The sequence below is a fragment of the Sphingomonas sp. genome (assembly GCF_036387595.1).
In the GTDB taxonomy this organism is placed as follows: Bacteria; Pseudomonadota; Alphaproteobacteria; order Sphingomonadales; family Sphingomonadaceae; genus Sphingomonas.
Genome location: NZ_DASVTL010000085.1, coordinates 1 through 56,012, shown reverse-complemented (window position 1 = coordinate 56,012; position 56,012 = coordinate 1). Strand labels below are relative to the sequence as shown.

General features: G+C 67.6%; 51 protein-coding genes, 1 tRNA gene and 1 riboswitch (1 of these 53 running past the window's edge). Of the genes, 29 read left to right on the top strand and 23 right to left on the bottom strand.

Features of this window, described 5'->3' with window-relative positions; all coding sequences use genetic code 11:
• On the bottom strand, positions 1-704 hold the 5' portion of the coding sequence (locus VF643_RS09360) for a 3-hydroxybutyrate dehydrogenase (RefSeq protein WP_331043117.1). It extends 82 nt beyond the left edge of the window; the window shows 704 of its 786 coding nt (coding positions 1-704); its start codon is at positions 702-704; its stop codon lies off the left edge, out of view.
• 143 nt (positions 705-847) lie between these two features.
• Here VF643_RS09360 and ypfJ point away from each other — a divergent pair, with 143 nt between their 5' ends.
• On the top strand, positions 848-1,765 hold the full coding sequence (ypfJ, locus tag VF643_RS09355) for a KPN_02809 family neutral zinc metallopeptidase (protein WP_331043116.1): 918 nt from the start codon (positions 848-850) through the stop codon (positions 1,763-1,765).
• 72 nt (positions 1,766-1,837) lie between these two features.
• Here ypfJ and VF643_RS09350 read toward each other — a convergent pair whose 3' ends face one another.
• Entirely contained in the window at positions 1,838-2,827 is a 990-nt protein-coding gene (locus VF643_RS09350; protein ID WP_331043115.1) for an NADP-dependent oxidoreductase, read from the bottom strand.
• A 203-nt stretch (positions 2,828-3,030) separates the two neighbouring features.
• Here VF643_RS09350 and VF643_RS09345 point away from each other — a divergent pair.
• The 3 genes from VF643_RS09345 (at position 3,031) to VF643_RS09335 (ending at position 4,768) form a co-directional block, all read left to right on the top strand.
• A tRNA-Ala gene (locus VF643_RS09345) sits at positions 3,031-3,106 on the top strand.
• Between the two features lie 178 nt (positions 3,107-3,284).
• Positions 3,285-4,037, top strand: a complete 753-nt coding sequence (locus VF643_RS09340; RefSeq protein ID WP_331043114.1) for an NUDIX hydrolase — start codon at positions 3,285-3,287, stop codon at positions 4,035-4,037.
• Positions 4,037-4,768 (top strand): extensin family protein, encoded by a 732-nt coding sequence (locus VF643_RS09335; protein ID WP_331043113.1) that lies wholly within the window; start codon positions 4,037-4,039, stop codon positions 4,766-4,768. Before VF643_RS09340 ends, VF643_RS09335 begins: the two co-directional genes overlap by 1 nt.
• A 5-nt stretch (positions 4,769-4,773) precedes the next feature.
• On the opposite strand, the gene VF643_RS09330 is transcribed toward VF643_RS09335, so the two are convergent.
• The 4 genes from VF643_RS09330 to VF643_RS09315 all read right to left on the bottom strand — a co-directional run bounded on the left by VF643_RS09330 (position 4,774) and on the right by VF643_RS09315 (position 7,423).
• Positions 4,774-5,319 (bottom strand): hypothetical protein, encoded by a 546-nt coding sequence (locus VF643_RS09330; RefSeq protein WP_331043112.1) that lies wholly within the window; start codon positions 5,317-5,319, stop codon positions 4,774-4,776.
• A 203-nt stretch (positions 5,320-5,522) separates the two neighbouring features.
• Positions 5,523-5,798: a hypothetical protein gene (locus tag VF643_RS09325; RefSeq protein WP_331043111.1), complete on the bottom strand. Its 276-nt coding sequence runs from the start codon at positions 5,796-5,798 to the stop codon at positions 5,523-5,525.
• A gap of 30 nt (positions 5,799-5,828) precedes the next feature.
• Complete coding sequence (locus tag VF643_RS09320; protein ID WP_331043110.1) at positions 5,829-6,617, bottom strand: transglutaminase family protein; 789 nt, start codon at positions 6,615-6,617, stop codon at positions 5,829-5,831.
• 74 nt (positions 6,618-6,691) lie between these two features.
• Entirely contained in the window at positions 6,692-7,423 is a 732-nt protein-coding gene (locus VF643_RS09315) for a Bax inhibitor-1/YccA family protein (RefSeq protein WP_331043109.1), read from the bottom strand.
• Between the two features lie 134 nt (positions 7,424-7,557).
• Here VF643_RS09315 and thpR point away from each other — a divergent pair, with 134 nt between their 5' ends.
• Together thpR and VF643_RS09305 are read left to right on the top strand one after the other, a co-directional pair.
• Positions 7,558-8,088, top strand: coding sequence for an RNA 2',3'-cyclic phosphodiesterase (thpR, locus tag VF643_RS09310; protein ID WP_331043108.1), 531 nt, complete (start codon positions 7,558-7,560; stop codon positions 8,086-8,088).
• Between the two features lie 35 nt (positions 8,089-8,123).
• The gene (locus VF643_RS09305; RefSeq protein WP_331043107.1) at positions 8,124-8,657 is read left to right on the top strand and encodes a superoxide dismutase family protein; all 534 of its coding nucleotides are present in this window, start codon (positions 8,124-8,126) and stop codon (positions 8,655-8,657) included.
• 41 nt (positions 8,658-8,698) lie between these two features.
• On the opposite strand, the gene VF643_RS09300 is transcribed toward VF643_RS09305, so the two are convergent.
• From VF643_RS09300 to VF643_RS09290, 3 genes are all read right to left on the bottom strand, one after another.
• Complete coding sequence (locus tag VF643_RS09300; protein WP_331043106.1) at positions 8,699-10,279, bottom strand: MFS transporter; 1,581 nt, start codon at positions 10,277-10,279, stop codon at positions 8,699-8,701.
• A 74-nt stretch (positions 10,280-10,353) separates the two neighbouring features.
• Positions 10,354-11,127, bottom strand: coding sequence for a hypothetical protein (locus tag VF643_RS09295; RefSeq protein WP_331043105.1), 774 nt, complete (start codon positions 11,125-11,127; stop codon positions 10,354-10,356).
• Entirely contained in the window at positions 11,097-12,335 is a 1,239-nt protein-coding gene (locus tag VF643_RS09290) for a TIGR04063 family PEP-CTERM/XrtA system glycosyltransferase (protein ID WP_331043104.1), read from the bottom strand. Before VF643_RS09290 ends, VF643_RS09295 begins: the two co-directional genes overlap by 31 nt.
• A 136-nt stretch (positions 12,336-12,471) precedes the next feature.
• Between VF643_RS09290 and VF643_RS09285 the strand changes: the two genes are divergently transcribed.
• The 4 genes from VF643_RS09285 (at position 12,472) to VF643_RS09270 (ending at position 16,201) form a co-directional block, all read left to right on the top strand.
• A complete protein-coding gene (locus VF643_RS09285) occupies positions 12,472-12,636 on the top strand; it encodes a hypothetical protein (protein WP_331043198.1) in 165 nt (54 codons plus the stop codon).
• Positions 12,629-13,966, top strand: coding sequence for a DUF5935 domain-containing protein (locus VF643_RS09280; RefSeq protein ID WP_331043103.1), 1,338 nt, complete (start codon positions 12,629-12,631; stop codon positions 13,964-13,966). The genes VF643_RS09285 and VF643_RS09280 overlap by 8 nt, the downstream gene beginning before the upstream one ends.
• A 61-nt stretch (positions 13,967-14,027) precedes the next feature.
• On the top strand, positions 14,028-15,014 hold the full coding sequence (locus VF643_RS09275; protein WP_331043102.1) for a DNA topoisomerase IB: 987 nt from the start codon (positions 14,028-14,030) through the stop codon (positions 15,012-15,014).
• An 11-nt stretch (positions 15,015-15,025) separates the two neighbouring features.
• On the top strand, positions 15,026-16,201 hold the full coding sequence (locus VF643_RS09270; protein WP_331043101.1) for a mechanosensitive ion channel family protein: 1,176 nt from the start codon (positions 15,026-15,028) through the stop codon (positions 16,199-16,201).
• Between the two features lie 343 nt (positions 16,202-16,544).
• Here the strand turns inward: VF643_RS09270 and VF643_RS09265 are convergent, their stop codons facing one another.
• Both VF643_RS09265 and putA read right to left on the bottom strand, forming a co-directional pair.
• Entirely contained in the window at positions 16,545-16,910 is a 366-nt protein-coding gene (locus VF643_RS09265; protein WP_331043100.1) for a DUF3597 domain-containing protein, read from the bottom strand.
• Between the two features lie 91 nt (positions 16,911-17,001).
• On the bottom strand, positions 17,002-20,103 hold the full coding sequence (putA, locus tag VF643_RS09260) for a bifunctional proline dehydrogenase/L-glutamate gamma-semialdehyde dehydrogenase PutA (protein WP_331043099.1): 3,102 nt from the start codon (positions 20,101-20,103) through the stop codon (positions 17,002-17,004).
• 109 nt (positions 20,104-20,212) lie between these two features.
• Between putA and VF643_RS09255 the strand changes: the two genes are divergently transcribed.
• Positions 20,213-20,647, top strand: coding sequence for a MaoC family dehydratase (locus VF643_RS09255; RefSeq protein WP_414713838.1), 435 nt, complete (start codon positions 20,213-20,215; stop codon positions 20,645-20,647).
• A gap of 67 nt (positions 20,648-20,714) precedes the next feature.
• Positions 20,715-21,890: an acetyl-CoA C-acyltransferase gene (locus tag VF643_RS09250; protein WP_331043097.1), complete on the top strand. Its 1,176-nt coding sequence runs from the start codon at positions 20,715-20,717 to the stop codon at positions 21,888-21,890.
• 145 nt (positions 21,891-22,035) lie between these two features.
• Here the strand turns inward: VF643_RS09250 and VF643_RS09245 are convergent, their stop codons facing one another.
• Positions 22,036-22,212: a hypothetical protein gene (locus VF643_RS09245; RefSeq protein WP_331043096.1), complete on the bottom strand. Its 177-nt coding sequence runs from the start codon at positions 22,210-22,212 to the stop codon at positions 22,036-22,038.
• Between the two features lie 45 nt (positions 22,213-22,257).
• On the opposite strand from VF643_RS09245, the gene VF643_RS09240 reads away from it, so the two are divergent.
• Positions 22,258-22,734 (top strand): pyridoxamine 5'-phosphate oxidase family protein, encoded by a 477-nt coding sequence (locus VF643_RS09240; RefSeq protein WP_331043095.1) that lies wholly within the window; start codon positions 22,258-22,260, stop codon positions 22,732-22,734.
• A 43-nt stretch (positions 22,735-22,777) separates the two neighbouring features.
• Here VF643_RS09240 and VF643_RS09235 read toward each other — a convergent pair whose 3' ends face one another.
• A complete protein-coding gene (locus tag VF643_RS09235; protein ID WP_331043094.1) occupies positions 22,778-23,995 on the bottom strand; it encodes a polyhydroxyalkanoate depolymerase in 1,218 nt (405 codons plus the stop codon).
• A 139-nt stretch (positions 23,996-24,134) separates the two neighbouring features.
• On the opposite strand from VF643_RS09235, the gene VF643_RS09230 reads away from it, so the two are divergent.
• Both VF643_RS09230 and VF643_RS09225 read left to right on the top strand, forming a co-directional pair.
• Positions 24,135-25,922 (top strand): ABC transporter transmembrane domain-containing protein, encoded by a 1,788-nt coding sequence (locus tag VF643_RS09230; RefSeq protein WP_331043093.1) that lies wholly within the window; start codon positions 24,135-24,137, stop codon positions 25,920-25,922.
• A 289-nt stretch (positions 25,923-26,211) separates the two neighbouring features.
• The gene (locus VF643_RS09225) at positions 26,212-27,372 is read left to right on the top strand and encodes a saccharopine dehydrogenase family protein (protein WP_331043092.1); all 1,161 of its coding nucleotides are present in this window, start codon (positions 26,212-26,214) and stop codon (positions 27,370-27,372) included.
• Between the two features lie 174 nt (positions 27,373-27,546).
• On the opposite strand, the gene VF643_RS09220 is transcribed toward VF643_RS09225, so the two are convergent.
• Positions 27,547-29,919 (bottom strand): ribonuclease R family protein, encoded by a 2,373-nt coding sequence (locus VF643_RS09220; protein ID WP_331043091.1) that lies wholly within the window; start codon positions 29,917-29,919, stop codon positions 27,547-27,549.
• Between the two features lie 64 nt (positions 29,920-29,983).
• Between VF643_RS09220 and glpD the strand changes: the two genes are divergently transcribed.
• Positions 29,984-31,459 carry a glycerol-3-phosphate dehydrogenase gene (glpD, locus tag VF643_RS09215; protein WP_331043196.1) on the top strand — a complete coding sequence of 492 codons (1,476 nt, stop codon included), beginning with the start codon at positions 29,984-29,986 and terminating at the stop codon, positions 31,457-31,459.
• Between the two features lie 322 nt (positions 31,460-31,781).
• On the opposite strand, the gene VF643_RS09210 is transcribed toward glpD, so the two are convergent.
• A complete protein-coding gene (locus VF643_RS09210; protein WP_331043195.1) occupies positions 31,782-33,317 on the bottom strand; it encodes an aminoacyl--tRNA ligase-related protein in 1,536 nt (511 codons plus the stop codon).
• Positions 33,318-33,394: 77 nt separating this feature from the next.
• On the opposite strand from VF643_RS09210, the gene VF643_RS09205 reads away from it, so the two are divergent.
• Positions 33,395-34,288 carry a DMT family transporter gene (locus VF643_RS09205; RefSeq protein ID WP_331043090.1) on the top strand — a complete coding sequence of 298 codons (894 nt, stop codon included), beginning with the start codon at positions 33,395-33,397 and terminating at the stop codon, positions 34,286-34,288.
• 39 nt (positions 34,289-34,327) lie between these two features.
• Positions 34,328-36,151 (top strand): DUF885 domain-containing protein, encoded by a 1,824-nt coding sequence (locus VF643_RS09200; protein ID WP_331043089.1) that lies wholly within the window; start codon positions 34,328-34,330, stop codon positions 36,149-36,151.
• Positions 36,152-36,223: 72 nt separating this feature from the next.
• Here the strand turns inward: VF643_RS09200 and gcvPB are convergent, their stop codons facing one another.
• The 5 genes from gcvPB to VF643_RS09175 all read right to left on the bottom strand — a co-directional run bounded on the left by gcvPB (position 36,224) and on the right by VF643_RS09175 (position 41,839).
• Entirely contained in the window at positions 36,224-37,792 is a 1,569-nt protein-coding gene (gene gcvPB, locus VF643_RS09195) for an aminomethyl-transferring glycine dehydrogenase subunit GcvPB (protein WP_331043088.1), read from the bottom strand.
• Positions 37,789-39,147, bottom strand: a complete 1,359-nt coding sequence (gcvPA, locus tag VF643_RS09190; protein WP_331043087.1) for an aminomethyl-transferring glycine dehydrogenase subunit GcvPA — start codon at positions 39,145-39,147, stop codon at positions 37,789-37,791. Before gcvPA ends, gcvPB begins: the two co-directional genes overlap by 4 nt.
• Before the next feature lie 118 nt (positions 39,148-39,265).
• A complete protein-coding gene (gcvH, locus tag VF643_RS09185; protein ID WP_331043086.1) occupies positions 39,266-39,637 on the bottom strand; it encodes a glycine cleavage system protein GcvH in 372 nt (123 codons plus the stop codon).
• 1 nt (position 39,638) lies between these two features.
• The gene (gcvT, locus tag VF643_RS09180) at positions 39,639-40,775 is read right to left on the bottom strand and encodes a glycine cleavage system aminomethyltransferase GcvT (RefSeq protein ID WP_331043085.1); all 1,137 of its coding nucleotides are present in this window, start codon (positions 40,773-40,775) and stop codon (positions 39,639-39,641) included.
• Positions 40,776-40,989: 214 nt separating this feature from the next.
• A riboswitch (glycine riboswitch) is annotated at positions 40,990-41,095 on the bottom strand.
• 99 nt (positions 41,096-41,194) lie between these two features.
• A complete protein-coding gene (locus VF643_RS09175; protein ID WP_414713836.1) occupies positions 41,195-41,839 on the bottom strand; it encodes a hypothetical protein in 645 nt (214 codons plus the stop codon).
• A gap of 138 nt (positions 41,840-41,977) precedes the next feature.
• Between VF643_RS09175 and ispH the strand changes: the two genes are divergently transcribed.
• From ispH to rnhA, 3 genes are read left to right on the top strand one after another with little or no spacing between them, the layout of a single operon-like run.
• The gene (ispH, locus tag VF643_RS09170; RefSeq protein WP_331043194.1) at positions 41,978-42,913 is read left to right on the top strand and encodes a 4-hydroxy-3-methylbut-2-enyl diphosphate reductase; all 936 of its coding nucleotides are present in this window, start codon (positions 41,978-41,980) and stop codon (positions 42,911-42,913) included.
• 1 nt (position 42,914) lies between these two features.
• Positions 42,915-43,871, top strand: coding sequence for a homoserine kinase (gene thrB, locus VF643_RS09165; protein ID WP_331043083.1), 957 nt, complete (start codon positions 42,915-42,917; stop codon positions 43,869-43,871).
• Positions 43,868-44,317, top strand: coding sequence for a ribonuclease HI (gene rnhA / locus VF643_RS09160; RefSeq protein WP_331043082.1), 450 nt, complete (start codon positions 43,868-43,870; stop codon positions 44,315-44,317). The genes thrB and rnhA overlap by 4 nt, the downstream gene beginning before the upstream one ends.
• Here the strand turns inward: rnhA and VF643_RS09155 are convergent.
• Entirely contained in the window at positions 44,307-45,392 is a 1,086-nt protein-coding gene (locus VF643_RS09155) for an FAD-dependent oxidoreductase (protein WP_331043081.1), read from the bottom strand. The genes rnhA and VF643_RS09155 overlap by 11 nt on opposite strands.
• Positions 45,389-46,294: an alpha/beta hydrolase gene (locus VF643_RS09150; RefSeq protein ID WP_331043080.1), complete on the bottom strand. Its 906-nt coding sequence runs from the start codon at positions 46,292-46,294 to the stop codon at positions 45,389-45,391. Before VF643_RS09150 ends, VF643_RS09155 begins: the two co-directional genes overlap by 4 nt.
• 50 nt (positions 46,295-46,344) lie before the next feature.
• On the opposite strand from VF643_RS09150, the gene VF643_RS09145 reads away from it, so the two are divergent.
• The 8 genes from VF643_RS09145 to VF643_RS09110 are packed head-to-tail and all read left to right on the top strand — an operon-like array spanning position 46,345 to position 53,934.
• Positions 46,345-46,815 carry an A24 family peptidase gene (locus VF643_RS09145; RefSeq protein WP_331043079.1) on the top strand — a complete coding sequence of 157 codons (471 nt, stop codon included), beginning with the start codon at positions 46,345-46,347 and terminating at the stop codon, positions 46,813-46,815.
• Positions 46,816-46,865: 50 nt separating this feature from the next.
• A complete protein-coding gene (cpaB, locus tag VF643_RS09140) occupies positions 46,866-47,891 on the top strand; it encodes a Flp pilus assembly protein CpaB (RefSeq protein WP_331043078.1) in 1,026 nt (341 codons plus the stop codon).
• Positions 47,891-49,543, top strand: coding sequence for a type II and III secretion system protein family protein (locus tag VF643_RS09135; protein WP_331043077.1), 1,653 nt, complete (start codon positions 47,891-47,893; stop codon positions 49,541-49,543). The genes cpaB and VF643_RS09135 overlap by 1 nt, the downstream gene beginning before the upstream one ends.
• Before the next feature lie 16 nt (positions 49,544-49,559).
• Positions 49,560-50,189, top strand: a complete 630-nt coding sequence (locus VF643_RS09130; RefSeq protein WP_331043076.1) for a CpaD family pilus assembly protein — start codon at positions 49,560-49,562, stop codon at positions 50,187-50,189.
• A 1-nt stretch (position 50,190) separates the two neighbouring features.
• On the top strand, positions 50,191-51,477 hold the full coding sequence (locus VF643_RS09125; RefSeq protein WP_331043075.1) for a pilus assembly protein CpaE: 1,287 nt from the start codon (positions 50,191-50,193) through the stop codon (positions 51,475-51,477).
• A 27-nt stretch (positions 51,478-51,504) separates the two neighbouring features.
• Positions 51,505-52,479, top strand: a complete 975-nt coding sequence (locus VF643_RS09120) for a type II secretion system F family protein (protein ID WP_331043074.1) — start codon at positions 51,505-51,507, stop codon at positions 52,477-52,479.
• Positions 52,480-52,489: 10 nt separating this feature from the next.
• Entirely contained in the window at positions 52,490-53,482 is a 993-nt protein-coding gene (locus VF643_RS09115; protein ID WP_331043073.1) for a type II secretion system F family protein, read from the top strand.
• A gap of 53 nt (positions 53,483-53,535) precedes the next feature.
• On the top strand, positions 53,536-53,934 hold the full coding sequence (locus tag VF643_RS09110) for a hypothetical protein (RefSeq protein ID WP_331043072.1): 399 nt from the start codon (positions 53,536-53,538) through the stop codon (positions 53,932-53,934).
• A gap of 145 nt (positions 53,935-54,079) precedes the next feature.
• On the opposite strand, the gene ppdK is transcribed toward VF643_RS09110, so the two are convergent.
• Positions 54,080-56,012: pyruvate, phosphate dikinase (gene ppdK / locus VF643_RS09105; RefSeq protein WP_331043071.1), on the bottom strand; the 1,933-nt coding region annotated here is incomplete at its 5' end.

The window sequence follows — 56,012 nt, the reverse complement described above, 5'->3', positions numbered from 1 at the left end:
AGCGCCGCCACCTGCTCGGGTGTCACGAACGCCTTGGTAGGCTGGGCGGCCAGCAGCACGTCGTTCACCACCTGCTCGCGCGTCAGCCCGCGCGCCTTCATCGTGTCCGGGATCTGATTTTCGACCAACGGCGTCCAGACATAGCCCGGCGAGATGCAGTTGACGGTGATCCCGTGCACCGCGGTCTCCAGCGCCGCGGTCTTCGTCAGGCCCGCGACACCGTGCTTGGCCATCACATAGGCCGATTTGTTCGGGCTCGCGACCAGGCTGTGGGCGGAGGCGGTGGTGATGATCCGCCCCCAGCCCTTGGCCTTCATGTGCGGCACCGCGGCGCGCATCAGATGCCAGGCGGAGACCATGTTGATCGCGATGATCGCGTCGAACGTGTCGATCGGGAAATCCTCGATCGGTGCCACATGCTGGATGCCGGCGTTGCTGACGACGATGTCGCAGCCCCCCGTGTCCGCTACAGCGCGCGCCACCAGCACCGCGATCTCGTCGGGCTTGGTCATGTCGGCGGGATCGTACAGCGCGGCAGCGCCGCTCACCTTCGCCAGGGCAGCCCGCTCGCGCTCGATCGCGTCGGCGTCGCCGAATCCGTTCAGCACCACCGCCGCGCCTTCCGCCGCAAAGGCCTTGGCATAGGCCAGGCCGATGCCGGAGGTCGATCCCGTGACGATCGCCGTCTTGCCTTTGAGGAACATCGCTTACTCCGTATCCGCCCGATTCTGGGCAGGTCGGTCTTGGCCTTCTCGCGGCGCGCGATCAACAGTTGCAACCCGAACCCCGCTTCGCGCATTCATCACGCCAACGTAACCACTACACGTCTGAACGGGGAACCCTGCCCATGCGGCTCGACGATTTCGATCCCAACATCAACGTCGAGGACCAGCGCGGGTCCGGCGGCGGCGGATTCGGTGGCGGGGGCGGCGGACTGCTCTTCGGGCTGCTGCCGCTGATCGGCAGCAAGTTCGGGTGCGGCGGGATCGTCGTCGTGCTCATCCTGATGGCGGTGTTCGGCGGTGGACTGGGCGGCTTGGGCGGGATGCTCGGCGGCAGCGGCGGGCAAGCGCCGGCCGTGCAGAGCGGCGAGCGCACCGCCGGCTCGGACGTGCAGTCGAGTTGCACCCTCAATGCCAACAGCCGCGCCGCATGCAACGCATTCAGTTCGGCCGAAAACGCCTGGGAAGCGATCTTCGCGCGACAGGGGCAGCAATTTCAGGCGCCCAAGTTGGTGTTCTTCGGCGAACAGGGCGGCCGTTCGGGCTGCGGCGCGGCGCAAAGCGCCATGGGGCCGTTCTACTGCCCCACCGACCAGGGCGTGTACATCGACACCAACTTCTTCGACGAGCTCGCCACAAAATTCGGTGCGAAGGGCGATTTCGCGCAGAATTACGTGATCGCGCACGAATTCGGCCACCATGTCCAGAATCTGCTCGGCACCTCCAGCCAGGTGTCGCAGATTCAGCGATCGGGCAGCGAAAGCGAAGGCAACGCCGCCTCCGTTCGTCTCGAACTCCAGGCCGATTGCTACGCCGGTGTCTGGGCGGCGGCGAACCGCGCGCGGCTTGATCCGGGCGACATCGAAGAGGGGATGACCGCCGCACAGGCGATCGGCGACGACACTTTGCAGCGCAAGGGTCAGGGCCGCGTCGTGCCCGACAGCTTCACCCACGGCAGCGCGGCGCAGCGCATGACCTGGCTGAAGCGCGGCCTCGACAGCGGCGATCCCGCACAGTGCGACACCTTTTCAGGCGCGGTCTGAGCGCTTGGCTCCCTCTCCCTTTGGGAGAGGGAGGGAGCCGCGCAGCGGCGGAAGGGTTAGGACGGCTTGAAGCTAAACCCGAACCAGCATCTTGCCCGTATTGCCGCCGGTGAACAGGCCCAGAAACGCATCGGGCATCGCCTCAAGCCCCTCGTGCACCGTCTCTTCGCGCTGCAGCTTGCCCGCCGCGAGCCAGCCGCCCATATCGCGATAGAATTCCTCGGCGCGGGCCATGTAGTCGCTGACGATGAAGCCGCGGACCTGCACACGGTTGCCGATCAACCGCGCCAGGTGACGCAATTCGGTGGCTTTGCCGTCGTTATAGACGTCGATCATCCCGCAGATCGCAAAGCGAGCACGCGGACGCGCATGGGCTAGCGCAGCATCGAGATGCTCGCCGCCGACATTGTCGAAATAGACGTCGATGCCTTTCGGCGCGGCCTGTGCCAGGGCCTTCACCACCGGCGTGCCGCTTTTATAGTCGATCACGCCGTCGGCGCCGAGCGACTTCACCCACGCGCATTTCTCGGGCCCGCCCGCCGATCCGATGACGGTCATCCCCTTGGCCTTGGCGACCTGGACGACGGTCGACCCGACCGCACCCGCAGCCGCGGACACGAATACCGTGTCGCCCTCCTTGGCTTCGGCGACCGCCAGCAGCCCGAAATACCCGGTCATCCCCGGCATGCCGAACTGCCCCAGGAAGGCCTGCGGGTCGACGCCGAGCGCCGGCAGCTTCTGCAGGGCCTCACCGGGCACGACGGCCTCGTCGCGCCAGCCCATCATGTGCTGGACCATGTCGCCGGGCGCGAAGCCGGGGGCATTGCTCTCGATCACCTCACCGATCGCGCCGCCCTGCATCGCTTCGCCGATCGCGAATGGCGGCACGTAGCTCTTCACGTCGTTCATCCGCCCGCGCATGTAAGGATCGACCGATAGCCAGCGGTTGGCGACACGCACCTCGCCCGCGCCGAGCGGGGCATTGGCCAATTCGATCATCGCGAAATCGGTATGTTTGGGCGTTCCGTGCGGCCGTGCCGCCAGCGTCCATGCGCGTGCCATATCCTGCTCCCGTTATTGCTTGTTCGGAATATCCGGTATGCTCTTGGCGGGTGGCTGGCAAGTGCAACGCCGCCGCGTGCAGTGCCCTCACGTTCGCTGGCTCCCCAACTCGCGCGCAAGCCCGCAAATGTCGCGCGGCGGCGGTTGCGTCAGCGATTATCACGGGCTAATGGCGAAATTCTCGGCGCCGGTCGTGCGGGCGCGGGGCCGTAGCTCAGATGGGAGAGCGCTGCAATCGCACTGCAGAGGTCAAGGGTTCGATTCCCTTCGGCTCCACCACCGCGCTGGCGCCAGACGCGCTGGCAGGCCAGCGGCAGACCGCCAAGCCCCGGCTGGCGGGGCAAGCCCCGTGCGACGAGCCTGTCCTGAGCGCCTGCCTTCAGGCAGTCGAAGGGCGGCTTTGCCGCGGAGCAATCCCACCCCTAGCCCCGCCCTCCGCAATCGCTAGACCACACCCATGTCCGCTATCCCCGCCGCCACCCTCGTCCTTTTCCGCGACATCGGGTCAGCCCCCCCGGAACTGCTCATGGTCGAACGCGCCAAGGCGATGGCGTTCGCGGCGGGGGCGCTCGTCTTTCCTGGCGGCCGAATCGACCCCGGCGACCACGCACTGGCGACCATCCTTGCCCCCGCCGACGCTCACGCTGACGCGGCGGCCCGCATCGCTGCGATCCGCGAGACGATCGAGGAAGCGGGTATAGCGGTGGGCGTCGTCCCCGCCCCCACGCCGCAGACCGTCACGACGATCCGCGCCGAACTGCACGCGGGCACGTCCTTCGCAACCCTGCTCGCCACGACGGAAACGACGCTCGATCTCACCGCACTCGTGCCCTTCGCCCGCTGGCTGCCCGCGCATGCCCACGCCCGCATCTTCGATACGATGTTCTACCTGGCGCGGCTTCCCGCCGGTGCCGCCCCCGCCACCGTCGATGCGACCGAGAATGTCCGCCTGCGCTGGAGCACGGCTGCGCAGGTTCTGGCTGATGCCGACGCGGGGCGAGCGACGATCATCTTTCCCACCCGGCGCAACCTCGAACGGCTAGCACGGTTCGCCGACTTCGATTCGGCCGTGGCCGATGCACAGACGCATCCGATTGTCCCGATCACGCCCTGGATCGAGCAGCGCGGCGGCGTGGATCACCTCTGCATCCCGCAGGACGCCGGCTATCCGGTGACCGAGGAGCCACTCACCTCGGCAGCGCGCGGTTGATGCGCGCGTTGCGCCGCACGCTCGTCTGGATTACCGGGACCGGCATCGTCGCGACGCTCCTGCTGCTGCTGTGGTCGGGATTGCGGGGCCGTCCGCAGGATCTGCCGTGGACGCCGCTCGACCTGAGCCAGCCTGCGGGGATGTTCACCGCGGGCAAGCTCGCGAGTCTTGGCGACGATGCCAAAGCCTGCCGCGCTCTGTTGAAACGCGCGGGCATTCGCTACACGGCCCTCCCATCACGCCGCGACAGCGCGCAATGCGGCTATGACGATGCGATCCGCTTCGCATCGGGCGGCGCGCGCAGCATCGCGCTACAGCCCGCGACTGTAGGGATGGCGTGCCCCGTCGCTGCCGCGCTGGCGATGTGGGAATGGGAGGTCGTTCAGCCCGCCGCTCAGCGCCATCTGGGCCGTCGCGTCACCGCGCTCGACCATTTCGGCAGTTACAATTGCCGCCGCATCGCCGGGCGCGACGCCAGCACCTGGAGCCAGCATGCCACCGCCGATGCGATCGACGTCGCCGGGTTCCGGCTTGCGGACGGCACGCGCATCACCGTCGCACGCGATTGGCAGGGAAGCGGCGCCAAGGCGGCTTTCCTGCGCGAGGTTCGGGACGGCGCGTGCAAGCTCTTCGCGACCACGCTGTCGCCCGATTACAATGCCGCGCATGCCGACCATCTTCACCTGGATCAGGCGAACCGCGGCGTCATGCGCTGGCGCGCCTGCCGATAGGCGGATCAGGCGGCGGCGACGTCCACCTTCTCGACCCAATAGGGGAAGAAGGCAGGCTGCCGGTTCGACCAACCCGATGCGGTCGCGGCGGCTTCGCTGATCGACTGAAGCAGCTTGCGCCGCAGTTCGGGATGCAGATGCGGCAGCGCGGCGGCGGCGCAGAAGGCGCTCGGCAGCCAGGGCCGGACCTCGGCACCGATGAGTCGTTCGTAGAGGAAGCGGAAGGCGGAAAAGGTCGTCAGCCGCCCCTGCCCCAGATCGAAGGCGACCAGCGTCACCAGCGGCGCCAGGAAGGGTTCGATCGCATCCAGTCCGCTGTCGTCGGGGACGATCTCGCGCAATTCGGGCAGGATGCGGTACAGATTGGCCTGCGCCCGGATGCTCGCCGCCTCGACGATGTCACGCGACCAGAGCGTCATCGCGTCGTCGCGATCGAGGCCGATGTCGAGCGATCGCCGGATGTAACGCTGAGTGGCCGACGGAAACCCCGCGAATTCCTTCATCTCGGCCAAGGTCATCGCGCCCTCTGCCGGTTTCATCTTCGATCCCATCGCATCACCCCGCCCGCGTGTGAAAGCCTGGGAACGCTGTACATCAGGGATGGTTAACGCCGCCCTTCCGCACCGTCGTTCCGCCGTGAATCGAAGCGACCATGAAAACTGCTGCGCCGCAACATCGGATGCGACGAATGGAGTTCCGGCGGCACGAACGGCCGCCGGGGTGAGGATTTCGCGCAACTATGGGCATAAGGAAGTCAATTCCGCTGCAACCGGGCCTCTGCATCCGCATCGAAGCCTGAAGAGGGCGCAGGGTCGCCACTGCTCCCCGGCTGGGTCGAAGACGGGGTGTCGCTGGCATCCATCGACTCGTCCAGACCGTTGTCGAGCTTGGCGTCGGGACTGTCGGGATTCTTCTCCAACCGCTTGGCGATCGACTTGTCCTGCCCCGCCTGCTGGCGCGAGTCCTCGGGCGTGTCGTCGCCCGGCGCCACCGACAGGCTGTCGAGCGCGCGTTCGTCGATATCGGTCATGATCGTCTCCTATTACGGTTGCACAACGATTCAGTCCGGCGCGCGTTCCTGCACCACACGGACCGACTGCGAGACCAGCTGCGCCTCGCCGAAGATCGTCATGAACGCGATGTCGGTCGCGTCGCGCCCCACGCACACCCGCGCCAGGTCGCTGCACGAGGCCATGCCGGTCGCATCGACCAACCGCCACGCACCTTCGAGCCACAGTTCGGCGACGGCGTGGAAATCGGGTGGTTCGACGCCGGGTGCATAGGCCGAGACGCAGCGCGCCGGAATGCCACCGGCGCGCGCCAGGGCGACGAGCAGATGCGCGTAATCGCGGCACACGCCCGAACGCGTGGCAAAGGTGTCGAGCGCGGTCGTCGACCCGTCACTGACGTTCGGGCGATAGCGCAGCGCGTTCTGCACCCAATCGACGAGGGCCGACGCGAGCGCCCCACCCGTCAGGCCCGCGAAGTCCCGCTCGACGAAGCCGACGAAGCGGTCGGCCTGGCAATAGCGGCTTGCCAGGAGATAGGGCACCAGCGCACCGTCGTGCATCCGCACCGGCGTGGCGGCATAGTCCGCCAGCGTCACCGGCTCGCGCGACACGTCCACAATTCCCCGGTAGGACGCGCACATCCGTCCCTCGGTATGGACCCAGCAGCGCTGGCCGACGCCATCCTCCCCCGCAACCGCGCGGACGGGCACGTCGGACCACAGGGTCAGCGCTTCGGACACGATCCGCTGATCGGGCAGCGCCGCCACCTCGACCTGAAGCAGCACGTCGGCCGCGCGCTCCAGCGTATAGTTCAGATCGACTTCGATCCTCAGCCGCATCGCTTCCCCCCGGATAGCAAGAGGCCCGGCGGATCGCTCCGCCGGGCCTCCCGATTTCGTCAGTCATGCCTGTATCAGCGACGGTCGCCCATGAACTGCAGCAGGAAGGTGAACATGTTGATGAAGTCGAGGTAGAGCGACAGCGCCCCCATCACCACCGACTTGCCCATCATATCCGTCCCCGCCACTTGGGCGTAGATCGACTTGATCTTCTGCGTGTCATACGCGGTCAGCCCTGCGAACAGCAGCACGCCGACGAAGCTGATGACCAGCTGCAAGCCCGACGACTGAACGAACATGTTGATAACGCTTGCCACCAGCAGCCCGATCACGCCCATGATGAGGAACGTGCCGAATGCCGACAGATCGCGCTTCGTCGTATAGCCGTAGAGGCTCAGTCCGGCGAAGGCAGCGGCGGTCGCAAAGAAGGTCGTCGCGATCGACGTGCCGGTGTAAACCAGGAAAATCGACGACAGCGACAGCCCCATGACGACCGCGAACGCCCAATACAGGCCTTGCGTCGCGGCGGTGGACAGACGGTTGATGCCGAAGCTGAGCACCATCACGAACGCCAGCGGCGCCAGCATGATAACATAGCGCAGCGGCGTGCTCAGCACCTGCGCCGCCAGGCCGGACTGGGCGAACAGCAGTGCGACGATACCCGTCAGCAGCACGCCCGAGCTCATGTAATTATAGACCGACAGCATGTAGGATCGAAGACCCGCGTCATACGCGGCGGTGCGCGTACCGGCATCCGCCGTGCCGAACGGCGCGACATTGGGCCGGGGGTCAGACCAGTTAGCCATGTTTGCTCCTTTGCCCGGCTATCACGCGCCGGATAACGGGAATATCGGCGCATCGTGCCCAAGTTTCAAGCGGAACCGAAAGCCGGAGCCGCGTCTTCGGCGCCATCATGTGAAGATTGTATGAAGGATCCGTCATGCGCCTGTTCGTCGCCCTGCAACCACCCTTGCAAATCCGCGATCTCCTGGCCGACGCGATGGAGGGCATCGCGGCGGTGCGCTGGCAGGATGACGAACAGCTGCACCTCACCTTGCGCTTCATCGGCGACGTCGAACGAACCCAGGCGGAGGATGTCGCTGCCGCGCTCGATCCGGTGCGGGCGCCGGTGCCAGAGGTGGCGTTGGCAGGCGTGGGCCGGTTCAAGGACACGCTTTGGGCCGCGGTAACACCGCACGAGGCCCTGGCAGCCCTGCACCGGAAGGTCGACCACGCCTGCGTGCGCGCCGGCCTGCCGCCCGAACGCCGCGCGTATCTGCCGCACATCACGCTGGCACGTTTCGCCCGGAGCGCGGGGAGCGACCCTGCGATCGCGCGCTGGCTGGCCGACCATGCAGGACTCGCAAGCGAGCGGTTCGCCCTGCCGCATCTGATCCTCTATCAAAGCATTCTCGGCCATGGCGGGGCAAGCTACGATGCACTCGCGCGTTGGCCGCTCGGAACCGGCTGAGCCGCCACGGGTTCGCCATGGCGAACGAGGGAGACATGATGATGCGCACGATCACGACCGCCGCACTGGCCGCTTTCGCGCTGACAGGCTGCGCGAAGACGATGGAAACCGGGACCGGGGTGACGGGCGGCCGCACCGCGGCGGCGGCGCTGCGCACTGCCGACGGCGCCGACGCGGGTCGCGCCACCGCGACCGAAGTGGCGGGCGGCATCCGCTTCACCGCCGACGTCATGGCCCTGCCCGCGGGCACCCACGGCATCCACGTCCACACCACCGGCGCCTGCGACGCGCCCGCCTTCACCAGCGCCGGGCCGCACTGGAACCCGGCCGCGGCCAAGCATGGCACGATGAACCCGCAGGGGCCGCACGTCGGCGACCTGCCTAATCTGATCCTCGGTACGGACGGCCGCGGCACGGTGGCCGTGACCATCCCCGGTGCGACGATGGACGGGCTGCTCGACGCAGACGGTGCCGCGATGGTCGTTCATGCCGGGGCCGACGACCTGATGACCGATCCATCGGGCAACAGCGGCGGCCGCATCGCCTGCGGCGTATTCGCCGCGGGGTGAGCTCATCCTATTCCTCCCCGGAATGGGGAGGAATAGGCGAGTCAGATGGCCTCCCCAACCGCCCGGGCACGCGCCTCGCGCGTAGCCTCCGCGGCGGGGACGAGGCGGATGGCGGCGATCGCGCAGGCCACCGTCAGCGGCACGGTCAGCAGCAGCGACAGCATGCCCGTCGACAGGCTCCCCGACAGCGTGGACACCCGCCCCGCCAGATACGGCCCCATCGCCAGGCCGAGCAGCGTCGTGCCGATGAAGAAGGTCGCGGTCGCGGCACCCCTCATGCGCGGCAGCACCATGTCCTGCGTCGTCGCCGCCGCCGCGCCCAGCGCGGTACTGCCACACAATTGGGCAAGGAAGATGCCCGGATAGAACAGCGCCGTCGAGGATGCGGTGAACGCCATTGCCAGAAACGGCGCCTGCATCGCCGCGCCGAACAGAACCACCCACAGCCGCCCCGCCGGATTGCGCCGGCGCAGCCGATCCGCGGCGACACCGCCCAGCGTCACTCCCAGGAAGCCCGACAGCGCCCCCAGGCTGCCGATCGTGAACCCGGCCGAAGCATGCGTCTCCCCCAATACGCGCAACGCATAGGGAGCGGCCCAGAAGCTCGCGGCATACGCCAGGAAGGCATTCATCCCATAAGCGACGACGGTGAAGAGGAAAGCCGGCGTTCCGACGATCAGCGCGAACGTCGCCGGGTCGCGCCGCTTTAGCGCGCAGGCCCAGGAAAAGACCGCATACACGCCGATGCCGATCGCGAACCACTGCGGTTTGGGTTCGCCCAGCGCGATCAGCGTCGCGACCACCGCGACGACGACGCCCAGCCCCAAAAGGTTCGCCGCCAGCGCGCGCCCGCCACCCCCGCGCCAGGCGCCGTAAAGGGTAAGCGGCGGCAGGATCGTCACCAGTTCGTCGAGGAACGCCCGGAACGGCGCCGGATGGCGCTGGGGCTCGGGCAGGCCCTCCACCGCGCCGCGCACCGGCTCGCGCAGGGTCGCGATCCACAAGGCCACCAGAATGCCGGGGATGCCGACCGCCAGGAACGCCGCCTGCCAGCCCATCAGCCCCAGCGGCCCGCCGCCCGGATAGGCCGCGTTCCACCGCTGGACGATCAGCCCGCCGATGAAAAGCGAACACCCGCCGCCGACGTACAGCCCGGCCGAATAGATCGACAGCGCGGTCGCGCGCAGCCGTTTGGGAAACCAGTCGGAGATCAGCGAATAAGCGGACGGACTCGCGGTCGCCTCGCCGATGCCCACCCCGATCCGCGCCGCCGCCAGATGCCCGCCGGTGCGCGAAAATCCCGACAGCGCGGTCATGGTGGACCACAGCGCCAGCCCGATCGTCATCAGCCGCACCCGGTGCCAGCTGTCCGCCAGCCGGCCCAGCGGAATGCCGAACAGCGAATAGAACACTCCGAACGCAGTGCCGTAGAGAAACCCCAGATCCTCGTCCTGCAGGTTCAGGTCGCGCTTGATGTCCTCGGCCAGGATCGAGATGATCTGCCGATCGACGAAGTTCAGGATGTAGACGAGAAAAAGGATCGACAGCACGTACCACGCATAGCGCGACGCATGCTGCGGCACGCCCGGCGCTTCGGCCTCATCCTCGATTCTGCTCGCCATGCTCACCCTCTCCGTCGTCCGGAGGGACGTATCAGACGATACCGCCGCGGCGAAGACCTAAACCCGGCGGGCGATCAGCGTGCAGGCACGCCGCCCAGCCGCGCTTCGAGCCGCTGCAGCAAGGCGTCGATCGACGGCGCCCCGCCGGAAGGCGCTACGCGCCGGGACGCGCTCTGCGAAGGCGGCGCCGGCGCGCAAGCCCGCCGGATCACCGGGGGAGGCGATACCGGCGGCCGCGGGGTCAGCACATAGGCGTCGATCCGCTCGCCCGGTGCGAGTGCGGTGCGTGCCAGCGGCGCCAGCCTCACCGGCGCAGGAAGCGGCACGTCAGGGATCGCGGCCGGGTCGAAGGCCGACAGCGGCTGGTCAAGATCGACCGGCACCGCACGCTCGATCGGCGGCGGCGGGGCTGGTGGACGAGGGGCTGGCGGCGCGGCAGGAATGTCCATCAGCGGCGTGCCCAGATCGGCGGCGGTCATCGGTCTGCGCGGCGGCGCGTCGGGGTGCGCGTCGGCACGGCGCACGACCGGCACCGCATTGGCCCGCGTCTTGGGTGCCAGCAGGCCGTCTGAACCGAAAAGGAGATAAAGAACCGACCACGTCACCGACGCGCTCAGCATTCCCCCGCCCAGCGCCAGGACGGCACGCGCGGTGGTGCCCAGCGGCGGTGCGGCGGCGGCGATCAGCGCGGGAATGCCGCTGCGCCATACCCAATCCTCCAGCATGGCGCCGGGCATCAGCGCAAAGCCGGCGCTCACCACACCCCCGACGACCAACGCGCCCAGCGGCGCGACCATCGCCGGAATGCGGGGAAATCTCACCGACGGAAATTTGCGGAACGCGACCATGTACCATCCCTGCGAGCGGCCATCATCAGACCTTGGTAAACGGGTTCATAACGCGCAATGTTTGACGACCAGTTACGCTCGGCCTCGACGAAAGCCCGCGCGCGCACCCGCCGCGCCTCCCAGCCGGAGCGATTCTCGAACATGTCCGCCAGCGCATCCGCGATCCCCAACGGATCGTCGGGGCGGAACAAGGTGCCGGTGTCCCCGTCGCGAATCAGCTCGCGGTGGCCGCCGACGTTGGACGCGGCGACCAGTTTGCCCTGCGCCATCGCCTCCAGCGGCTTGAGCGGCGTGACCAGTTCGGTCAGCCGCATCGCCTTGCGGGGATAGGCCAGGACGTCGATCAGCGCGTAATAGCGCTCGACTTCATCATGCGGCACGCGCCCGACGAACCGGATCGCATCGGCCACCGGCGAAGCCGCAGCCTGCGCCCGCAACGCCGACTCCATCGGACCTCCGCCGACCAGCACCAGCCGCGCCCTGGCCCGCCGCGCCACCAGCGCCGGCATCGCCGCGATCAGATCGTCCAGCCCTTCGTAATCGTAGAAGCTGCCGATGAAGCCGACGACGTCCGCGCCATCCAGATCGAGCGACGCGGCCAGCGCCGGATCGCACGCGGCGGGGGTACCGAACAGCGTCAGATCGACGCCATTGGGCGACACCATCACCTTGTCCGCCTCAATACCACGCGCGATCAGGTCACCGCGCAGCCCTTCGCAGATCACCGCGACCGCGTCGGCCCGGTGGGCCATGAATGTCTCCGCCCGCCGCGTAGCGCGATAGCGCGACGATCCTTCGCGGCCGGTGCCGTTGCCGACCGCTGCATCCTCCCAGAAGGCGCGGATTTCGTACACCAGCGGCACCTTGCGCCACCGCGCGACCGGCCATGCCGCCAGAGCATCCAGCACCGGCGAATGCGCATGGATCACATCGGGGCGAAAGGCGTCCGCCGCCTGCGCGATCCGCCGCGCGAACGCGGCCATCCCCCTCACCTCGCCAGACATTCCGCCAGGCAGGCCGCCGGTCGTGCGATGAAAGGTCAGACCGTCGATCACTTCCTCCGACGCGACCGAACGGCCGTGACGCGGACCAGTGACCGCCGCCACCTGCCACCCGCGCGCGATCTGTGCCTTCAGGATCGCGCGGGTGCGGAAGGTATAGCCGCTCTGCAGCGGCAAGCCGTGGTCGAGGACGTGGAGGATGCGCATCGTGCCGCCAGGCTTGCCACGCGCGGCTTAACGCCGCGTCAACCGCCCTGGCGCTACACCGGACCACGGCTGATCCGCCGTTCGCCCTGAACGAAGTCGAAGGACTATGACCCGGACGAACCCGGGGCGGGTCTTGATGATGGATCGCAGCAGGGACGCGGGTACGATGATCGACAATCTGGCGATCGCCATCACCCACGGCCTTATGCTGCTCGCCTGCTGGCTGCTGCTCAGGCGGCCGGACCTCGATGCCGAGCCGCGTCCAGCCGTTATCAAGCGCAAGGCCGGCCCTCGTGCATGACCTCGTCTTCGTCGGTTTTCTCGCCGCGTTCTTCGCGTGCGGATTCCGGCGGCCGTTCCTGCTCGTGCTGGCCTATGTCTATATCGACATCGTCTCGCCGCAGCGGCTGACCTATGTCCTGCTCAATGCCGTGCCGATCTCGCTGATCGCGGTGGCGCTGGCGGTCGGCGCCTGGATGGTCTGCGACGACAAGCGCGACAGCCGCTTCACGCCGCGCCAGGCGCTGATCCTGATCCTGCTCGGCTATTGCTATCTGACGACGCAGACCGCCGACTTCCCGGTGGAAGCAGCCGAGAAATGGGATTGGGTTTGGAAGGCGCTCGCCTTTGCCGCCTTCCTGCCGCTGACCCTGCGCACCCGTCTCCGGATCGAAGCGCTGCTGCTGTTCATGATCCTTTCGGCGGCGACGATCATCATCGTCGGCGGAATCAAGACCGCGGTCAGCGGCGGCGGCTACGGCGAACTGAACCTCATGATCGACAACAATTCCGGCCTCTACGAAGGCTCGACCATATCGACGGTCGCCATCGCGATCATCCCGGCGATCTTGTGGCTGATGAAATACGGTACGATCTTCCGCCCCGACTGGCGGGTGAAGGGTTTCGGCCTCGCCCTGATCTTCGCCTGCCTGTTGATCCCGGTGGGCACGTCGGCGCGTACCGGGCTGCTGTGCATCGCGCTGCTCGCGCTGCTCTGGCTGCGTACCGTCAAGCGCAAGGCGCTGTATCTGGGGGCGCTCGCCGCCCTGGCGCTGGCCGCGGTGCCGTTCCTGCCGTCGGCCTTCACCCAGCGGATGAACACGATCCAGACCTATCAGGCCGACGAATCCGCCTCGACCCGCCTCGCGGTGTGGCGGTGGACGATCGACTATGTGAAGCGCCACCCCTTCGGCGGGGGGTTCGAGGCGTATCGCGGCAACCGCATCCGCTACGACCTGAAACCCGTCGACGGTGCCGCGACCGCGCCTGTGCAGGCGGTGGACCAGGCACGCGCCTATCACAGCGCCTCTTTCGAGATGCTCGGCGAACAGGGTTATCCCGGTCTCGCGCTTTGGCTGCTCATCAACGCGATCGGCCTAGTCCGTATGGAAATACTGCGCCGCCGCTACCGAGCGCCCGATGGCGATCAGGCATGGGCCGGGCCGTTGGCGGGCGCGCTTCAGGACGGTCACCTGATCTACCTGCTCGGCGCGGCGTTCGTCGGCATCGCCTTCCAGCCGTTCGTCTACATGCTGCTTGGCGCGCAGATCGGCCTCGACAGCTATCTGGCACGCAAGCGCATCGAGGCGACCGTGCGCCTGCCCTTCGACCGCCGCCTTGCGCCGGCATAACGCCTCCGGAACGATCCGCCCGGCCTGCGCATTGGAAGGCGTTGCCGAAGAAGGAGCGCCGATGCCTGCCCGCATCGTTTATTGCGACGACCAGAAGCCCGGAATCACCCGCCGCAAGCTGCGCGGCCACTGGGCGTATTTCGATGTCTCGGGCGAACGCATCACCGATCGCGACGAGATCGACCGGCTGAACGCCATCGGCCTCCCGCCTGCCTACACCGACGCGTGGTTCAGCCCGAACCCGAACGGCCACATCCAGGCGGTGGGTTGGGACGAGAAGGGCCGTAAGCAATATCGCTACCACGCCGCCTTCCGCGAGGCGCAGGAGACCGCCAAATACGAACGCTGCGCCGAATTCGGCCACGCGCTCCCCCGCCTTCGCAAGCGGGTCGAGGCCGATCTTGCCGGCCGCACGCTGGGCAAGGATCGCGCGGTCGCTGCGGTCGTCCGCCTGCTCGACATCGGCCACATCCGCGTCGGCAACGAAGCCTATGCAAAGGGCAACGAGAGCTTCGGCGCCACGACGCTGCGCGAGGACCACGCGGTCGTGAAGGGCAACACCCTCAAGCTCCAGTTCAAGGCCAAATCGGGCAAGCTGTGCACCAAGACGCTGACCGACAAGAGCCTCGCCCGCTTCGTCCGCGCCTGCCAGGATCTCGACGACCAGCATCTGTTCGCCTGGCTCGACGACGCCGGCGAAGCACATCCGGTCACCTCTTCGGACGTCAACGCCTATATCAAGGACGCCACCGGCGGCGACTTCACCGCCAAGCATTTCCGCACCTGGGCGGCCAGCGTCACCGCATTCGAGGCGCTGGCGTCGGCGCAAGCCGACCTCAGCCTGAAATCGCTGCTCGAACCCGTCACCCGCAAGCTGGGCAACACGCCCGCCATCGCGCGCAAATCCTATGTTCACCCTACGCTCATCGAACTTATCAAAAAGGGCCAGTCGGCGTTTCGCGCCGCACTTCGCCTGCCCCGCGCCTCGCGCCATCTCAGCCGTGCCGAGCGCGGACTGATCGCGTTTCTCGAAAGCGCGCACGCCTGAAGGTTACGCTTATGTCCAATTCCGCCGCGGCCAAGCCGCCGATCTTCGACGCCACCGATCTGCAGGTGCAGACCACGGGGATCGTCACCGCCAGTCTCGACTGGCTGCGCCTACACTGGCTGCAGATCCTCGTCGCCTTCGCGATCGGCACGGTCATCGTCGTGGCGCTCCACGGCCTGCGCCGGCTGGGCGCGCGGCTGTGCAGGAACAGCGACGACGCGCAGACCGGCTGGGCGACCGTCCTCGGCCGCGCGGTGCTGAAGACCGGCAATTTTTTCATCGTCATGCTCGCCGCCAAATTGGTCGCGGGCTATGCCGGTGCCCCGGCCCAGGTCGCCTCGACGATCGGCTTCCTCTTCACCGTGGCGGCGGTGTTCCAGGCGGCGGTCTGGGCGCGCGAGATCGTCCTCGGCGCGATCGAGCACCGCACGTCTTCCGAACATTATTCGGGCGAAGCGCTGCTCTCGGCGATGGGGCTGATCCGCCTGCTCGTCACCTTCGCACTGTTCGCGATCGCCCTGGTCGTGGTACTCAGCAATCTCGGGGTGAACGTCACCGGGCTGGTCGCCGGCCTCGGCGTGGGCGGCATCGCGATCGGCCTGGCGGCGCAAGGGATTTTCGCCGATCTCTTTGCCGCTCTCGCGATCATCTTCGATCGCCCGTTCCGCCGCGGCGACCAGATCAGCTACGATACCGCATCGGGGCAGGTCGAGGCGATCGGGCTGAAGTCCACCCGCATCCGCGGCATCGACGGCGAGGAGCGGATAATCTCCAATAAAAACCTGCTTGACAAGGAAATCCTCAACAACACCCAACGCAACCACCGCCGCGCCAAATTCGTCATCGGCGTGACCTATCAGACTCCGGCCGACGTCTGTACGCGCATCCCGGACATGCTCAAGGAAGTCGTCGAACAGAGCGGGAGAATCTTCATCCGCGCCGGTTTCACCGGCTTCGGCGCGTCGAGCCTGGATTTCGAGGTGCAGTTCGACAGCGACGGCGCCGATTACGCCAGCTTCTACGACGGCCGCACCGCGGTGGGCATCGCCATCCTCCAGCGCTTCAACGCCGAAAGGATCGACATCGCCTACCCGACGCAGGTCAATTTCACCGCCGCACCCGATGGATCGCTGGTGATGCCTTGGGCGGACATGCCGTCTCCCCCGACGACCGGCGACCACGCCTGACGTTGAAGACCGGGATACCACTCCCTCGTCGGAGAAGTGCAATCAGTTCAATATCCTGCACAGACTGAAGACGAGACCCGCGCAGCGAGAAGAAGATCTGTTCGCGCGGGGGACGCGGAGGACGCGGAGGTGTTTCGCTCAGGGGCAGACGTGCTGTGCAGCAACGCTGCTACCGATCTGATCGGCATTGCGACGTCGTAACGCTCCCGCGAAGCGAAACACCTCTGCGCCTCCGCGCCTCCGCGCCTCCGCGCGAACAAGTCTTCTTTCGCAATGCTGCGAACCGTCAGCGGACTTATGCCATTGCCCTTCCCCATAAAAGGGGAAGGGGCATGCTGGAAGCTCAGCCGTTGCGGATCTTGGCCATCACCTTTTCGTGCAGCCAGATGTTCATCTCGGCCGATCCGTTCTTCTCACCGGTATATCCGAGTTCGGTCGCCAGCTGCTGGCGGTTCGCCAGGCTGGGGTCCATGCCGATCAGCTTCATCAGGTCGACGATGGACGTGCGCCAATTGAGATCGGGATTACCCTTGGACGCGGCGATCTTCTCCAGGGCCGCCTCGGGGTCGATCTGCTTCTTGGGCGCGGGTGCCGGCGCGGCCTGGACCGGCGCGGCGGTGGGCTTGGCAACCGGAGCAGGTGCCGGTGCGACCTTCTCGTCCTCGTCGTGGCCGAAGATGGCGTCCTTGATCTTGCCGAAAATGCTCATGGGTCACTCCTTGATGGAGCCACCCCAACGCGCCGCCCGCAAGATGGTGTCCTCCGTCATTCCTCCCCGCTCCGCGGGGAGGAACAAGCGGCTAAATCCCGCCCTCGTCCAAACTGAGCAACGTCGCATTCCCGCCTGCGCTCGTCGTATCCACCGACACCGCCCGCTCGACGCAGAAGCGATAGAGGTAATGCGGCCCCCCCGCCTTCGGACCCGTTCCGGACAGCCCCTCGCCCCCGAACGGCTGGCTGCCCACCACCGCGCCGATCATCGACCGGTTGATATACAGATTGCCGACCGCGGCCTCCGCCTCGACCAGTTCGGCGGCGCGCGCGATGCGGCTGTGCAGCCCCATCGTCAGGCCATATCCCTTGGCGTTGACCGCGGCGATCGTCTCCGGCAGTTCGCCTGCCTGCCACGTCGCGACGTGCAGGACGGGTCCGAACCATTCCTGGGTCAGGTCGCCGATCGAACCCAGCCGGATCAGCGTCGGCGGCACGTACAGCCCCCCCAGGTCGCCGTCTTGCGGCGACCGTCCTTCGGAATCGCCGGGCACCGGCACCGTCTTCACCCAGCGCGCCCGCGCCGCCTCGCGATACGCCATCAGCCGGTCGTAGGCCGCACGGTCGATCACCGGCCCGACGTCGGTCGCCGGATCGCCGGGGTCGCCGACGATCAACGTGTCCATCGCGCCCTTGAGCATCGCGATCACGCCCTCGGCGACATCCTCCTGCACCAGCAGCAGGCGCAGCGCCGAACAACGTTGCCCCGCCGACCGGAACGAAGAGGCGACGACGTCCGCCACCACCTGCTCCGGCAGCGCAGTCGAATCGACGATCATCGCATTGATCCCGCCGGTTTCCGCGATCAGCGGCACGATCGGGCGGGCATCGTCTTCCAGCAGCGTCCGCGCGATCCGCTTGGCGGTCGCGGTCGATCCGGTGAACGCCACCCCTGCCACCCGCACGTCGCCGGTCAAGGCGCCGCCCACCTCCGGTCCGCCGGTCACCAGCACCAGCGCATCGGCCGGCACCCCCGCTTCATGCGCCAGTTCCACCGCGCGCGCCGCGATCCGCGGCGTCTGCGGCGCGGGCTTGGCGACCACGGTGTTCCCGGTCACCAGCGCCGCCACGGCCTGCCCCAGGAAGATCGCCAGCGGAAAATTCCACGGCGCGATCGCCGCCCAGACGCCCCGCCCCTCCAGATTCAGCGTGTTGCGCTCGCCCGTCGGCCCCGGCAGATCGATGGGGCGCAGTTTCGCTTTGGCTTCAAGCGCATAGTAACGGCAGAAGTCCGCCGCCTCGCGCACCTCACCGATCGCATCGGGGATGGTTTTGAAGGCCTCCTGCACGAGGATCGCCATCAGTTCTTCACGGTGATGCTCGATAAGGTCGGCGAGCCGTTCGAGACACGCGGCACGCTCCTCGACCGGGGTAGCGGACCAAATGGGGAAGGCGGCATGAGCATTGGTAATCGCCTCCCTCGCCGACATCGCCGCATCGCCCTCACCCTTCCCACCGCCTGCGGCGGCGGGCCCCTTCCCTCTCCCACCCGGAGAGGGAGGGAGGCGCGAAGCGCCGGAAGGGTGAGGGTGACCAACGTTGCTCAACACCGGCGTCTTCACCGTTGCCACCACCCCCCCCAGAACCCCCACATCGCTCAGATCCAACCCCGCCGAATTGCGATGCCCCCCCGCCCCGAACAGATCCCGCGGCAACGGAATGCTCGGATGCCGCGCGCCACCCACCGCTGCGATCTTCGCCACCGGGTCCGCCAATATCTCCGCCTCGCTCAGCCGCTCGTCCGCCAGTTGGTGGACGAAGCTCGAATTGGCGCCATTCTCCAGTAATCGCCGCACCAGATACGCCAGCAGGTCGCGGTGCCCGCCGACCGGCGCGTAGACCCGGCAGTGATAGCCGTTCTCCTGCACCAGCCGTTCATACAAGCCGTCGCCCATGCCGTGCAGCCGCTGGAACTCGAAATCGCGCGAATTGCCCGCCCATTCCATGATCGTCGCCACGGTCAGCGCATTGTGGCTGGCAAAGGCCGGGCGGATGTTCGCCGCCGCCAGCATGTCCTTGGCCACCGCGAGGTACGACACGTCGGTCGCCGCCTTGCGCGTGAACAGCGGGTAATCGCTCAGGCCTTCCACCTGGGTGCGCTTGATCTCGCTGTCCCAATAGGCACCCTTCACCAGCCGCACGTTCATCACCCGGCCGAGCGCGTCGGCCCAGGCGATCACCGGCCGCGCCCGCTTGCCGTAAGCCTGCACCGCCATGCCGAACCCGTCCCAGCCCTTCAGCACGGGCAGCGCCGCGACGGTGCCGATGATGTCCAGGCTCATCTCCAGCCGCTCGGATTCCTCGGCATCGACGGTCAGCGCGATCCCCTTTGCCGCCGCCTGGACCGCCAGCGCCTCCAGCATCCCGGTCAGCGCGGGCACGCACTCGCCCCGGCGCGCGACTTCATAGCGCGGGTGGAGCGCGGACAGCTTGACCGACACCGAATGGCCTGCCGCCGCGTCATTCCCCACCGCCGCGATCGCGCCTTCGTACGCGCGGAAATAGCGCGCCGCATCGTCGTGCGTGCGCGCCGCCTCGCCCAGCATGTCGAAGCTGGCGGTGAAGCCCTTGTGCTCGGGTCGCCGCATCCGGCGCATCGCCTCGTCGATGGTCCGTCCCATCACGAAGATCTCGCCCATCATCTTCATCGCCGCGCCCACTGCCTGGCGCACGAACGGCTCGCCCGCACGGCTCATCAGCCGGCGCAGCGGCCCGGTCTCGCCCTCGCCGACCAGCGCACGGCCGACGACCAGCCCCCAGGTCGCCGAATTGACGAGCAGCGAACTCGATTTGCCGGTGTGCGCGCGCCAGTCCGCCTCGCCTAGTTTGTCCGCGATCAGCAGGTCCGCGGTCGCCGGATCGGGCACCCGCAGGAACGCCTCCGCCAGGCTCAGCAGCGCGACGCCCTCCGACGAATTCAGCCGGTATTCCTGCAGGAAGCGGTTCACCCACCCCTTGCCCTGCGCCGCGCGCAGATCGGCGAGCAGCCCCAGCGCATGCCCCACCACGCGCTCGCGCGAGTCGCGATCGAGAGCAGCCCCGGCCAGCAGCGGTTTTAGAACATCGGGTTCGCTCGCGCGGTAGAACTTGCGCATGATGATGCGGGGGTCCGACGCTACGGCAGTGGCCATCTTCAAGGTTCCGGTCTAGCTGGGGCTTGGCAAGCGTCGCGATGCGCGCCTACAGAACGCTCGCGCTTAGCTGAGGGGATGACGCGTGGCGAGCCTGACCGTCGAAGAGATGAAGCGCCACGTCGGCATCGAGACGCTCAGCGACTGGGTGGAAGTGACCCAGGCGATGATCGACCAGTTCGCCGAAGCGACCGGCGATCATCAGTTCATCCACATCGATCCCGTCGCGGCCGCGCAGACGCCCTTCGGCGGCACGATCGCGCACGGCTTTCTCACGCTCTCGCTAATGCCGTTGCTGTCGTCGAAGGTCGCCGATGCGCCGCGCCTGGAGGGTGCGAAGATGGGCGTCAACTACGGCGGCAACAAGGTTCGGTTCCTGACCCCCGTCCGATCGGGCAGCCGGGTCAGAGGCCGTTTCAAGCTGCTGGATTTTCATGAAAAGCGGCCCGGCCAGTTCCAGCAGACCACCGAATTCACCGTCGAGATCGAGGGTGCGCCAAAGCCCGCCCTGATCGCCGAGTGGATGAGCCAGATCTTCGTTTGACAACCCCGTCTGATACCCGCCGAACGCGGGCATCGTGAAGTTTCGAAAATAGCTAAGGATAATCAATATGCGCTCAGCCGTCATCGTCTCCACTGCCCGCACCCCCATCGGTCGCGCCTATCGCGGCGCCTTCAACAACCTGCCCTCGCCGACGCTGGCGAGCCACGCGATCAAGGCCGCGGTCGAGCGCGCCGGACTATCGGGCGACGAAGTGCAGGACGTCGTCTTCGGCGCCGCGCTCCAGCAGGGGCATCAGGCCGGCAACATCGCCCGCACCGCCCTGCTCCGCGCCGGCCTGCCGACGACGGTCTCGGGCATGTCGATCGACCGCCAGTGCGCCAGCGGCCTCATGGCCATCGCGACAGCCGCCAAGCAGGTCGTCACCGACCGGATGGACGTCGTCATCGGCGGCGGCGTGGACAGCATCAGCCTGGTGCAGACGCCCAAGATGAACATCGCGCCCGACCCCGAATTGCTGCGGATGCACGCCGATATCTACATGCCGATGCTCCAGACCGCCGAGATCGTCGCCAAGCGTTACGGCATCTCGCGCGATCAGATGGACGCCTACGGCCTCCAGTCGCAGCAGCGCACCGCCGCCGCGCAGGCGGCCGGCCGCTTTGACGCCGAGATCGTACCGGTCGGCGCCACGATGGCCATCGTCGACAAGGAGACCAAGGCGGTCACCCACAAGGACGTGACCCTCACCAAGGACGAGGGCAACCGCGCCGACACCACGCTGGAAGGTCTCCAGTCGCTGAAATCGGTGCTGCCCGACGGCACGATCACCGCGGGCAACGCCAGCCAGCTCTCCGACGGCGCCTCGGCCAGCGTCATCATGGAGGAGAAGGAAGCGGAGCGCCGCGGCCTGGCCCCGCTCGGCCGCTACGTCGGCATGGCGGTCGCGGGCACCGCCCCGGACGAGATGGGCATCGGCCCAGTCTTTGCCATCCCCAAGCTGCTCGAGCGCTTCGACCTGACGGTGAACGACATCGGGCTGTGGGAATTGAACGAGGCGTTCGCGGTCCAGGTTCTCTATTGCCGCGATACGCTCGGCATCCCCGACGAACTGCTCAACGTCGATGGCGGCGCGATCTCGATCGGTCATCCCTACGGCATGTCGGGCGCGCGCATGACCGGGCACGCCCTGATCGAGGGCAAGCGCCGCGGCGCGAGATACGTCGTGGTGACGATGTGCGTCGGCGGCGGCATGGGCGCCGCGGGGCTGTTCGAAGTGCTGTGATGCTTGAAACTTTTACCCGATTCGGGTAATCGACAGTTCGGATGTTGTCATTGGCATCCTTTCTGTGTGAGCCCCGGTCGCTGTCACGGCCGGGGCTCAAAAACGTTTGGGGCCCGGCCTGTCAGCCGAGCCCCGCCCGTGTGCCTTACCGGCGACGCGCCACTTCGATGATCTTCACGACCAAGGTCGCAAAGGCGAAGAGCACGCCGAGGATCAGACACAAATCGGAGACTGTCATTGTGAAGCTCCCATCTGTGGTGGCAGCAGGATAGCTGCCGTCGCCGATCATGCCGGTGACGGTCCAGCGGCGCAACCAACCCACCCCGCGCTCGTTCTCCTGCCGAAATCACCATCAGGAGACGAGATCATGGCCGACAAGGACACGCCGCAGGAAGTCGCGGCAGCATTCATCGCGAAGCTGAAGGCCAGCCCGTTCGTGATGATCGGCCTCATGGACGGCCAGCATGCCGAGCCGATGACAGCGCAGCTCGACGACGATCAGCCCAACACGCTCTTCTTCTTCTCCGGCCCGGACAACCGCATCGCCCGCGGCGGCGAGGCGATGGCGCAGTTCGTCGGCAAGGGGCATGATTTCTTCGCATGCCTGGCGGGCACCGTCACTCGGGACAATGACCCCGCCCAGGTCGACAAACTCTGGAACAACCACGTCGACGCCTGGTTTCCGAACGGCAAGGCCGACGCGACGTTGCTGCGCTTCGACGTGAGTTCGGCCGAGCTTTGGGAGACGGACATCTCGCTGACCGGCCGGGTGAAGATGCTGTTCGGCGGCACGATCACGCCATCGGAATCGAGCAGCCACGCCAAGGTGGACGCCATCGCCTGAACCATCCGCGAAGGGCCGCCCGATCGAGCGGCCTTTCGTTGCGTCAGGCGTTCGCGGTGATCCATTCCTCCAGCACCGGCGCGATCTTGTCGCGCCAGCGCGAGCCGTTGAAAATGCCGTAATGGCCGGCGCCCTCGGCCATCAGATACCGCTTCTTGGCGTCGGGCAGGTTCGTCGCCAGCGTCAGCGCTGCCTTTGTCTGGCCCAGGCCTGAAATGTCGTCGCGTTCGCCCTCGATCGCGAGCAGCCCGATGTCGGTCACCGCGCCGATATCGACCAGCTTGCCCCGATGCGTCATCGTGCCTTCGGGCAGCGCGTGCGTCTGGAACACCAGGTCGATCGTCTGAAGATAGAATTCCGCGGTCATGTCGCAGACCGAACGGTATTCGTCGTAGAAGTCCTTGGTCAGATCGGCGCTGTCGTCGTCGCCGCTCACCAGGTGTTTGAACATCTCGTAATGGCTGACCATGTGGTTGCCCAGATTCATCGACATGAAGCCGGCGAGTTGAAGGAAACCAGGATACACCCGCCGCCCGGCGCCCGGGTGGCTCATCGGCACGGTGACGATGGCATTCTGTTCGAACCAGGAATGGGGTCGCTTGGTCGCCAACGTGTTGACCGCGGTCGGTGCCTCGCGCGTGTCGATCGGGCCGCCCATCATCGTCAGCGTCTTCGGCCGGCACGGATTGCCGTCCGCGCTCATCACCGCCGCCGCCGCCAGGCACGGCACCGACGGCTGGCAGACCGCCAGCATGTGCGACCCCGGGCCCATCGCCTCCAGGAACGCGATCACATAGTCGATATAATCGTCGAGATCGAAGCGCCCGTCCGACAACGGCACCAGCTTGGCATCGCGCCAATCGGTGATGTGGACGTCGGCAAACGGCAGCATGCGTTCCACCGTGCCGCGCAGCAGCGTGGCGTAATGGCCCGACATCGGTGCCACGATCAGCAGCTTGGGACCACTGTCGACACCCTCGCGCACGAAGCGCTTCAACTGGCCGAACGGCTTGCGGACGACCACCTCCTCGCGCACCGCCACTGTGCGACCGTCGATCATGGTGTGATCGAAGCCGAACGCCGGCTTGCCGCGCGGTGCCGCTGCATGCGCGAACACCTCCAGGGCCGATCCGACGATCGTGCCCCCGCCCAGATAGGCGAACGGGTTTGCCGGGTTCTGGAGCATCCCCGCGCCGAAACTGGCCATCGCGCTGGCGTTGGCGAGAAGCGAACGTTGCATTTCATAGGCGTTGTAGAGCATCGGGTTTCCTTAACCCCAGATAGGTTGCAGAAGCCGTAACGCATTCATGCCGCATCGCAACAGCGATTGCCGCGGTGGCCGCCCGCCTGCCGGTGACCCTCGCATTGAGCAGGCCACCGCGTCCTGCTAGGCGCGCGACATGACGTCCCCCTCGACCGCCGATCCGACGCCGCCGCCCGAACGCCGCCGCATGGGCGAACTCGCGATGGTCTGGCATTTCGCGACCCGTTATCCAGGGCGCATCGCGCTGGCATGGTGCGCGCTGGCGGTGACGTCCGCGGCGACGATCGCGATCCCCTATGGCTTCAAGCGGGTGATCGACCGCGGCTTCGGTCCCGGGGCCAGCGGCGACATCGCGTCGGCCTTCCACTATCTGCTGATGATCGTCGTGGTGCTGGCGATCGCCACCGCGATCCGCTTCTATTTCGTTTCCTGGCTCGGCGAACGCGTGGTGGCGGACGTGCGCGCCGCGGTGCAGACCAACCTGCTGCGCCTCAGCCCCCGCTTCTTCGAGGAAAACCGCCCTTCGGAGATCGCGTCGCGGCTGACCTCCGACACCGCGCTGATCGAGAACGTCGTCGGCAGCACCGTATCGGTGGCCCTGCGCAGCGCGTTCACCAGCGTCGGCGGGATGATCTATCTCTTCGTGCTCTCCCCCAAGCTCGCCGGGATGATGATGCTGGGCATCCCGCTCATCATCCTGCCCATCACGGTGCTCGGCAAGCGCATCCGCAACTATTCGCGCACGTCGCAGGATCGGATCGCGGACGTCGGCTCGATGGTGACGGAGACTCTGGGGGCGATGAAGATCGTCCAGGCCTTCGGGCAGGAAGCGCGCGAGACGCGGCGGTTCGGCGATGCGGTCGAGGCATCGTTCGGCGCCGCAAAGCGCCGCATCGCGCTGCGCGCCATCATGACCGCCATCGTCATCGGGCTGGTTTTCGGCTCGATCACCCTCGTCCTTTGGGAGGGCGCGATCGACGTCGCTGCCGGCCGGATCAGCGGCGGGTCGATCGCGGCATTCGTGCTCACCGGCGGGATCGTCGCGGGCGCGTTTGGCGCGCTGACCGAAGTCTATGGCGATCTGCTGCGCGGCGCCGGGGCCGCCAGCCGGCTGTCCGAACTGCTCCGCGAGCGCGCAGAGATCGCCGCGCCACCAGCCCCGATCCTCCTGCCCGTCCCCGTGATCGGCACCATCGCGTTCGAACACGTCCGCTTCCACTATCCGACGCGCCCCGAGGTGGCTGCGCTCGAAGACTTCACGCTGGCGGTATCGCCCGGTGAGACGGTCGCGATCGTCGGCCCGTCGGGTGCGGGCAAATCGACCCTGTTCCAGCTTGCGCAGCGTTTCTACGATCCGGAAGGCGGCCGCGTCCTGATCGACGGCGTCGCGCTGCCCGACGCCGATCCCGCCGCGATCCGCGCACGGATCGCCATGGTGCCGCAGGACGCGGTGATCTTCGGCGCGTCGGCCCGCGACAATCTCCGCTATGGCGACTGGACAGCCTCCGACGACCGGCTGTGGGCCGCCGCTGAGGCCGCCAATGCCGCCGAATTTTTGCGTCGCCTTCCGCAAGGTCTCGACACCTTTCTCGGCGAAGGCGGCGCGCGCCTGTCCGGCGGCCAGCGGCAGCGCGTCACGATCGCCCGCGCGCTACTGCGCGACGCGCCGATCCTGCTGCTCGACGAGGCGACCAGCGCGCTCGATGCGGAAAGCGAACGGCTGGTTCAGCAGGCGCTCGAACGCTTGATGGCGACCCGTACCACCTTGGTCATCGCCCACCGTCTCGCCACCGTGCGGGCGGCCGACCGGATCATCGTGATGGATGACGGTCGGATCGTCGAACAGGGCAATCACGCCACGCTGATCGCGCGCGGCGGCATGTATGCGCGCCTCGCCAGCCTGCAATTCCAGGAAGCGGCCTGACCGACGGGACTGGTGACCACGCCCTTGTCGGTCGTTCTCCCATCCACCTACCGTCACCCCAGCGCAGGCCGGGGTCCATCGTGCGGCAGGCTGAATGGCTGCGGTCTGCATACGCCCTCGCCCCGGACACTATGGACCGCCACCGCGTCGGGGTGACGGTGACGGGAAACCTACCGCTGGCCCCTGCTGGAGAGGAAACCACCGGCCTCGTCTGCTGGCGAAAGGATTTCGCCGAAGGGCTTGCCGCCCCCGCGGGCACGGCACATGACAGCCGTACAGGAGAATATCCATGCGCGACTTCGACATAGTGGTATTCGGCGCGACCGGCTTCACCGGCCGGCTGGTGGTCGAATATCTGACGCAGACCGGCGCGACGCGCTGGGCGATGGCCGGACGCGATCTGGCCAAACTGGCCCAGGTTCGCGATGCTGTCGGCGCCCTCGCCGATACGCCGCTGCTCACCGCCGACGCCGACGATCACGTATCGCTGCGCACGCTCGCCGAACGGACAACCGTCGTACTGACCACGGTGGGACCATATCAACTCTACGGTTCCGCGCTCGTCGCCGCCTGCGCCGCCACCGGCACGGCCTATGTCGATCTGTGCGGCGAACCGGCGTGGATGCGGCAGATGATCGACGCGCATCAGGATGAGACAAAGCACACCGGCGCCCGTATCGTGTTCAGCTGCGGCTTCGACTCCATTCCTTTCGATCTCGGCGTGCTGACCCTTCAGGACGCGGCAAAGGCGCGCTACGGTGCTCCTGCGCCGCGGGTGAAATGCCGGGTGCGCACGATGAAGGGGGGCTTTTCCGGCGGCACCGCGGCAAGCCTGAAGGCTACCTTGGCCGCGGCGGCGCGCGATCCATCGCTTATCAAGCTGCTCGCCAGCCCCTTCGCGCTGACCCCCGGCTTCTCCGGCATACGCCAGCCGACCGGGCTGATCCCGGAATATGACGCGACGATCCAGGCGTGGGTCGCACCGTTCATCATGGCGCCGATCAATACGAAGAACGTCCACCGCACCAGCTTCCTGCTCGGTCAGGCCTATGGCACGGACTTCGTCTATGACGAGATGGTCGTCGCTGGGCTGGGCGACATCGGCCGTGCCGCTGCTGAGGCGCTGGCCAAACTCAATCCGCTCGCCAGCGACAAGGGGCCGAAACCCGGCGAAGGCCCCTCCAAGGAGGAACGCGACACCGGCCATTACGACATCCTTTTCGCCGGACTGATGCCCGACGGCAGCCGGATCGACACGATCGTCACCGGTGATCGCGATCCGGGCTACGGATCGACCAGCAAGATGATCGCCGAAACCGCCCTGCTCCTGGCCGAAAGCGCGCACGCCGGAGGGCACCAGGGTGGCATCTGGACCCCGGGCGCCCTGCTCGGCACGAAGCTGCGCGATCGGCTTGAAGCGAGAGCGGGGCTGACCTTCACCACCGAATGAAGGCTGCGCCCGCCCCTGTCCTACAAGCCCGAGACGTGTCACCCTTGCCACCGGGCCAGTACCCGCGCTCTTTCTCATCGGTGCACAAAATCAAAGCGACCGCACGGGGTCGTGGGAAGATTGCATCTTGCTCATATGCGCGATGATAGAGAAGTTACGCACCGCGCGGCCACTCTAACGCCGCCTGCCCTGGTGCCGGATGTTGGCCGGCCGCCCCCGCCGCTTGAGGAACCGCGGCGGTGAAGAACCGGGAGCCGCACCTTTCCCCTCGGGCAGTTCGAACCTCAGCGCTCCCGATACCGGGTTCGCATCCGCCAGCTTGAGCGTCAGGCGCTGACCAAGCGCGAAGACGTCGCCGCTGGTTTCCCCGGTCAGCGTCCGCGCGCCCTCGTCGAACCGGAAATATTCGCCGCCCAGGTCGCGCACCGGCATCAGCCCGTCGCCACCGATCGCCTCCACGGTTGCGAAGAAGCCGAAATTGGTGATCCCGGTAATCCGTGTCTCGACCATCTGGCCAACGCGCTCGGAGAGGAAGGCTGCGACGTAACGGTCCGTGGTATCGCGCTCGGCTTCCATCGCGCGCCGCTCCAGCCGGCTGATCGCCTCGCCCACCCTCTCCATTTCGGCGGGGTCGGGCGCCGCGCCGCCGGGGCCTAGCGCATAAGCCGCTACCAACGCGCGGTGGACGACCAGATCGGCGTAGCGGCGGATCGGCGAGGTGAAATGCGCGTAACTGCCCAGCCCCAGCCCGAAATGGCCGTGGTTCATCGGCCCGTAATAGGCTTGCGTCTGCGTCCGCAGCACCTGCTCCATCACCTGCGGCCGGAAGTCCGCGTCACCTATCCGTTCCAGGATATGGTTGAAGGTCGCCGGCCGCACCACCTGCCCCAGCGCGAACGGCACGCCGAAGGTTTCCAGATAATCCTTCAGCGCCACCAGCTTCTCGCGGCTCGGCGGCTCGTGATCGCGATACATCACCGGTGCCTTCTTCGCCTCCAGCGCCTTGGCGGCGGCGACGTTGGCGGCGATCATGTAATCCTCGATCAGCCGCATCGAATCCAGCCGCTCGCGCGGCGCGACCGAGAGGATGCGGCCCTGTTCGTCGAGGACGACGCGCCGCTCGGGCAGGTCGAGTTCCAGCGGCGCCCGCGCGTTACGTGCCTTGGCAAGGGCATGCCAGCAGTCCCACAGCGGCCGGAGGATGGCTCCCAATTCCTCCCCGGAACGGGGAGGGGGACCAGCCTCACGCTGGTGGAGGGGCAGCCCAGCGGGATTTTCGCCCGTGGCTACCCCTCCACCACTCGCTTCGCGAGCGGTCCCCAGCGCGGGGTCGATCATGCCCCCGGCATGATCTTGGATTGCCGGGGGCAATCCAACCCCGCGCTCCATCCCAGGGAGGAATGAGTCGGCGACAGCCTGCGCGTCCTCATACGCGATATTCGCCGCGATCCGCACCAGCGCGCGCGTGAACCGCCACCCCTTCAACACCCCCGAAGACGTGATCTGCAAGTGACACGCCAGCGCCGCGCGATCCTCCCCCGCCTTGAGCGAACACACGTCGGCAGACAGGATCTCGGGCAGCATCGGCACCACGCGATCGGGAAAATACACCGAATTCCCCCGCGCCCGCGCCTCGCGGTCCAGCGCCGATCCGGGGCGGACGTAGAAACTGACGTCGGCGATCGCGACGATCGCCTTCCACCCGCCCGGATTGGCGGGATCGTCGTCGGGCGCCGCCCACACCGCATCGTCGTGATCGCGCGCATCGGCGGGGTCGATCGCGACGATGGGCAGATGGCGCAGGTCTTCGCGATCGTCGCCCAGCGGGCGCTGCGCGACCGCCTGTGCCTCCTCCAGCGCTTCGGCGGCGAACACGTCGGGGATGCCCAATTTGTGAATCGCGATCAGCGAGAAGCTGCGCGGCGCGAACGGATCGCCCAGCCGCTGGACGACGCGCGCGGTGATCCGCGGCGGCCGACCAGCCTTTTCGGCCAGCACCAGATCGCCCGCCTGCGCATCCCCCGCGTCGGACACCGCCACTTCGCGCCGGTCCTTCTTGTCGACCGAGGTGAGCCACATCCGCCCGGCCTCCTCGCGCAGCACGCCCAGCATCTGTTCGGATGCGGGCGCGAGCACCTTCATCGGATGCGCGATCCACCCCGCCCCCGCTTCTTCGGTGCGCGCCAATATCCGCTCGCCGACGCCCAGTTCGCCGCGCTTGCGCTCGCGCACGCGCAGCCGCGGCGGCGGCGTCTCCGCTTCCCAGCGCTCGGGCACCGCCCAGACGTTGCCGCCATCGTCGACATCCGCGATGCGCAGCACCGTCACCTTGGGGATGCCGCCCATCCTGTGGAAGGCACGGCCGGGGGCGGAGTCGATCAGCCCCTCGTCAGCCATGTCCTTCAACAAGGCCTTCAAGGCGATCTTGTCCTGCGCGTGCAGGCCGAACGCGCGCGCGATCTCGCGCTTGCCCGCGGGCACGTCCGAAGCGGCGATGAAGGACAGGATCTGGTCGCGGCTGGGCAGGCCGGGGGGAGGTTTACGCATGGCGTGAGAGATAGGGTTTCGCGGCGCTTGCGTCACCCGCTATGAACCCGGTCCCATGACAATGATGACTTACGACCTGCTCGTTGTCGGCGGGGGGATCAACGGCACCGCGATCGCGCGCGAGGCGGCGCTGAACGGCTGGTCGGTGCTGCTCGTCGAGAAGGGCGACCTGGCAGGCGCGACCTCGTCCGCCTCGACCAAGCTGATCCACGGCGGGCTGCGTTACCTGGAATATTACGATTTCCGCCTGGTCGCGGAGGCATTGCGCGAGCGCGAGCGGCTGGTGAAGGCGGCGCCGCACATCATCCGGCCGATGCGCTTCGTCCTGCCGCACGAAAATGCGGTGCGGCCGTGGTGGATGGTCCGCGCCGGGCTGTATCTCTACGACCTGCTCGGCGGACGGATGACGCTGAAGCGCTCGCGCGGCCTGAAGACCAGGGATACCGCCTATCTGGCGCCGCTGAAGGGATCGGGGCCAAAAGGCGTCAGGGGCTTCGTCTATTCGGATGCCTTCGTCGATGATTCGCGCCTCACCGTGCTGAACGCGGTCGATGCCGCGGACAATGGCGCCGAGATCGCGGTGCAGGTCGGACTGGAAAGCGCCAGGCGCGAGGGCGACGTCTGGCGCGCGGCGTTGTCGGACGGGCGCACGGTCGCGGCCAAGGCGCTGGTCAACGCGGCGGGGCCTTGGGTCGCGCAGCTGCTCGGCCGGCTCGGGGTGAATGCAGCCGCCGGGGTGCGCCTGATCAAGGGCAGCCACATCGTCGTTCCGCGGCTGTACGCGGGTGACCACGCTTATATCCTCCAGCAGCCGGATCGGCGAATCGTGTTCGCAATTCCCTATCAGGACGACTTTACTGAGGTCGGCACCACCGACGTACCGGTCGATGCGCCCGAGGATGCGGTGATCGACGACGACGAGATCGAGTATCTGTGCGAGGCGGCGAACCGCCATTTCACTGCGCAGATCGCGCCCGCCGACGTCGTCGCCACCTGGTCGGGCGTCCGTCCACTCTACGACGATGGCGCGGATGAGGCGCGGGCGGTGACGCGCGATTACGTGCTGGAACTCGATACAGCGGGGCCGCCGCTGCTTTCGATCTTCGGCGGAAAGATCACCACGGCCCGCCACCTCGCCGAAGAAGCGGTAGCCAAGATCGCGACGCCGATGAACCGAACCGTCACGCCGGTGACGCGGGAGCGCGTCTTTCCTGGCGGCGGGATCGCCGGTCTGGCAGATCATGTCGCGGAGGTTCGGGCGCGTTGGCCCTTTCTGGGCGATGCAAGGGCCGAACGGATGGCACGGGCCTATGGTACGCTGCTCGCGACCATGCTGGCCGGGATCGGGGATGAGCGCGCCATGGGCGCGGCGTTCGGTGCGGGGCTGACCGAAGTGGAGGCGCGTTGGATGCGGGAGCGCGAATGGGCGCGCACCGCCGACGACGCGCTGGATCGCCGTTCGAAGCTGGGGCTGCACATGACCGCAGACGAGCGGGAAGCGTTCGCGCTTTGGTGGTGCGCGACCTTCCCGGGAACATGATCCGGCAAGACAGCGCCGCGATGCCAACGGTTGCACAAACTTTATGCCGCATTGCACAATTTGCAATTGCAACCCAGCTGGCGCCGATGCACAAGGATCAGGCCTTTCAGGCATCCTCTCCTAAAACTTTTAGAGGCCGGACCTAGTCCGGCCCTTTTTTTGTCCGAAGCGTTCGACTATGCGGCTGTCGTCGTCGCGCCGAATAATGAAAAATTCGGAGTGGAAGCCGCCGGCGAGACCGGCACCGGCGCCATGACATGCGGGGGATCGAGCCAGGCTCTCCCCCGCATCGTTCCTCGGGAACAGCGCAGCAACACTCGGCTCAATATGACCGTCCGATCAGCACCCGTTCGACCGCGGGATCGCCGGTGAAGACGCATGGGCCCGAATCGTCTCCGCTCTGACCGGAAGGCGCGTTGCGAATCGTCAGTCTGAGCGCCTTCAGCCGCGCGACGACCGCATCGAGTGCGGCACCCGTCGGCTTGGACCAGCGGACATCGACCCAGCCGGGGTTTCTGACCGCTTCGGCGAAATGCGCCTCGACCGCCGCCCAATCGTCCACCGGCACGATATTCGCCCGCAGCGCCGTGGTCGCCTGGGCATGGAGCGCGCCCTGGATATCCTCGAGCATCGCCGCCGCCTCGCTCAGAAAGGCGTCGCGCGGGACGACGTGGCTGTCGAGCTTGCCGTCGTGGCGATAGAGGCGGTCGCGGCGGATCACCGACACGTTGCCGCCCGCGACGTCGCGCCCGCCGACCTCGATGACCACCGGCGCGCCCTTCTTCACCCAGCCCCAGCGCTTGGCCGCGGCCTTGGCGGGCTTGAGATCGAGCAGGGCGCGGATTGGTTCTCGCAGCGCAGTCAGTCGGGCAAGATCGGCCTGCAACTCCTTGCAATAGCTGACGATCGCCTCATCCTCGGGCTGATCGCGCAGCATCGGCACGATCACGATCTGCCAGGGCGCGATCGCCGGCGGCACGCGCAAGCCGTCGTCGTCGCCATGCACCATGATGACGGCACCGATCATCCGCGTCGACACGCCCCAGCTGGTGGTGTTCGCCAGTTCCAGCTGCCCGTCGGCATTCTGGAAGCGGATGTTCTGCGCGGTTGCGAAATTGGTGCCCAGAAAGTGCGAGGTGCCTGCCTGAAGCGCCTTGCCGTCCTGCATCATCGCCTCGATCGAATAGGTCGCGACCGCGCCGGGGAAGCGTTCGTTCTCCGGCTTCTCGCCCGCCACGACGTGGAGCGCGAGGCAGTCCTCGGCGAAGCTGCGGTACACTTCGAGCATCTTCAGCGTCTCTTCGCGCGCCTCCTGCGCGGTGGCGTGGGCGGTATGGCCCTCCTGCCAGAGAAACTCGCTCGTGCGCAGGAACATGCGGGTGCGCATCTCCCAGCGGACGACATTGGCCCATTGATTGATGAGCACGGGCAGGTCGCGCCACGACTGAATCCAGCGCGCGAAGGCGGTGCCGATCACGGTCTCCGAAGTCGGCCGGACGACCAGGGGTTCCTCCAGCTTGGCGGACGGATCGGGCATCAGCCCGCCCTTGCCGTCGCTCACCAGCCGGTGGTGGGTGACGACCGCCATCTCCTTGGCGAACCCCTCGACGTGCTCGGCCTCTTTCTCGAAATAGGAGAGCGGGATGAACAGCGGGAAATAGCAATTCTCATGCCCCGTCGCCTTGATGCGATCGTCGAGCAATCGCTGGATGCGTTCCCAGATGCCATAGCCCCAGGGGCGGATGACCATGCAGCCGCGCACGCCCGATTCCTCGGCCAGATCGGCCTCCGCGATGACGGACTGATACCAGGTGGCGAAATCGGCTTCGCGGGTGAAGGGGAGCGCATGTTTTATCATGCGCGGGCGATAGCGCCCCGGCGCCCGCCAGTCACCACCGTGCTTGTACCGCAGCGCAGCATTCCGCATAGGGCGGCATGGAGCAAGATCGCATCCTGCCTGCCATCGCGTTGCGGCTGCTCTCGGTCGTGATCTTCGTCATGATGGGCGTCGCCATCAAGCTGGCGCAGGGTGCCGGCGCGAGCATCGGCGAAATCCTCTTTTTCCGGCAGTTCGGGGCGTGCGTGCTCGTCGCCACCGTCATCGCCACCGGTCCTGGGCTGCGCTCGATCGCGACGACGCGACTGTCGGCGCATGTCGTGCGCGCCGTGGTGGGCCTGTCGGCGATGGCCCTGACCTTCAACGGCATCGTCGCGCTGCCGCTGGCGGAGGCGACCACGATCGGGTTTACCGTGCCGATCTTCGCGACCATCCTCGGTGCGCTGGTCCTGCGCGAACCGACGGGTTGGCGGCGGTGGGCAGCCGTCGCGACAGGGTTCGCCGGGGTGCTGATCGTCGCGCAGCCGAGCGGGACGCATTTCCCCCTGTGGGGCGCCGCCTGCGCGCTGTCCGGTGCGCTGGGCACGGCCCTGGTAACGATCCTGCTGCGGCGGATCGGGCGCACCGAAGCGGCGCTGACCACGGTGTTCTGGTTTTCCGCGCTGTCGTTGCTCCCCCTGTCGCTCATCTACGCCCAGGCGGCTCAGCCGCACGAAGCGATGACGTGGTTCTGGCTCGCGGGCGTCGGGCTGCTCGGCGGAGCGGCGCAGATCGCGATGACCAGTTCGCTTCGGCTGGGCGCGGTGTCGCTGGTGGTGCCGATGGATTATTCCAGCCTGTTGTGGGCGACGCTGTTCGGATGGCTGGTCTTCGGCACCATCCCGGCGCAGGCCACCTGGATCGGCGCGCCGGTCATCATCGGCAGCGGGCTGTATATCGTCTGGCGCGAGCATGTCCGCCGGCGGGTGGAGACGGAGCAAGCCATTACCTGAACCGCTTGATGCGCGCAGGGCGATCCGCCACGCTGGGACATGCGCCATTTCCTGATGCTCGCTTCCCTGCCGCTGCTCCTCGCCGCCACGCCGCCGTCCGCGGAGGCCGATGCCGTCTTCGAGCGGGTGTGGCGGGCGGAATGGGCCTGGCGGATCGATCAAGGCATCGCCGATGCCGCGCCGGGTCAGGTCAGTCCGCATCTGCCCGACGAGTCGCCGGCAGCCCATGCGCAGCGGGCGACACGGTGGCAGGCGACGCTCGACTCGCTGGACACGCTTTCGCCCGCGGCATTCTCGCCAGACCGGCGGATCGACTTCGAGGTCTATCGCGCGCAGATCGCCGCGCTGCTCGACGACGAGCGGTTTCGCGAATGGGAGAAGCCGGTCAACGGCGACAGCGCCTTCTGGTCCGACATCCAATATGCCGCGCAGGGGCAGTTCGCGGGCGGCGAGAAGGATTATCGCGCGTATCTGGCGCAGCTGGACGACCTGCCGCGGTGGATGGACCAGCAGATCGCGAACCTGGACGCGGGGCTGAAGCGCGGCTTCACCCCGCCCGCCATCGTCATGATCGGTCGCGACAAGCCGGTAGCCGCGATCGCGCAAGCCACCGATCCTGCCGCCACGGTCTTCTTCGAGCCGTTCGCCAAGCTGCCGGCCGGGATGGCGCCGGCGACGCGCGAGGATTTGCAGGAGCAGGCACGCGCGACGATCCGCGGCAAGGTGATCCCGGCCTATGCCCGGCTGCTGGCGTTCCTGCGGACGCGGTATCTGCCGGGATTGCGACCCGAACTGGCGGCGACCCGTCTCCCCGACGGTGCGGCTTATTATCGCAGCCGCATCCGCGCCTACACCACGCTGGACATGAGCGCGGACGACATCCACGCGCTGGGCCTGCGCGAGGTGGCGGGTATTCGCGCGGAAATGGAGCGGGCCAAGGCGGATGCGGGGTTCACGGGCGACCTCCCCGCCTTCCTGACCTTCCTGCGTACCGACCCTCGCTTCTACGCCAAGACGGCGGACGAGCTGCTCAAGGAAGCGGCGTGGGAAGCCAAGCGATTCGACGGCTTGGCGGCCAAATGGTTCGGGCGGCTGCCGCGCCAGCGATTCGCGATCCGGCCCGTGCCCGACGACATCGCGCCATTCTATACAGCCGGGCGCGGCGGGCCGGGCGTGTATTTGGTCAACACCTACAACCTGCCGTCGCGCCCGCTGTTTCAGCTGCCCGCGCTGACGCTGCACGAAAGCGCGCCGGGGCATGCGTTCCAAATCCCGCTCGCGGCCGAGAACACCGCGTTGCCCGCGTTCCGGCGCAACAGCTATATCTCGGCCTATGGCGAAGGCTGGGCGCTCTATACCGAGCGGCTGGGCGACGAGATGGGCTTCTATCAGACGCCCTACGAGCGGTTCGGCATGCTGAGCTATCAGATGTGGCGTGCAGTGCGGCTGGTGGTGGATACCGGCATCCATGCACGCGGATGGACGCGCGAGCGGGCGCTCGCCTTCCTGCGCGACAATACCGCTCTGTCGGAGCGTGAGGTGACGACCGAGGTCGATCGCTACATCGGCTGGCCAGGCCAGGCGCTGAGTTATTATCTCGGCGAGATCGCGATCCGACGCGCGCGGGCGAAGGCGGAGAAGGCGCTGGGCACGCGCTTCGACGTGCGCGCGTTTCACGACACGGTGCTGAGCTTGGGGAGCGTGCCGCTGCCGGTGCTCGAGTCGCGAATCGACCGCTTCATCGCCGAGGAGGGGGTGTCCCCCTATGCCGATGCGCCGGAACCGGACAAACCACACGCTACGTCGGCAGCGAAATCGTCCCTCCCAAGCCGCGCCGCGAAGGCGGATCACTCCAGACGATGACGCGCGGCCGGGCATGCGCCTGAGCTATCACGCGCCATTTCGTGTAGGACAGCCCGGCGAGGCGGAGGCTGCTTACTCCGCCGCTTTCGCCAAATCCGGTTCCTTCCACACGAGTATCGGCCGGCGCGCGGCGCGCGTCTCGTCCAGGCGGCTGCGCGGGGCGTAATGCGGGGCGGACTTCAGCGCAACATCGCCGGCCTTCGCGCGCTCGGCAACCGAACGCAGCGCGCCGATGAACTGATCGAGCGCGGCCTTCGATTCGGTCTCCGTCGGCTCGACCAGCATCGCGCCGTGGACGACGAGCGGGAAATAGACGGTCATCGGGTGGAAGCCTTCGTCGATCAGCCCCTTGGCGACGTCCAGCGTCGAGAAGCCTTCGGCGAGGTTCGAATCGGAGAAAAGCGCTTCGTGCATGCACGGGCCGGCTTTGCCGAACGGCGCATCGAGCACGTCGTCGAGGCTGCGCAGCACGTAATTGGCATTGAGCACCGCATCCTCGGCGACCTGGCGCAGGCCATCGGCGCCGTGGCTGAGGATATAGGTCAGCGCGCGGGTGAACATGCCCATCTGGCCGTGGAAGGCGACCATCCGGCCGAAGCTGCTCGCATGGTGCTCGCCGGCATTCTCCTCCTCGACCAGCACGAACTGATCGCCCTGTCTGTCGACGAAGGGCAACGGCGCGAACGGGGTCAGCGCCGCCGAGAACACCACCGGACCCGATCCCGGACCACCGCCGCCGTGCGGGGTGGAGAAGGTCTTGTGCAGGTTGATGTGCATCGCGTCGATGCCGAGGTCGCCCGGCCGCACCCGCCCGACGATCGCGTTGAAGTTCGCGCCGTCGCAATAGACATAGCCGCCCGCGGCATGGACCGCGTCGGAGATCGCGCGCATGTCGCGCTCGAACAGGCCGCAGGTGTTGGGGTTGGTAATCATGACCCCGGCGATATCGGGACCGAGCCGGGCCTGGAGGGCGGCGAAATCGACGCGGCCCTCGGCGGTGGCGGGGATATCCTCCACCGCGAAGCCGGCGAAGGCGGCGGTCGCGGGATTGGTGCCGTGGGCGCTTTCGGGGACGAGGATGATCTTGCGCGCGCTGTCGCCGCGCGCGGCCAGCGCCGCCTTGATCGCCAGAATGCCGCAAAGCTCGCCATGCGCACCCGCCTTGGGGCTCATCGCGACCGAAGTCATGCCGGTGAGCGTCACCAGCCAGTGCGCGAGCTGGTGGATGACCTCCAGCGCGCCCTGCACGGTATCGACGGGGGCGAGCGGGTGGACGTCGGCGAAGCCGGGGAGCCGGGCCATCTTCTCGTTCAGCCGCGGGTTGTGCTTCATCGTGCAGCTGCCGAGCGGGAAGAGGCCCAGGTCGATCGCATAATTCTGGCGGCTGAGGCGGGTATAGTGGCGCACCGTCTCCGGCTCCGACAGGCCGGGCAGGCCGATCGGGCGGGTGCGCGCGAGACCGCCGAGGCGCGACGTGGCGGTGACCGGAGGGGCGACCTCGACCCCGGTCGTGGTGGCGTCGCCGATCTCGAAAATCAGCGCTTCCTCCAGCATCAGCGCCTTGTTGCCGGTCGACGTGACCGGCGCGACGCTGGTGGGCGCGGCCATCTCGGGGCGCCAGCCGCTTGCGTTGATCGTCATGCCAGCACCTCCTGAAGCGCGGTCGCAAGGGTTTCGACGTCCTCCGCCGTCGTTGTCTCGGTCACCGCGACGACGAGGCCGTTCGCCAGCGCCGGTGCGTCGGGATAGAGACGGCCGAGCGACACGCCCGCCAGGATATTGCGATCGGCCAGCGTGCGCACGACGGGCCGGGCTTCGCGCGGCAGCTTAAGCGTGAATTCGTTGAAGAAGCCGTCGTTGACCAGCTTCACGCCGGGCACCTGGACGAGGCGGTCGGCCGCGGCGACCGCGGCGGCATGGTTGGTGGCGGCGAGCGCGCGCAGCCCCGCCTCCCCCAGCAACGTCATGTGGATCGAGAAAGCCAGCGCGCAAAGCCCGGAATTCGTGCAGATATTGCTCGTCGCCTTCTCACGCCGGATATGCTGTTCGCGGGTGGAGAGCGTCAGCACGAAGCCGCGGCGGCCATCGGCATCGACGGTCTCTCCGCACAGCCGGCCGGGCATCTGGCGGACGTATTTGTCCTTGCAGCCGAACAGGCCGACATAAGGCCCGCCGAACTGAAGGCCGACGCCGATCGACTGGCCTTCGCCGACGACGATATCGGCGTCCATCTCGCCCGGCGAGGCGATCGCGCCCAGCGCCACGGGTTCGGTGACGACCGCGATCAGCAGCGCCTTCTTCGCGTGGCAGGCGTCGGCCAATGGGCGCAGATCGGCGATGCGGCCGAGGATGTCCGGATATTGGACGACGACGCAGCTGGTATCGTCGTCGATCCGCGCGATCAGCGTGTCGAGATCGGTATCCGCCATCAGCGAAGGTGCCGCCGCTTCCAGCGTGTCGCCGGTGTATTTGGCCATCGTCGTCGCGACCGAGACGTAATGCGGGTGCAGCCCCGACGACAGCAAAGCCTTGCCGCGGCGGGTGATCCGGCGGGCCATGACGATCGCTTCCCAGCAGGCGGTCGAGCCGTCGTACATCGACGCATTCGCCACGTCGGTGCCGAGCAGGCGCGCGACCTGGGTCTGGAATTCGAAGAGCATCTGGAGCGTGCCCTGCGCGATCTCGGGCTGATACGGCGTATAGGCGGTCAGGAACTCGCCGCGCTGGATCAGGTGATCGACGCTGGCGGGGACGTGGTGGCGATAGGCGCCGCAGCCGAGGAAGAAGGGCACTTCCCCCGCGACCATGTTCTTGCGCGCCAGCGCGGTCATGTGCCGCTCGACCGACAGTTCGGAGGCGTGGTTGGGCAGGCCGCGGATAGGACCGTCGAGCCGCGCTTCGGCCGGCACGTCGACGAACAGCGCGTCGATCGAATCCGCGCCTACAACGCGGAGCATCGCATCACGATCGGGCTGGGTCAGGGGGAGGTAGCGCATTGTGCTTCCTTCTCCCCTCCCTGCAAGGGAGGGGCCGGGGGTGGGGCGTCTTCAGGAGCCGGGTGCCTGTGGCGACGCCCCACTCCAACCCCTCCCCTGAAGGGGAGGGGTTAATGGTTCAAAGCTTCGCGACGAAGGCCTCATAGGCGGTTTCGTCCATCAATTCCGACAGTTCGTCGGGGTCGCTCAGCGTCAGTTTGAAGAACCAGCCGTCCTCCTCCGCGTCGCTGTTGACCAGAGCCGGCTCGTCGACGAGCGCGGCATTGCCTTCGATTACGGTGCCCGACACCGGCGAATAGACATCGGACGCGGCCTTGACCGATTCGACGACCGCGGCTTCATCGCCCTTGGTCAGCTGCTTGCCCTCTTCGGGCACATCCACGAACACGATGTCGCCCAATTGGCCTTGCGCATAGTCGCTGATGCCGACGGTGCCGATATCGCCATCGACATCGACCCATTCGTGATCTTCGGTGAAATAGCGGCTCATGTCACTTGCCTCCTGCGCGAACGTAGCGGTGGGGAACGAAGGGCATCGCGGTGACGATCCCGGTGTGGATCTTGCCGCGCTGGAACAGGCGGACCGGCGTGCCAGGCGCGGCCAGCGCGCGCGGGACATAGGCCATCGCGATCGGCGCGCCGACGCTCGGGGCGAAGCCGCCGCTGGTGACCTTGCCGATCGGCGCGTTGGCTTGGTCGATGACGGTCGCGCCTTCACGCACCGGCTGCTTGCCCTCGACCAGCACGCCGACGCGCTTCATGGCCGCGCCGTCCGCACGCTCGGCCAGGATGCGCGCGGCGCCCGCGAAATCGGCGGCCTCGCGGCGGCGCTTCGACAGCGCGAAGCCGAGGTCGGCGGCGACCGGCGTGATTTCGGGATCGATATCGTGGCCGTAGAGCGGCAGGCCCGCCTCCAGCCGCAGCGAGTCCCGTGCGCCGAGGCCGATCGGCTTCACTTCACCTTGCGCACACAGCGCATCGGCGAACGCTTCCGCGGCGTCGGCAGGCAGCGAAATCTCGCAGCCGTCCTCACCGGTGTAGCCCGAGCGGCTGATCCACAGCGCATGACCCTGCCAAGAGAAGGCGCCCGCGGTCATGAAGGTCAACGCGTCGACGCCGGGCACGAGCCGGGAGAGCGCGGCGACCGCTTCGGGGCCTTGCAATGCGAGCAGCGCCTGTTCGTCGAGCAGGTTCATCGTCACGTCGTCGGGCAGATGATCGAGCAGATAGCCGATGTCGTCATATTTGGTCGCGCCATTGACGACGAGGTACAGTTCGGCGCCCCCGTCCACACCAGAACGCCGCGTGACCATCAAATCGTCCAGGATGCCGCCGTCCTGCGCCAGCAGCAGCGAATAGCGCATGCGGCCGTCGTCCAGCCCTGCCACGTCACCGGGCAACACCGCTTCCAGCGCCTCCGCCGCACCAGGACCGGTAAAGACGATCTGACCCATATGGCTGACATCGAACAGACCGGCGTGTTCGCGGGTCCACAGATGCTCGGCCATGATACCGTCATATTGAATGGGCATGTCATAGCCGGCGAACGCGACCATCCGGCCACCGCGGGCGCGGTGCCAGGAGTCCAGCGGAAGATGTTGGATTTCGACGATTTCGTCGTCGGCCATATCCCGGATATCGTCGCTCAAGGCCATACTCCGAAGGGGTCGCGCAGCCTGCTCGTGGCGAGCATGCCGATCGGTTCGAACCCCCTCTGTCACGGAACCTGAGAGCTTTCCCCCGCACGACCTTCCCCAAAGCGACGCTTCGAGGAGTCAGGGCGCGGGGTTACCCCTTCGGTGGGCCGCGGCTGCAAGCCATGGCCGCTTTCCAGAGTGTCGCCGGCTGCGCGCGGTCCCGTTTGCCTGAGAGATTCCGGGGCGGTTGCTCCTTCGGCGGCCCGTTCGATCCCTTACGAGAATCGGGGGCTCTCTCCCGCGCGCTGCCATGACGGTTGCCCGTCATCGACCGGCCCGGTGTGCCGATCCGCGGCGCGTGAGTCAATCGCCACGCCGCCCGCAAACGCCCCCAACGTGGCGCGACACCCTTAGCGGGTGGCGTTGTAGCGCAGCTGGGCGTCGGTGAGCTGGAAGCCGACCAGCGCCTCGAACGAGGCGCGCAGCACCGCCTGGCGCACCTCGGGCCGGGTCAGCGGGTCGGTGGCGGCGTCCTCGTCCCCCGCCTTGCGCTTGGCGGTGATCTGCTTGCGCACGTCCTCGGGAAGCGTCGCCGCGGCGCGGGTGACATAGCCTGTCGCCTGCCCCGTAGTGGTTGCGCGCGCCTGACCCGCGTCGAAGTGCACGGTCACACGGCCGACCCGCTTGGCGACTACGTTGCTGCCGCCACGGACCATCGTGATGAAATAGGGCAGAACGACATCGCGCGCCGCATCGGTGCGGGTGCGCGAGGCGCGCACTTCGAACGTCACCGTCGCCGCGATCGGGTCCGTGGTGTCCGTGCAGGTGCCGCGCACGTTGGTCATCGAGGCGACCACGTCGATCGCGCTTGCGTCCTGGCTCGATTCCGGCGCGAAGATCGTGACGTCGCCGGTTCCGGCGGGCACGCCGACGACCGGGCAGGCGGAGCGCACCGCGGTGATCCCGCCGGTGGCGTCGATCTCACCCTGTCCGGCGCATCCGCCAAGGACGGCGATGACGGGGAGCGCGAGCAGGATTGCTTTCACGGGACGCATACCTTCAAGTGGAGCGCGACGGCGCCCAGGGGAACCCGAGCGCCATAACCGGCTTTGCGGCTGGCAGGCAATCGCGTAGAGGCTGGCGGCGTGATCGAAGCCCAATCCGCATCGCCCCAGCCCGCCGCGCGCAAGCCGATGCTGGAACTCCTCATCGCCGCGCCGCGCGGGTTCTGCGCCGGCGTGGACCGCGCGATCCGCATCGTCGAACTGGCGATCGAGAAGCACGGTGCGCCGGTCTATGTCCGTCACGAGATCGTCCACAACAAATTCGTCGTGGACTCCCTGCGCGCGCAAGGGGCGGTGTTCGTGGAGGAACTCGACGAGGTGCCCGATGGCGCACCGGTGGTGTTCTCGGCGCACGGCGTGCCCAAGTCCGTCCCCGTCGAAGCCCAGGGCCGCGGCCTCGACTATCTCGACGCGACCTGCCCGTTGGTGTCCAAGGTTCATCGCCAGGCCGAGCGGCTGGTGGCGGCGGGGCGGCATATCGTCTTCATCGGACATGAAGGCCACCCCGAGGTGATCGGCACGCTAGGACAGGTGCCTGCCGGGTCGATGTCGCTGATCGAAACGGTGGCGGACGCGGAAGGCTTTACGCCGCCCGACCCGGCGAACCTGGCGTTCCTGACCCAGACGACGTTGTCGGTCGACGATACCGCCGCGGTCGTGGCCACGCTCCAGCGGCGTTTTCCGCTGATGCAGGCGCCGCGCGGCGAGGATATCTGCTACGCCACGTCGAACCGCCAGGCGGCGGTAAAGGCGATCGCGGCGGCGTGCGACGCGGTGCTGGTGATCGGCGCGCCCAATTCGTCCAACTCGGTACGCCTGGTCGAGGTCGCCGAACGCGAGGGCGTGCCCGCACGGCTGATCCAGCGGGCCGACGAGATCGACTGGGACTTCCTGATCGGGGTAGGCACGCTGGGGATCACCGCGGGGGCGTCCGCCCCCGAATTGCTGGTTCGCGAACTGGTCGATCGGCTGGCCACCCGTTACGAGATCGTCGAGCGTGAGGAGGAGACGACGCGCGAGACGATCGCCTTCAAGCTGCCGCGGGGGCTGGAAGCGGCGGCCTGACGTGGCGGTCTATACGCATGTCTCGGCAGAGGCGCTGACCGCGTTCCTGGCCGATTACGACGTCGGCGAACTGGTGTCCGCAAAGGGCATCGCCGAGGGTGTCGAAAATTCGAACTATCTGGTCGATACCACGCGTGGTCGGTTCATCCTGACCTTGTATGAAAAGCGCGTGGAGGCGGGCGATCTGCCTTTCTTCATGGCGCTGCTGGATCATCTGGCGGCGCGCGGCAGCCCGGTGCCGCCCGCGATTCCGGCGCGTGACGGCGTGGCGATCCGCGAACTGGCCGGACGACCGGCGTGCCTGATCCGCTTTCTGACGGGCGTGTCGCTATCGCATCCCACCGCATCACAGGCGTTCGCAGCGGCGCAGGCGCTTGGCGCCCTGCACCGCGCGGTCGGCGACTTTGCGGGCACACGGGCGAACACGCTGGGCGTGGACTCCTGGCGCCCGTTGCTGATGCGGTGCGGGCGCGATCTCGATGCGATCGACCCGGGGCTGTTCGACGGGCTGGCGCGCGGACTGGATGCGGTCGAGCCATGCTGGGACGGCGATGGCCCGCGTTCGGTGATCCACGCGGATCTCTTTCCCGACAACGTGCTGATGCTAGGCGACCTGGTGACGGGGCTGATCGACTTCTATTTCGCCTGCACCGACCTCCGGCTCTACGACCTGGCGATCATGCACAGCGCCTGGTCGTTCGACGCTGGCGGTGTGCGATATGATGCCGCTGTCGGCCGCGCATTGCTGGACGGGTATGCGGACTCCTTCGGCCTTGCCGATGGTGACCGCGCGCAGCTTTCGGTGCTGGCGAGCGGCGCGTGCATCCGCTTCGCGCTGACAAGGGGGTGGGACTGGCTGAACACGCCCGCGGACGCGCTGGTGACGCGCAAGGATCCGCTCGCCTATACGCGGCGGCTGGCCTTCTATCAGGAACATGGGGCGCGGTTGTTCGCATGACCAAAGTCGAGATTTCCACCGATGGCGCGTGCAAGGGAAATCCGGGGCCGGGCGGCTGGGGCGCGCTGATCCGCATGGGCGCGCACGAAAAGGAATTGTCGGGCGGAGAGGCGGTGACGACCAACAACCGCATGGAACTGACCGCCGCGATCCAGGCACTGAACGCGCTGACCCGGCCGTGCGAGGTGACGCTGTCCACCGACAGCCGCTATGTCATGGACGGGCTGACCAAATGGGTGGCGGGATGGCAGCGCAACGGCTGGCGTACCGCGGACAAGAAGCCGGTGAAGAACGCCGAACTCTGGCACGCGCTGATCGCCGCGGTCGAGCCGCACAAGGTGAATTGGGTCTGGGTGAAGGGCCATGCGGGGAACCCCGACAACGAGCGCGTGGACAAGCTGGCCAGCGATGCGGCGGCAGCGGCGGCCAAGCTGCCTAAGGCGTAAAGCGCGCGGGCGCATAAGCGGCTGGGTCGATCGCCGCGACCGCAGGATCGCACGCCCGGCCGAGCAGCAATGCGGTGGCGAGCATGGCGGCGGCGGGTGCGGTCTGGATGCCGAAGCCGCCCTGCCCTGCACACCAGAAGAAGCCGGGGACGGTCACGTCGAAGCCATAGACGGGGAGGCGATCGGGCGCGAAGCTGCGCAGCCCCGCCCAACGCCGCTCGACCGCTGTGACGCGCCAGTCGACGACCTGTTCGAAGCGGTCGATCGCAATCGCCACGTCGATCTCCTCGGGCGCGACGTCGTGCGGATCGACCAACGTCTCGTCATGCGGGCTGAGCCAGAGGCGGCCACCGGCTTCGGGCTTGAAATAGAAGCGCCCGGCGATGTCGGCGATGTGGGGCATGGCCGGGGGCGCGACGGGATCGGTGCGGAGTTGGGCGATGGTGCGGCGATACGCGCTGATGCCGATCGGCGCGACGCCGGCGGCCAGCGCGACGCGATCGGCCCAGGCGCCGGCGGCGTTGACCAATAGGGTGGCGTCGAACGTCCCTGCCCCCGTCTCCAGCCGCCAGCATCCGGCGCGGCGTTCGGCGCCACGAAGGGGTGCGTCGGTGACGAGGCAAGCGCCGTGGCGGCGCGCGGTGGCCAGGGCAGCGGCGTGGAGTGCGGCAACGTCGATATAGGCGCAGCTCGGCTCCATGACGCCGAGCGTCCATTCGGCGCGCAGGCCGGGGATGAAGGCGGCAGGATCGACCCGCTCCAGCGGCACCGCGCTGCCGTCGAATTCGGTCAGGAACGCATCGATCAGCGACGCATCGCCGGCGCGGCCGATGTGGAGCGAGCCAAGCGGTTCGAGGAAGCCACCCGCGCGCAAGGCCGCCCCCGACGCGGTGGTCAGCGGCTGGACGCCTGGCCCGCCATAGGTCTCCGACCAGAATGCCGCGGAGCGACCGGTGGCGTGGTAGCCGGGCGTTCCCTCTGCCTCCAGGATCAGCACGCGGGCGTGGGGAGCGATCTCCGCCGCCAGGCTGGCGCCGGCGATCCCCGCGCCGACGATGGCGATGTCGAAGGTCATGCGTGCGAATCGAGGAAAGCGTCGATGGCGGCCAGCGCGCGGTCGCGGACGGGATCGGCCTCCCGCAGGATCTCGTGCGCCGATTCGCGGCCGAACCGCAGCAGGGTGACATCGCGCAGCCGGGCGGCGACCTTCACCGCGGCGCGCGCGTCCACCAGCCCGTCACGATCGGCAAGCAGCATCAGCACGGGCGGGCGCAAGCTGCCCAGCCGCGGGTCGCTCGCCAACGTGGCGGTCGCCTCGAACGCCTCGGCCAGCCAGGCCCAGCTCGGGGGTTTGGGCGCATGATCGGGCGATTGCGCGTGCCACCACAATTCGTCCTCGTAGCGGCCAAGGTCGGTGGTGAGCAGCGCCTGCCGGCCGACGCGCGAATGAGGGCGCTCGTTGGCTTTCCAGGCCTGCCGCGCCGGATCGCCGCGGTCGCGCAGGAAGCGTGCGACCGGTGCACTGAACCGGCCGAACGGGCTGCGCAGGCCGAGCATCGGCGCGACGAGGATCAGCGCGTCGGGATCGACCGCTGCCTCCACAGCGGCCCGCAGGGCCAGGAAACCGCCCATCGAATGTCCCAGCAGGATGCGCGGGCGATCCCTGGGCAGCGTGCGCCAGATGGCGGCAAGGTCCGCCACAGCGGTCGCGAACTCGCCGCGGGCAAGGTCGCACGCCGGGCGACCCGACCCGCCGTGGCCGCGCCAGTCGAACGCGACGATGCTCCAGCCGGCGGCGTGCCAGTGCGCGAACGATTCGAGATGTTTCTCGAATATGTCGCCCCGCCCGCCCTGCACGACCATCGTCCCGCGCGCGCGCGTAGCCGGCCAGTCGAAGCGGCGGAGCGGCCAGCCATCGGGTGCGGTCCAGCGCGAGACGGTCGCGTCCGGGGGGATGATGCGGTTCGGGTTGGTCATCGGCGAAGGTGGTTACGGTTTCGTAAGCCGTGACGTCTAGTCTGCGGAGCATGAACCTGCCGCTTTCTGGCGCCTTGCTCGCGATCCTCGGCCTGATCCTGCTGTCGGCAGGAATCGAGGACGTGCGCCGCCGCGAGATCGCCAATTGGAAGAACGCGGGCATCGCGCTGCTCGCCCCCGCCTGGTGGTGGGCAAGGGGCCTGGCGCTGTGGCCGGACATCGGGGTGCAGATCGCCATCGGGCTGGTCGCATTCGGCCTGTTCGCCGCAGCCTTCTACCTCGGCTGGATGGGTGGCGGCGACGTCAAGCTGATCGGCGCGCTGGCGCTGTGGCTGCCGGCACAGCCGCTGATGTTCATGCTCGTGCTCATGTCGCTAGGCGGTGGCGTGCTGACGCTGGTCATGCTGGCCGAGCACAAATTGCTGCGGCGGAAAGGTCCGATCGAGGTGCCTTACGGCGTGGCGATCGTGGCCGCGACACTGCTTACGCTTCGCGAACCGATCCTTAACCAATTTCCCTGATTTTATGAGGCCGGATCAACCGACCGCGCTCGAAAGGCACGCACTTCGCCATGGATAGTCGCAAGATCATGTTGCTGGCGGGCGCGCTGTTCGTCGCCGCGATCACCGCGTTCTTCGCGCGCACACTGATGAGCGGCGCCGCGGCGCCGACCGCAGCCGCCGCGCCGCAGGTCGTCGTCGACGGCCCCGGCGTGCTGGTCGCCACCCGTTCGCTCCCCGTCGGCACGATCCTGGATGCCACCGCGCTGAAATATCAGCCCTGGCCCAAGGAACTGGTCGAGAACGCGTATTACCTGCAGGGTCAGACCGACCTCAGGCAGCTTCAGGGTACGGTGGTGCGCAATGCGATCACCGCCGGGCAGCCGGTAACCCAGGGCGCGCTGGTGAAGCCGGGCGACCGCGGCTTCCTGGCCGCCGCACTAGGCCCTGGCATGCGCGCGGTGACCTTCCCCGTTTCGGCACAGACTTCGGTCGCCGGCTTCGTCTTTCCGGGCGACCGCATCGACCTGGTGCTGACCCAGCAGGTTGCCGGCGGGGGCGACGGTGCGCCGCTCAAGGTCTCGGAAACGGTGATGCGCAACGTCCGCGTGCTCGCCACCGATCAACGCACCGACAATCAGGTTGGCGAGGACGGCAAGACCGTGGTGCGCACCTTCGGCAGCGTCACCGTGGAGGCGACGCCCAGGCTGGCCGAGCAGATCGCGGTCGCGCAGACCCTCGGGTCGCTTTCGCTGTCGCTGCGCTCGATCGCCGACAACGCCTCAGAACTGGAGGAAGCGATCGCGTCCGGCCAGGTGAAGGTGCCCGCAAACGGCGACGAGAAAGCCGAGAAGGCGATGCTGCTGAAGCTCGCCTCCCAGCCGACGAGTGGCGCATCGACCTTTGCGACCGGGGCCGACGTGTCGCGTTTCCAGCGATCGTCGGTGCCCGGCAAAGCACTGAATTCGGGTGCCGGTCACGGCATGCCGGCCGGCGATTCCGCCGCGCCGTATCCCGGCTCCGCACCCCAAGTCCCCGTCGTGCGCATCGCGCGCGGCAACAGCGTGACCGTCGTGCCGGTCGGAGGGAAGAACTGATGCGCATCGTTCACATGCCGATCGCCCATGGCGTGGCGGCCTGGCCGCTGGCGGCGGCGGCGCTGCTCGCCACGCCCGCCGGCGCCGCACCGGAAAAGCCCCGCGTCGCGACGACGGCGCGGTCGGGCGGCAGCTTGCAGACCGTCCAGGTCAACACCGGCCGCGGTCGGCTGGTGACGCTGGCACGGCCGATGAGCGACCTGTTCGTGGCGGACGATACGATCGCCGACGTGCAGGTGCGATCACCCACCCAACTCTATATCTTCGGCAAGAAGGTTGGCGAGACGACGATCTCGGCCACGGCCAAAAGCGGTGGCGTGGTGTTCTCCGCGACGGTGCGGGTCGGCAACAATTACGATTCGATCGGGTCGATGCTGCGGCTGGCGATTCCGGACGCGACGATCGTGGCAACTTCGATGAACGGGCTGGTGCTGCTGACCGGCACCGTGGCCGCCCCCGACGATGCCGCGGAAGCCGAGCGGCTGGTTCAGGCCTATGTCGGAGATTCGACCAAGGTATTGTCGCGGCTGAAGACGGCGACGCCGCTCCAGGTCAATCTGCAGGTGCGCATCGCCGAGGTGAGCCGCAGCTTCGTCAAGAACATCGGCTCGAACCTTTTGACGCGCGACCAGACCGGCGGCTTTACCTTCGGTATCGCCCAGGGGCGCAATCCCGGCTCGATCACCCAGACCGATGCCGGTGCCTATCCCACTGCCGAAGTGCCGTTGCCGGGAGGCGGGGTCATCCGTGGCCCGTATGATCCGTCGACCGGCAAGTTCATCAACCCACGCGGCGGCACGACCAGCGAGATATCCAAGGCAGGCAATGCGACGACCCTGGGACTCGCCGGACGGCTGCTCGGGCTGGACGTGCTGAGCGCGCTCGACCTCGGCGAGACGGTGGGTCAGGTGACGACGCTCGCGAATCCCAACCTCACTGCCCTGTCGGGCGAAACGGGCACCTTCCTCGCGGGTGGCGAGGTGCCTATTCCCGTCTCGCAGGGACTCGGCACGGTTTCGGTCGAATATAAGCAATATGGCGTCGGCCTGTCCTACACGCCGACCGTCCTGGCCGACGGCCGCATCTCGATGCGGGTCCGCCCCGAAGTGTCCCAGCTCGACTATTCCAATGCCGTGACGCTCGGCGGCACCCGCGTGCCGGGACTGACGACGCGCCGTACCGAAACCACCGTCGAACTGGGTTCGGGCCAGAGCATGATGATAAGCGGGCTGCTGTCGAACAACCACAACAACACCTACGACAAGACACCGGGCCTCGGCGACCTGCCGGTCATCGGCGCGCTGCTGCGTTCCAACCAGTTCCAGCGCAGCGAGACCGAATTGGTCATCGTCATCACGCCGTATCTGGTGAAGCCGGTCAACAACATGGCCGACATCCATCTGCCGACGGATGGCTACAAGGCACCGAGCGACCTCGGCCGGGTGCTGCTGGGCGAATTAGCGGGAAGCACGACGGACGGCACACGCCCCATACCGACGATGGCACCAAACGGGCCGCCGCCCGCTGCGCTGCCGCCGTCGATCGGCGCCGTGGCCCCCGCCGCAACGGCGCCGGCGACCACGCGGCCACCCGCCGGCAAGCCGGCAAAGGCTCAGCGTGGCGCCGTTCCCGCCCCCGGCTTCTCGAACTGACGCGAGGACATATTCGATGAACAAGTCGCTCCTTCTCCTCGCCGCGCTGCCCGCGCTGGCCGTCGGCGGATGCATGGGCACGCAGAACCGCGGGCTGGAAACGGTTCACCAGCCCGTCGTCGAGCGAAAGGATTACGCACTCGACCTGGCGACGCGGGGCAGCAACCTGGCGCCCGGGGAGGCCAAGCGGCTGGAGGGTTGGTTCGGGTCGCTTCGCCTGGGCTATGGGGACCATGTCGCCATCGACGACGCGGGCTATGGCGCGGCACATGCCGACGTCGGTGCGGTCGTCACGCGATCCGGCCTGCTGCTGTCCAACGACACGCCGGTAACCGGCGCCCCGATCGCGCCCGGCACCGTGCGCGTCGTCGTCAGCCGGATGAAGGCGAGCGTGCCTGGTTGCCCCGATTACAGCCGCGATTCGGCGCATGAGTTCGATAGCAACACGTCATCGAATTACGGCTGCGCGATCAACAGCAACATCGCCGCGATGATCGCCGACCCGGGCGACCTGGTGCGCGGGCAAGCCAGCGCGACGGGCACCGATCCGCGCGTGAGCTTCCGCGCGATCGACGCGTATCGCAAGGCGGCGCCGAGCGGCGGCGGCGGCGGCGCGGTGCAGGCCGCCGGCGTGGGAGGCAAGTGAGATGAACGCACCCTGGAAGCCGGCCGGCGTCGGCCACCGCGAACCGTTTACCGCTTATGTCTGCGACGAGACGACCGCCGACGCGCTGCGCCCGATCGCCATCGAACTCGGCTGGTCCCCCGACAAGGTTCACCGCGGCGGCTTGCGCAACGCGGTCCAGTCGCTTTCGGTCTCGGCATCGCCGCAGATCCTGTTCGTCGATCTGTCCGAATCGGGCGATCCGTTGAACGATATCAACGCGCTGGCCGAAGTGTGCGAGCCTGGCACGGTGGTGATCGCCAGCGGCCAGGTCAACGACGTCCGCCTATACCGCGATCTCGTCGCCAGCGGCATCCAGGATTATCTGCTGAAACCGTTGTCGCCCGACATGCTGCGCGATTCGTTCACCCACGCGCAGGCAATGCTGAACGCACCCAAGCACGCCGAAGTATCGACCGAGCGGCCGCATTGTTCGACCGCGATCATCGGCATGCGCGGTGGCGTCGGCGCGTCGACGCTCGCCACGTCGCTGGCATGGCTGCTTGCCGACCGGGAATCGCGCTCCACCGCGCTCCTCGACCTGGACATCCATTTCGGCACCGGCGCGCTGGCGCTGGACATCGAACCGGGACGCGGGCTGAGCGATGCGATCGAGAACCCGAGCCGCATCGACGGACTGTTCATCGAACGCGCGATGGTGAAGGCGGGCGAAAAGCTGTCGGTGCTCAGTGCCGAGGCGCCGATCAATACCCCGCTCATTACAGACGGCGCCGCCTTCTACCAGCTGCAGGAGGAGATGCGCGCAGCGTTCGAATGCACGGTCGTCGATCTGCCGCGTGCCATGCTGGTCCAGCACCCGCACCTCATCAGCGACGTCCAGCTCGCCGTCGTGGTCACCGAATTCACGCTGGCGGCGGCGCGCGACACGATCCGCATCCTGTCGTGGCTGAAATCGAACGCGCCGCAGACGAAGACCGTGGTCGTCGCCAACAAGGTCCATGCCGGCGGTCACGTGGAGATCGCGCGCAAGGATTTCGAGAGTTCGATCGAGCGCAAGGTCGATCTGCTCATCCCCTTCGATCAGAAGCTGGCCGCGACCGCCGCGAAATTGGGCAAGCCGCTGGCCGAGGCGGGCAAGACTTCCAAGACCGTCGCCCCGATCGTCGCGCTCGCGCGGCAGGTGGCGGGTTGCGCGGATGCGACGATCGAGGATGCGCCGGCCAAGGGCGTCAAGACGGCCGGGACGTCGCTGCTCGGCAAGTTCGACCTCAAGGGGTTGATGGGCAAGCGCACCGCCAAGGCCGATTGATCTAGACCGAGAAAGAGGCGCGTCGCCATGGATTTGCTGCCGATCATGATGGTGTCGACCGGTGCGCTGATGGTGCTGGGCATGATCGCGTTCGCGGTGGCCGGCCCATCGCCCCAACGTGCGCAGGCGCGGCGGCTGTCGTCGCTGCGCGCGCGGCACTCGGGCGCCGCCGCCGACAAGGTCGATGCCCAGCTGCGGCGAATCACGCAGGCGCAGGCAACGCGGATGGACACCGTGTTCGGCACCATCCTGCCCAACCGCGCGCTGCTCGCCAAGCGGCTGGCGATGACGGGCAAGACCTGGACAGTCGGCAAGTACGGCCTGGTCAGCGCCGGCATGGCGCTGGTCATCGCGGCGCTGCTGTGGCTGAAGGGCGCACCCATCCTGCTCGGGGTGTTCGTGGGGCTGCTGATCGGCCTCGGGCTGCCGCATATGGCGGTGGGCTTCTTCATCAATCGGCGGATCGCCAAGTTCAACGCCAAGTTCCCGGACGCGATCGAACTGCTGGTGCGCGGCCTGCGATCGGGCCTGCCGATCACCGAGACGATCGGCGTCGTCGGCCAGGAGCTGGACGGCCCGGTGGGCTTCGAGTTCCGCTCCGTTGCCGACAAGATGAAGATCGGCCGGACGATGGACGCCGCGTTGCAGGAAACCGCCGATCGGCTGAACACGCCCGAGTTTCAGTTCTTTGTCATCACCATCGCGATCCAGCGCGAGACCGGCGGCAATCTGGCCGAGACGCTGGCGAACCTCGCCGACGTACTGCGCAAGCGCGGACAGATGAAGCTCAAGATCAAGGCGATGTCGTCCGAGTCCAAGGCGTCGGCCTATATCATCGGATCGCTGCCCTTCATCGTCTTCTGCATGATTTGGGTCATCAACGACAGCTACATGCAGAACTTCTTCGTCGATCAGCGACTGATGGTCGCAGGCGCAGGCGGGATGGTGTGGATGTCGATCGGTGCCTTCATCATGGCCAAGATGATCAACTTCGAGATTTGAGGAAGTACGCGTGGGCGAGACCGCTGGTCCGACGATCCTGGGGGTCGATGTCCTCTGGGTAGCGACGTTGCTGTCGGGCGTCGCCGCGTTCGCGGTGATGTGCGCTATCTATGCCGCCACCACCATCCGCGATCCGATGGCCAAGCGGGTCAAGGCGCTGAACGACCGTCGCGAACAGCTGAAAGCCGGCATCACCGCGTCCACCAAGCGGCGCGCCAAGCTGGTCCAGCGCAACGATACCGCCGACCGCATGCGCGGCATCCTGTCTTCGATGAAGGTGCTCCAGGACGAACAGCTGAAGGCTGCGCAGCGCAAGCTGATGCAGGCTGGCATCCGATCGAAGGACTGGGCCGTCGCGGTGATCTTCGGGCGGCTGGTGCTGCCGATCGTCATCGGCGGCATTGCGCTGTTCTGGGTCTATGGCACCGACGGCTTTGCAGCCTGGTCGCCGCTCAAGCGCTATGGATTGGTGGCGATCAGCTTCATCGGGGCGTATAAGGCGCCCGACATCTTCCTGAAGAACAAGATCACCAAGCGCAGCCATGCGATCCGCAAGGGGCTGCCCGACGCGCTCGATCTGCTGGTGATCTGCGCCGAGGCGGGGCTTACCGTCGATGCAGCGTTCCACCGCGTCGCGCGCGAACTGGGCCGTGCGTATCCGGAACTGGGCGACGAATTCACGCTGACGGGAATCGAGTTGGGCTTCCTGACCGAGCGGCGCCACGCTTTCGAGAATCTGGCGATGCGGGTCGATCTGGATGCGGTGAAGGGGGTCGTCACGACGATGATCCAGACCGAGAAATACGGCACCCCGCTGGCGTCTGCGCTGCGCGTGCTGTCGGCCGAATTTCGCAACGAGCGGATGATGCGGGCGGAGGAAAAGGCCGCGCGGCTGCCTGCGATCATGACGGTGCCGCTGATCCTCTTCATCCTGCCGGTGCTGTTCGTGGTCATCCTCGGCCCCGCCGCCTGCTCGATCAAGGACGCGCTGCTGACCGGGTGACGCAACCCGCGGCGGGGCGGCCCGTTATGCTCGCGTAACAGGGAGGCCGACCGATGCTATTCACCACGCCGACGCAATATGCCGTTCTCGCGCTGCTGTTCGTGGCGGGGTGGATATTCGGGCTTGCCAGCCATCCGGGCGGCGCCAAGTGGAAGACGCGCTACGCCACCGAGCGCGATGCGCATGCCGCCACGCGGCGCGAGGCCGATGCGCGGGCCGCCGAGCATCGCACCGGCGTGGACGAGCGGTATTCGACGGCGCAGGCGCGGATCGCCGAACTGGAGCGCGAGAACGACCGGCTGGCCAAGGCCGCGCCGGTGACCGCATCGACGATCGGGTCGCACGATCGGGTGGCGACGCCCGCGCCTTCGGTGCCGCTGGGCTCGCGCGTGGTGATCGCACCGGGCGGGCGGCCGGCGGGCGCGAGCCGGGGCTGGTTCGACTGGCGGTAGACCCAGATCCTCCCCGGGAGCGGGGGGGGGGAACCAGCCGCAGGCTGGTGGAGGGGGTGTCCGCGAGCGGGCCGCGTGCCGCGAACCCCCTCCACCCCTCGGCTGCGCCGAGCGGTCCCCCTCCCCGCGAGCGGGGAGGATCGGGTTATTTGCCGAGCGCTGCCTGCGCCGCTGCCAGCCGCGCGATGGGCACGCGGTACGGAGAGGCGCTGACGTAATCGAGGCCGACCTGCTCGCAGAAGGCGATGCTCGCCGGGTCGCCGCCGTGTTCGCCGCAGATGCCCAGCTTGATGTCGGGGCGGGTCGCGCGTCCCCGGTCGGCGGCGAGCTGGATCAGTTCGCCGACCCCCTCCACGTCGATGCTGACGAAGGGATCGCGCGCGTAGATGCCCTGTTCGACATAGGCGCCCAGGAACCGCGCGGCGTCGTCGCGGCTGACGCCCAGCGTGGTCTGGGTCAGATCGTTGGTGCCGAAGGAGAAGAACTCCCCGACCTCGGCGATTTCGCCGGCCTTCAGCGCGGCACGGGGCAGCTCGATCATCGTGCCGACGAGATATTCGATTTCCCGCCCCTTGTCGGCGAAGACGGCCTGCGCCGCCTTGTCGACGACCGCCTTCATCAGCTCCAGCTCGCGGCGGGTGGCGACCAGCGGGATCATCACCTCGGGGATCGGCGCGTCGCCCGAAGCCTCGGCCACCTCGATCGCGGCCTCGAAGATCGCGCGCGCCTGGATCTCGTAGATTTCAGGATAGGTCACGCCCAGGCGGCAGCCGCGATGGCCGAGCATGGGATTGAACTCGTGCAGTTCGGCGGCGCGGCGCTTGAGCGTGGCCACGTCCACACCCGCCGCGGTCGCGACTTCGGCGAATTCGGCTTCCTCGTGCGGGAGAAATTCGTGCAGTGGCGGGTCGAGCAGGCGGATGGTCACCGGCAGCCCGGCCATGACCGCGAAAATCTCGGCGAAGTCCTTGCGCTGTTCGGGCAGCAATCGGTCGAGCGCGGCGCGGCGGCCGGCCTCGTCCTCGGCCAGGATCATCTGGCGCACCGCGGTGATGCGGCTCGATTCGAAGAACATGTGCTCGGTCCGGCACAGCCCCACGCCTTCCGCGCCGAAATCGCGCGCCACCTGGCAATCGGCCGGGGTCTCGGCGTTGGCGCGGACCTTCAGCCGGCGGACCGCATCGGCCCATTCCATCAACGTACCGAAATCGCCCGACAGTTCGGGGAGGACCGTGGCGACGGTGCCGATCATCACCTCACCGGTGGTGCCGTCGATGGTGAGCGTGTCGCCTTCGCGGATTTCGCGTCCCGCACAGCGCATGACCTTGGCCTTCGCGTCGATCGACAGCGTGCCGGCGCCGGAAACGCACGGGCGGCCCATGCCGCGCGCGACCACCGCCGCGTGGCTGGTCATGCCGCCACGCGCCGTCAGTATGCCCTTGGCAGCGTGCATGCCGTGGATATCCTCCGGGCTGGTTTCGGTGCGGACCAGGATGACCGACTCCCCTGCCGCCGCACGCCTTTCGGCGGTGTCGGCATCGAAGACGACGGTGCCCGACGCGGCGCCCGGAGAAGCGGGCAGCCCCTTGGTCAGCACGTCGCGGTGAGCCTTGGGATCGAGCGTCGGGTGGAGCAACTGGTCGAGCGCGGCGGGATCGACGCGCAGGATCGCTTCGTCGCGGGTGATGAGTCCTTCGCTTGCCATGTCGACCGCGATGCGCAGCGCGGCCTTTGCGGTGCGCTTGCCCGCGCGGGTCTGGAGCATCCACAGCTTGCCCTGCTGGACCGTGAATTCGATGTCCTGCATGTCGCGGTAGTGGGTTTCGAGCCGGTCGAAGACCGCCGCAAGTTCGGCGTACACCGCCGGCATGGCTTCTTCCATCGACGCCGCCTTGGCGCCGGCTTCCTCGCGTGCCGTTTTCGTCAGATATTGCGGCGTGCGGATGCCGGCGACGACGTCCTCGCCCTGCGCGTTGATGAGGAATTCGCCGTAATAGGCGCGGTCGCCCTTCGACGGATCGCGGGTGAAGGCGACGCCGGTCGCCGACGTCTCGCCCATGTTGCCGAAGACCATCGCC

Bases quoted from the DNA above. Each gene is read 5' to 3' on its own strand.
- ypfJ (WP_331043116.1), top strand. From the start codon at position 848: ATGCGGCTCGACGATTTCGATCCCAACATCAACGTCGAGGACCAGCGC.
- VF643_RS09350 (WP_331043115.1), bottom strand. From the start codon at position 2,827: ATGGCACGCGCATGGACGCTGGCGGCACGGCCGCACGGAACGCCCAAA.
- VF643_RS09340 (WP_331043114.1), top strand. From the start codon at position 3,285: ATGTCCGCTATCCCCGCCGCCACCCTCGTCCTTTTCCGCGACATCGGG.
- VF643_RS09335 (WP_331043113.1), top strand. From the start codon at position 4,037: ATGCGCGCGTTGCGCCGCACGCTCGTCTGGATTACCGGGACCGGCATC.
- VF643_RS09330 (WP_331043112.1), bottom strand. From the start codon at position 5,319: ATGGGATCGAAGATGAAACCGGCAGAGGGCGCGATGACCTTGGCCGAG.
- VF643_RS09325 (WP_331043111.1), bottom strand. From the start codon at position 5,798: ATGACCGATATCGACGAACGCGCGCTCGACAGCCTGTCGGTGGCGCCG.
- VF643_RS09320 (WP_331043110.1), bottom strand. From the start codon at position 6,617: ATGCGGCTGAGGATCGAAGTCGATCTGAACTATACGCTGGAGCGCGCG.
- VF643_RS09315 (WP_331043109.1), bottom strand. From the start codon at position 7,423: ATGGCTAACTGGTCTGACCCCCGGCCCAATGTCGCGCCGTTCGGCACG.
- thpR (WP_331043108.1), top strand. From the start codon at position 7,558: ATGCGCCTGTTCGTCGCCCTGCAACCACCCTTGCAAATCCGCGATCTC.
- VF643_RS09305 (WP_331043107.1), top strand. From the start codon at position 8,124: ATGATGATGCGCACGATCACGACCGCCGCACTGGCCGCTTTCGCGCTG.
- VF643_RS09300 (WP_331043106.1), bottom strand. From the start codon at position 10,279: ATGGCGAGCAGAATCGAGGATGAGGCCGAAGCGCCGGGCGTGCCGCAG.
- VF643_RS09295 (WP_331043105.1), bottom strand. From the start codon at position 11,127: ATGGTCGCGTTCCGCAAATTTCCGTCGGTGAGATTTCCCCGCATTCCG.
- VF643_RS09290 (WP_331043104.1), bottom strand. From the start codon at position 12,335: ATGCGCATCCTCCACGTCCTCGACCACGGCTTGCCGCTGCAGAGCGGC.
- VF643_RS09285 (WP_331043198.1), top strand. From the start codon at position 12,472: ATGATGGATCGCAGCAGGGACGCGGGTACGATGATCGACAATCTGGCG.
- VF643_RS09275 (WP_331043102.1), top strand. From the start codon at position 14,028: ATGCCTGCCCGCATCGTTTATTGCGACGACCAGAAGCCCGGAATCACC.
- VF643_RS09270 (WP_331043101.1), top strand. From the start codon at position 15,026: ATGTCCAATTCCGCCGCGGCCAAGCCGCCGATCTTCGACGCCACCGAT.
- VF643_RS09265 (WP_331043100.1), bottom strand. From the start codon at position 16,910: ATGAGCATTTTCGGCAAGATCAAGGACGCCATCTTCGGCCACGACGAG.
- putA (WP_331043099.1), bottom strand. From the start codon at position 20,103: ATGGCCACTGCCGTAGCGTCGGACCCCCGCATCATCATGCGCAAGTTC.
- VF643_RS09255 (WP_414713838.1), top strand. From the start codon at position 20,213: ATGAAGCGCCACGTCGGCATCGAGACGCTCAGCGACTGGGTGGAAGTG.
- VF643_RS09250 (WP_331043097.1), top strand. From the start codon at position 20,715: ATGCGCTCAGCCGTCATCGTCTCCACTGCCCGCACCCCCATCGGTCGC.
- VF643_RS09240 (WP_331043095.1), top strand. From the start codon at position 22,258: ATGGCCGACAAGGACACGCCGCAGGAAGTCGCGGCAGCATTCATCGCG.
- VF643_RS09235 (WP_331043094.1), bottom strand. From the start codon at position 23,995: ATGCTCTACAACGCCTATGAAATGCAACGTTCGCTTCTCGCCAACGCC.
- VF643_RS09230 (WP_331043093.1), top strand. From the start codon at position 24,135: ATGACGTCCCCCTCGACCGCCGATCCGACGCCGCCGCCCGAACGCCGC.
- VF643_RS09225 (WP_331043092.1), top strand. From the start codon at position 26,212: ATGCGCGACTTCGACATAGTGGTATTCGGCGCGACCGGCTTCACCGGC.
- VF643_RS09220 (WP_331043091.1), bottom strand. From the start codon at position 29,919: ATGCGTAAACCTCCCCCCGGCCTGCCCAGCCGCGACCAGATCCTGTCC.
- glpD (WP_331043196.1), top strand. From the start codon at position 29,984: ATGACTTACGACCTGCTCGTTGTCGGCGGGGGGATCAACGGCACCGCG.
- VF643_RS09210 (WP_331043195.1), bottom strand. From the start codon at position 33,317: ATGATAAAACATGCGCTCCCCTTCACCCGCGAAGCCGATTTCGCCACC.
- VF643_RS09205 (WP_331043090.1), top strand. From the start codon at position 33,395: ATGGAGCAAGATCGCATCCTGCCTGCCATCGCGTTGCGGCTGCTCTCG.
- VF643_RS09200 (WP_331043089.1), top strand. From the start codon at position 34,328: ATGCGCCATTTCCTGATGCTCGCTTCCCTGCCGCTGCTCCTCGCCGCC.
- gcvPB (WP_331043088.1), bottom strand. From the start codon at position 37,792: ATGACGATCAACGCAAGCGGCTGGCGCCCCGAGATGGCCGCGCCCACC.
- gcvPA (WP_331043087.1), bottom strand. From the start codon at position 39,147: ATGCGCTACCTCCCCCTGACCCAGCCCGATCGTGATGCGATGCTCCGC.
- gcvH (WP_331043086.1), bottom strand. From the start codon at position 39,637: ATGAGCCGCTATTTCACCGAAGATCACGAATGGGTCGATGTCGATGGC.
- gcvT (WP_331043085.1), bottom strand. From the start codon at position 40,775: ATGGCCGACGACGAAATCGTCGAAATCCAACATCTTCCGCTGGACTCC.
- VF643_RS09175 (WP_414713836.1), bottom strand. From the start codon at position 41,839: ATGCGTCCCGTGAAAGCAATCCTGCTCGCGCTCCCCGTCATCGCCGTC.
- ispH (WP_331043194.1), top strand. From the start codon at position 41,978: ATGCTGGAACTCCTCATCGCCGCGCCGCGCGGGTTCTGCGCCGGCGTG.
- rnhA (WP_331043082.1), top strand. From the start codon at position 43,868: ATGACCAAAGTCGAGATTTCCACCGATGGCGCGTGCAAGGGAAATCCG.
- VF643_RS09155 (WP_331043081.1), bottom strand. From the start codon at position 45,392: ATGACCTTCGACATCGCCATCGTCGGCGCGGGGATCGCCGGCGCCAGC.
- VF643_RS09150 (WP_331043080.1), bottom strand. From the start codon at position 46,294: ATGACCAACCCGAACCGCATCATCCCCCCGGACGCGACCGTCTCGCGC.
- VF643_RS09145 (WP_331043079.1), top strand. From the start codon at position 46,345: ATGAACCTGCCGCTTTCTGGCGCCTTGCTCGCGATCCTCGGCCTGATC.
- cpaB (WP_331043078.1), top strand. From the start codon at position 46,866: ATGGATAGTCGCAAGATCATGTTGCTGGCGGGCGCGCTGTTCGTCGCC.
- VF643_RS09135 (WP_331043077.1), top strand. From the start codon at position 47,891: ATGCGCATCGTTCACATGCCGATCGCCCATGGCGTGGCGGCCTGGCCG.
- VF643_RS09130 (WP_331043076.1), top strand. From the start codon at position 49,560: ATGAACAAGTCGCTCCTTCTCCTCGCCGCGCTGCCCGCGCTGGCCGTC.
- VF643_RS09125 (WP_331043075.1), top strand. From the start codon at position 50,191: ATGAACGCACCCTGGAAGCCGGCCGGCGTCGGCCACCGCGAACCGTTT.
- VF643_RS09120 (WP_331043074.1), top strand. From the start codon at position 51,505: ATGGATTTGCTGCCGATCATGATGGTGTCGACCGGTGCGCTGATGGTG.
- VF643_RS09110 (WP_331043072.1), top strand. From the start codon at position 53,536: ATGCTATTCACCACGCCGACGCAATATGCCGTTCTCGCGCTGCTGTTC.